Source organism: Microcoleus sp. Pol1C5 (assembly GCF_036701115.1).
Lineage (GTDB): Bacteria > Cyanobacteriota > Cyanobacteriia > Cyanobacteriales > Microcoleaceae > Microcoleus.
The window spans coordinates 1-57,671 of record NZ_JAUBQE010000021.1 but is presented as its reverse complement, the minus strand read 5'-3'; the positions used below and the strand labels follow the sequence as shown (position 1 = coordinate 57,671).

Sequence of the window (57,671 nt, the reverse complement as noted above, 5' to 3'; positions counted from 1 at the left end):
ATACTTAGGATAAAAAGCAATGCCAGAGTTAAATAATTCATCTTCCGAACCCGCGCAGAAGTTTCGCAATCTTCAGACAGAATTACGCGAACGTTGGCGAGCGATAGAAGAATTCGACAGCGGAGATTGTGACATTATTATCATTCCTTCTGTCAGCTTAGATCAGCAAGAAATGCGGAAAATTGAGGGTGCTTACCACTACGAAGAGCGGCATTTATTTTCATTGATCCGCCTGCGAAATCCCCGCACGCGCTTAATTTACATTACCTCGGAGCCCTTGCACCCGATGATTGTGGATTATTACCTGCAATTGCTGCCGGGAATTCCATTTTCTCACGCGCGCGATCGGCTTTTGCTGTTCAGTGCTTACGATGCTTCTGCCAAATCCCTCACCCAGAAAATTTTAGAGCGCCCCCGCTTGATGGAGCGCATTCGTCAAGCAGTGCGGCCGACAAAATCTTATATGGTTTGTTATAACTCGACGCCCTTAGAACGCGAGTTATCTGTTAAATTGGGGATTCCTTTGTGGGCCAGCGATCCCGATCTGTTATATTGGGGAACAAAAAGCGGCAGCAGGCAAATTTTCCAAGAATGTGGCGTGCCTTATCCTGACGGTTCGGAGTTGGTTTGGAATGCGGAAGATTTAGCAGAAGCTGCCGCTCAATTGTGGGAACGGCAGCCGGATTTGCAGCGGATGGTAATTAAGTTAAATGAAGGTTTTTCGGGGGAAGGAAATGCAATTCTAGATCTGCGTTCCCTGACAAGTAAAGCGCCTCATGAAAGAGCGAAGGCAATTGGGGATTGCTTCCATAATTTGCGCTTTCAATCCACAGGCGAAACCTGGGAAAATTTTAGCAGCCGCATTCCCGAATTAGGGGCAATTGCCGAAGCATTTATCGAAGGAGAAGAAAAGTTCTCGCCCAGTGTTCAAGGCAGAATTATTCCCAGCGGGGAAGTAGAAATCCTCTCCACTCACGACCAGATTTTAGGAGGCCCAGACGGCCAAATTTTCTTGGGTTGCCGATTCCCTGCGGACGAATCTTACCGGCTGGCGTTGCAAGAATTGGGATGGAAAGTCGGGCAAAACTTAGCTAAAAAGGGGGCTTTAGAGAGATTTGGAGTAGATTTTCTCGCTGTAAAGCAATCCGATGGGAAATGGGATCTTCAAGCAATAGAAATTAACTTACGTAAAGGAGGCACAACTCATCCGTTTATGGCTTTGAAGCTGTTAACAAACGGTCGGTACGAGCGTACTAACGGATTATTTTACAGCCAGCAGGGCCGTCCGAAATATTATGTCGCTTCGGACAATTTGAAAAAAGAGCGCTATCGGGGATTATTACCGAACGATTTGATGGATATTATTGCTGACAATCAACTGCACTTTGACAGCGGTACAGAGACGGGCAGTGTGTTTCATTTAATGGGTTGTTTGTCGGAGTTTGGCAAATTGGGCTTGACGAGTATCGGCAATTCGCAGCAAGAGGCAGAGGAGATGTATAACAAAGTGGTGAAAGTTCTCGATCGCGAAACATCGTACTAAACCTGCTGGAATGGCAGCACGATCGGAAGTTAAGCAAGTTTTAAATTTTGACCTTCATTAATCTGTAGTAGTAAGGTGCGCCTAGCGCACCCTACTGAGGGTTGTAGCTAATTTTTAGCGGGATAAAGGGGCGTGGGGTCGATCGAACCTGTACGGTTGAGTGGCCAAAAACGCACAATTGCCCTACCGATGATATTTTGCTTGGGTACAAAGCCCCAATAATGACTGTCACAGCTTGCGTTGCGGTTGTCGCCGAGCACCAAGTAAGAATTTGGAGCTACAACTACAGGCCCGTAGGGATACTGCGGAATTTCTTCAATATATTTTTCCTGTAGCGGCTGCTTGTTAATAAAAACTTTTCCCTCTTTGACTTCCACACTGTCCCCCGGCAGTCCGATCACTCGCTTGATATAGGCATCTTTGATCGGTGGCGGCTGTCCCGTGCACAAACTAGCCGGATCGGGAGGCATAAATACGATAATATCTCCTCGCTGGGGATCTTGGAATCGATAGCTGACCTTATCTATAATTAATCGATCGTTAATTTGTAAGGTTGGGAGCATCGAGCCGGTGGGAATGTAGCGTGCTTCGGCAACCAGGGTGCGGATACCAAAGGCTAAAAAGGCTGCTAAGCCGATCGTCTTAATTCCTTCGATCCAAGGATTTTCGGTGTCTTGCGGAGGTTTTTCGTCGGCTGACTTGTCTAGACGAGTCATAGGGTATTGTAGTGACTGAGCTGGATACGAATTATAAACTTAATAATGCTTCCATGCTAGCACGCTGTTTACTCAATTAATGGTATCTTATGACTCCCAAATCAAGTTTGTTAATCCGTCGCGCTCGCATTCTTTTGCCCAATGGTGAGTTTTTGGTAGGAGATGTGCAAATCTGCGATCGCAAAATTGTCAAGGTTGCTGCGGAAATTGTCGAATCTGGCGATCGAGAAATAGATGCGAAAGGCTTAACTCTGTTACCCGGAGTAATTGATCCCCAGGTACACTTCCGCGAACCGGGTTTAGAACACAAGGAAGACTTATTTACCGCTAGCTGTGCTTGCGCTAAAGGCGGCGTGACATCGTTTTTGGAAATGCCGAATACGCGACCGCTGACCACCACCCAAGCTGCCTTAGATGATAAACTAAGTCGCGCTGCCGAGAAGTGTTTGGTGAATTACGGCTTTTTTATTGGTGCAACGCCAGAGAATTTGCCGGATTTGTTGACTGCGAATCCAACTCCGGGAATTAAGGTGTTTATGGGTTCGATGCACGGTCAGCTTTTGGTCGATGGAGAAGCAACTTTAGAGGCGATTTTTGCCAAGGGCGATCGACTAATTGCCGTGCACGCAGAAGACCAAGCTAGAATCAACCAGCGTCGTCAAGAATTTGCCGGGATTTCCGATGTTGCCGTACACTCGCAAATTCAAGACAACCAAGCAGCTTTATTGGCTACTCAGCTAGCATTAAAACTTTCTAATAAATATCAGCGGCGTCTGCACATTCTGCACCTTTCAACTGGGGATGAAGCTGAGTTGTTGCGCCAGGAAAAACCGAGTTGGGTGACAGCAGAAGTTACGCCGCAGCATTTGTTGTTAAATACCAGCGCCTATCAAAAAATTGGCAGTTTAGCTCAGATGAATCCGCCTTTGCGCGAGCCCCGCGATAACGAAATACTTTGGCAAGCTTTACTCGACGGCGTAATTGATTTTATCGCCACCGACCATGCGCCGCATACATTAGCAGAAAAAGCTCAAGATTATCCGAATACGCCGTCTGGAATGCCGGGAGTCCAAACTTCTTTGCCTTTGATGCTGACACAAGCAGTAGAGGGAAGATGTACAGTTGCTCAAGTTGCTAATTGGATGTCGGCGGCAGTTGCTAAGGCTTATAAGATTCCTAACAAAGGGGCAATTGCTCCGGGTTTTGATGCCGATTTGGTATTAGTAGATTTGGATAATTATCGACCTGTGCTGCGAGAAGAAATGGTGACAAAGTGCGGCTGGAGTCCTTTTGAAGGTTGGAGTTTGACTGGATGGCCAGTTGTGACTGTTGTTGGAGGAAAAGTTGTTTTTGAAAATGGTAAATTGGATACAAATGTGAGGGGAGAAGCTTTGACATTTGACGCGGAGTAAGCTTGAATTTAACTCAAGTGTTATAATTGGGTATTCCTGCATCGCAAAAGCGATTTTACCCATGATCCTCGAAGAACTAGAAACACAACTCCTGGCCTTAACTCCGACTGAGAAAGCTGAAGTCATAAGACTGTTAGCCCAAAGTTTAAGTAATAGCTGGCCAGGAATTACCAAAACTCCCGACGTGTGTGGCGGCGATGCTTGCATTGCCCAAACTAGACTTCCCGTTTGGCTGTTCGTGAGTTTGCGCCGTCAAGGTTCAAGTGATGCTGAACTTCTACAATTTTATCCCCAGTTGAATGCTGCAAACTTAGTAAATGTCTGGACTTATGCTGAGGCTAACTCCGAAGAAATTGAAACAGCACTCCGAGAAGAAGCAGCAGCAATGATGTAGGAAGTATAATTTATGGCACGTCTCTATGCAGATGAACAGTTCCCGTTTCCTATTGTGGCATTGCTGCGAAATTTAGGTCACGATGCCCTGACTATTCAAGAGGCAGGAAATGCCGGAGATGATGACCCCGAAGTATTAGCCTTTGCTGTGAATAACGATCGGGCGGTTATGACGCAAAATCGTCGGCATTTCATTCGATTGCATACTCAACAACCAAATCATGCTGGTATTATCGTCTGTACAGACGATAAAAATCTAGAAAGGTTGGCAACACGCATCAATGATGCTATTGCTGGTGAGGAAAATTTGAGAGGTAAATTGATTCGAGTCAACCGCCCGCCGCAGTAAGTTCGATCGCACTAGCTCAATTTTCCCATTGCCAATCCAATAACTCGCCATTACCAATTACTTCAGCTTGCCGCCCGTTATCGAGATAACTTAAAGAAATTTGCAAATAATTTTCTGGTTTGTACTGCAATCTTTCCGCCCATTCGATCGCCACAATTCCCAAATCCATTTCTAACCCGTCCCAATAACTTTCTAAGTGCAAAGCCTCGCCTTCTTCGGGTTCCAGTCGATACAAATCTAGATGATACAGCGGAACTCGCCCTGTAAAATACTCGTTAATTAGGGTAAAAGTAGGACTTTCGATCGAGTCTGAGATTCCTAAACCTTCAGCGATGCCTTGAACCAAGGTAGTTTTACCCGCACCTAAATCTCCTTGTAATAAGATTACAGTGCCTGGGGGGAGCGATCTACCTAACGCAACACCAAACTTGCGCGTAGCCTCAGAATCGGGAAGCAAAGTTTTCATTTCAATAATTAGTCATTAGTCATTAGTCATTTGTTATTTGTTATTTGTTACTCGCTGGCGGCGGCCAATAACCAATAACCAATAATATTAGTCAACAGTCAACAGTTAACAGTCAGCAGCTTAAATGTTCTGGGCGCGGCCGTACCAACGCAGCAACATCCCCGCCAACCTTTGCGAATTGTGGCGAATTAAACCCGTATTTTCATCTTCATCCATGACATTGGCGATGACAACTCGTCGCCCCAATTGCGTTACTGCTTCTCGATCGAGCACAACCGGATAAGAATTCTCCTGAGAATAGCGGATCAAAGCCTTTGCAGAAGGGACTTTTCCTTGAACGACTACAGCATCGAACAGCGGCCTGCCGCAAGCGCGGTCGATCGCCCGAATGTGGTCTGCAACACTGTATCCGTCAGTTTCCCCCGGCTGAGTCATAATATTGCAAACATAAATGCGCGGAACTTCGCTGTTGGCGATCGCATCAGCAATTTCCGGCACCAACAAATTCGGAATGACACTGGTATAAAGACTCCCCGGCCCAATAATAATAAAATCCGCTTCCCGAAGACCTTCCACAGCCCTAGGTAATGCCGGAGGATTAGCAGGATTACAGCCTATTTTGAGGATTTTCCCGTTAGCTTTTGTAATGCTGGACTCCCCCTCAATCCTGCGGCCATCAGCGAGTTCTGCCCACAAAGAAACATCGCTCAGAGTAGCCGGCAGCACCTCTCCCCTCACTGCTAAAACTTTAGAACTCGCCGCGATCGCCTGTTCCAAATCTCCAGCAATATCGCTCATCGCCGTCAAAAACAAATTCCCAAAACTGTGACCCACTAAACCGTCACCAGCCCGGAAACGATATTGAAATAACTCAGTCAATAACTTTTCCTCATCTGCCAAAGCAGCCAAACAATTGCGAATGTCTCCCGGCGGCAATACCCCAATTTCCCGCCGCAGCCGCCCGGAAGACCCGCCATCATCCGCCACCGTGACAATAGCAGTGATTTTTGCGCTGTAATCCTTCAATCCCCTGAGCAAATTAGAAAGGCCCGTACCGCCCCCTATTGCCACAATTTTTGGGCCGCGGTGCAAGCGACGGTGGTTGAGGAGTCGATCGACCAGTTCCTCATTCCCTTCGGGCATCAGCACTTGGGTAATAGAGTTCAAACTGCGAGTTTGTCCCCACAGAATTAACAAAATCCCGCCGGCAATGATGATCGGCCCCGACACGTAATTAGGAACAACTTCCGCAATCCATGCCAAAAAATTTCTCAACAATTGCAATAAGAAGAAAATGGGAGTCATCCCAGTCCAAATCGCTAAACCCAAAGTGGCAAGTACCACGCCGCTAGCACTAATCAGCAGCCACCGTTTCACTAACAGTCCGGGGGCTAACCACTTAAACCACTGGTGAACTCGCCCGTTCCGCAAAGAAGGGGGGTAAGGATTTCTGGATTGGGCAAAAACCTGCTTGGCTTTAGCCAAGACGCGGAGGGCTTTAGGAAGTGAACTAATTGACATGGTTAATTAGTCTTAAGGGTATTGGAACAGCTCGAGCTGACAAATTTACAATACAAGAGAGTTTTGATTCTGGCAGTCAATTTAAGTAATTGGTGATTAGTCATGAGTCATGAGTCATTAGGTAGACTGATGACTGAGGACTGACAACTTATTGATAACATCCTATGGCTGAGCCACTAATCGAACTCAAGGGGGTAAGTAAGTCCTTCGGCCAGAACCCGATCCTCGATCGAGTCGATCTGAGGATTTATCGGGGAGAGGCCCTGGCAATTATTGGCCCTTCCGGGACGGGGAAATCTACGATTCTGCGGATAATTGCGGGTTTGTTGGCCCCGGATGCCGGTGAGGTTTTTGTTCAGGGACAGCGCAGGGTCGGATGGGTGGACGACGTGGCAGATCCGATCGGAATTGGGATGGTGTTTCAGCAAGCGGCTTTGTTTGATTCGCTGACGGTGGAGGAGAATGTCGGTTTTTTACTTTACCAGCATTCTAAGCTGCCGCGCCGCCGCATTCGGGAATTGGTGGAGGAAAAGTTGGAGATGGTGGGTTTGCCGCGAATTGGCGAACGCTATCCAGCGCAGTTGTCTGGGGGAATGAGGAAGCGGGTAAGTTTTGCCCGCGCTATCATGGCGAATCCTGATAATGACAGGGATAATCCAGAGGTTTTGCTGTACGACGAACCGACGGCGGGTTTAGATCCGATTGCTTCGACGGTAATTGAAGATTTAATCAGGGACTTGCAGGCGGCCCAAGGTGTTTGCAGCACTTATGCGATCGTCACTCACCAAGACAGTACCATCCGCCGCACTGCCGATCGCATCGTATTTCTCTATCGAGGCAAAGTGCAGTGGGAGGGAACTGTCAGCGATATTGCATCGACAGATAATTTACTGATCCGACAATTTTTTAGCGGCAGTGTTACTGGGCCAATTCAAGCGCTTGGATAATCAGCCAATTTTAGATTTTAGATTTTAGATTTTAGATTGAAATGACCGATGACTAACGACTAATAACCAATGACCAATGACTGAGGAGAAAATATGCGATCGCGAACTGTAAGAGAAGGTTCTGTCGGGTTCTTAATTTTAGTAGGAATCGGTTTATTTGGCGGCTTAGTGCTCTGGCTGCGAGGCGTACAGCTAGGGAACCGCAGCTACAAATTCGCCGTAGAATTTGGCAGCGCCCAAGGAATGCAAATAGGCACGCCCATCAAATATCGTGGGGTTGCAGTCGGTAAAATTACCGCCCTCAAACCGGGTTCCAACGGCGTAGACGTGACGCTGGAGATTGCCCCCGGTACTTTAGTGATTCCCAGGGATGTTACCATCGAAGCGAATAAATCCGGTTTAATTGGCGAATCGTCGATCGACATTACCCCCAACTCGATTTTGCCAGAATCATTACTTACCGCCAATCCCGTTAGTGCCGACTGTCCCCCAGAGATTATCTGCCAAAATTCGCGCTTAAAAGGTCAAGCTGGAGTCACTATCGACGAACTCATTAAATCCACAGTCCGCCTAGCTAATTTCTACACTGACCCCGCGCTGTTCAACAATATTAAATCCCTCGCCGAAAATACAGCCAACACAGCTAAAGGTGCAGCTAAAGTCACTCAAGATTTATCGAATTTAACTCAAACTGCCCAAGCCGAAATAAAAACTTTGAATCAAGATGTAAGGGCAGACATTGGGAGCTTAAATCAATCATTAAAAACCGAAATAGCAAGTTTAAACCAATCTTTAAAGGGAGAAGCCAGCAGTTTAAATCAATCATTAAAGGGAGAAGCCAGCAATTTAAATCAATCGCTAAAAGCAGAAATATCAGGAGTCGCCACTGATATTTCTAAAGTAGCAGCTACGGCGGACACTTCCACAAAAGCCGTATCGGCCGCTGCGATAAATTCTGCTAATTCAGTAACTCAAGCAGCAAATCAAGTTACATTAACAGCCAACCAACTCAATTCTTTAGTAGCAACCAACCGCGCCAGTTTAGTCTCAACTCTGAATAACATCAATCAAAGCAGTCAAGAACTGCGGGTAGCTGTCAGCAGTTTTAGTCCAACAATTAATCGAATCAACCAAGGACAATTGCTGAACAATTTAGAAGTTTTATCAGCGAATGCTGCCCAAGCTTCTGGTAATTTGCGAGATTTATCCAGCCAGGTAAACAATCCGGCCACTTTGCTATTATTGCAGCAAACTCTAGATTCTGCACGAGCTACATTTCAGAACGTGCAGAAAATTACTTCCGACGTGGATGATTTGACAGGAGATCCGGCTTTCCGCAACAATATTCGCAGGTTGTTCAACGGATTAGGAGGTTTGTTGGGTTCGACAGAACAACTGCGACAGCAAGTTAAAGTGACTCAAACATTAGCTCCTCTTTCTGAGAAAGTAAATGAGAGTACAATTGCCAGAAATCAATCAGTAAAGCCGGGATTTCCCAGCTTGCACAAGCCGCAAAAAATGCCTGTTCTACCTTCTCAAACTGCCAGGTCAGCAGAACCAGTAAAGCCATAAAATACCCATTAAAAGAGGGTATCATTGAATAACTGCAATTGCCCCAAATTCGCGATTTACTCTACTTAGTAACCTGCCCAATACACACCCCCATTACAGCTAGTTAATAAGGTGCGCATTTCGCACCTGGCATTAAAGTTATTGTCCAAATCTTATTAACAAAGAACTCTTTCTGTCGAAACAAGGAAAACCAATGACGCAAATTTTATCGAAACCGGAGGCAACCAAAACCCAGTATAATATAACTTGGGAAAAATTGCCAGATGACTTTAAGTTACCAGATGATCCTGTGGAAAACATCGACCAACCACTTTTAGCCGCCGCCCTGCGCGAAGCCTTGGATATGGCAGGATTTATCCTAGCTTCAATGCTAATAGCTTCCAATTTTGGACTCTGTGCCAAAGTTAACGACAAAACAGTAGTAAAAGCACCAGATTGGGTGTTCGTTCCCTCGGTATTGCTAGCAGAACCAGGAGAAGTTCGCCGTAGTTATACGCCCAATGCTGAGGGAGAAGTACCTGCTGTAGTGATGGAATTTTTATCGGATACAGACGGCAGTGAATATTCAAATAAACCGACATATCCTTACGGCAAGTGGCGGTTTTATGAGCGAATTTTGCAAGTACCGATTTATGTAATTTTTGAACCAAAATCGGGAGTATTGGAAGTGTACAGACTCTCGACATCGAGAGAATATGAATTGCAAGAACCGGATGCTAATCAGCGATTCTGGATAGAATCAATGGGTTTATTTCTGGGGGTTTGGGAAGGTGAAAAATCTCAGAGAACGGGTTATTGGTTGCGCTGGTGGGATGAGAATGGCAATTTGCTGCTGTGGGGTGCCGAACGGGTGGAACAGGAACGCCAGCGCGCCGCAAAGGAAGGCCAGAGGGCCGAAGAGGAACGCCAGAGGGTCGATCGACTAATGGCATACTTGAGAAGTCAGGGTATCGATCCTGATGGCATTTGAAAGTGTGATGGGTCGATGAGCGACCTTTCGGCCCTTAATCCAATCCCATTTTGATTACACAATCAAGTCAGCAAGGACGTTTGATATTTAAAATAACCACAATTAAGGAGCGATGGGCATGACTGCAACAACGTTAGAAGAGAAATTAGATCGGCCGTTGCTATTTCCAGGGTTAACGTGGGAACAATTCAAAACCTTAGAACCGATGCTGGATATTCCAGGGGTTCGGCTGTCATTTTTAGATGGGATAGTGGAGATTCAGAAAATGCCTGGAATAAAACACGAAACAGCGAAAGAGCGAATTGGTGCTTTACTGGAAACTTATTTGCTAAAAGCAGGCTTAGATTACACTCCAACGGGTTCATTGACTTTAGAAATGAATCGCGACTGGTGAAGTGTGAAGCCGACAAGTCTTACGAATTGGGTGCTGACAGAGAACGTCCAGATTTAGCGATCGAAGTAGTCGTCACTAGCGGCGGAATTGATAAGCTAGAGGCTTACAAACGGCTGCAAATCCCTGAAGTCGGGTTTTGGGAAAACAGCCGACTGTCTCTGTATGCTCTCAGACAGCAAGGATACGAAGAGATTGCGAGTTCCCAATTGCTCCCAGAACTCGATATAGCTTTACTCGTCAGGTGTGTTAATATGCCAAGTCATGTTGAGGCACTTAAGGAATTCAAAAGAGCGATCGATCTCAATACTACCAACAGGAATATAGCTATCAATTAATTACTAAAAGTCGCAGGGAAGTGCTGCAACGGCGTTTATAAATAAATGGAAAACTAATTGTTTTTGATCGGGAAGATAATGGATAAAAATTACGGCTTCCTGATGAATTACCCTCAGCACTAGAAGCGGAACGCCAGCGTGCTGCTGAACTCGATTCTTTGTTAGCGCGTTACCGAGCTCGGTTTGACCAATTGCCTGAGAGTAACGGCTAAAAAGTCATGGTGCGATCGCCCTTCACCAATCTCGATCGCCCGCGTGTTATTGTTACCTAAATGTCCTTGACAAATCTCTGGTGTTGTGTGTAGGGCTAGAAGAGGTTTCAAATTTTAAATGGCCAAGGGCGATCGTTTTGCGATCGAACTTGGGCAATCTAGATATAGGCGCTTCTTGAGTGCCTGGAAAACAGCGAGGCCAAGAGTTAGCAATGGAAAGCACACAGAAAAAATCTAGCCCTCGTCCAGTTAATAAGGGCGATCGAACTAAGCAGATTTTTGCGTTAGTATCAATGGTTTCGTTTGGTGGTTCTGCAATTTTTGGTATTTTCAGTCTGTTCAGCAGCGGTTTGAGCAGCCAGCACCAACAAAAACCGGCGACTGCTGCTGTTTCTCAGGAATCTTTGCTGGCGGCGCAGGAACGGGGATATGAGACGGTTTTGCAGCGGGAACCGCAGAATCAGACGGCTCTGGAAGGATTGGCAAATGTGCGGTTGCAAATGAATAATAAGGTGGGGGCGATCGAGCCTTTGGAGAAGTTGGTGAAGCTAAATCCCGATCGGGCGGATTATAAGGTATTGTTGGGGCAGGCGAAGGGGAAGTAGTAGCGGAAAGGGCGATCGGTAAAGGGTAAATCGGAACAAAATCGAGCATTCATCATTTTTACGTACTAATAATTATTATGTTTTTCCTCCCAAGTTTAAAGAAGAGCGGTAAGTTAGACAGAGTTCACATCACCGTATGTATTGTTGGTTCACGCAAAATTGAAAAGCAGGATGATTATGCCAGTCGAAATTGGGATATTTTCGCCCCTAACTTAACTATTTATGGATTTGATGCAGATGTAGAAGCTTGCGAGCAAGCTAATGCTGACCTAGAAGCTAGAAAAGTCAATTGGACTGAAAACCATATCCCCTTAGCTCTTAGCAATAAAGAGGGAAAATCCACACTTTATGTAAATAAATATCCCGGATGTAGTTCTTTGTATCCGCCCAATGAGTCATATATGCAGCGGTTTAACGGCTATATAGGTCTAATTCTAGATCGTACTATCGAAATTGAAACAACAACTTTAGATACTTTTTGCCATTGGGAAAACATTAAAGAAATTGACTTCATTCACCTTGATGTTCAGGGTGGAGAACTTTCAGTTTTAGAAGGAGCTTCGGAAATTTTAAAACAGAGCATTCTAGCTGTTTACAGCGAAGTTGAGTTTACAGACATATATGTCAATCAACCTCTGTTTGGTGATTTAGATGTGTATTTGAGAAACCAAAGTTTTACACTCTTTGATTTAATTGTTAGTACGGGACGTGCAGTTCGCACAACTTCACCCATTACTTCTCGAAACCGTCCTGGCTCATTAGTATGGGCTGATGCCTTTTATCTCCGGGATTTGATGCGCCCCAACTTAAATACACATTTACAGACACCTGAGCGAATTTTGAAGCTGGCTTGTATAGCTGATGTCATGGACTATACTGATTATGCCCTAGAGCTTCTGGAGTATCTTACTCTGAATTATGGCACTGACCCACATTATAACTTTGCCGATAATATTATTGAAAGTTTAGCTCAAAATCCTGAGCTGGTAAAGTACGGACTAGAAAATCTGCCAATAGTAAATCGTCTTCGAGACTACATAAGTAGTAATAATATATATTTAGCCAGCGCTAAAACTCAAATTAAAGGTAACACAAATCGGAAACCTCGCGGAAGTGCTAATCTCGTTAATAAATCAGAGATAGCCACATCTTCTAAACCATCTGTATGTAAATTCTTGAAATTTAGAGATGAAATTTATAAATGTACTGATTATCTACATAGAAATGGCTATGCTTCCCATAATCTTGTCTGTAAAGACTGGGATATCGCTCACATCATCTTTGATTTATCAGACGGTAATCTTTTAGATATGGGTAGTTCTGACTCTTATATTTTAAAGAATGCGGTTTTGAAAAATGTCCAAGGCGAAAAATATGGGATTGACCTTCAACCTCCTGATGTGCCTCTGGAAGAAGTCAAATATATGATTGGAGATCTCATGGATACCAAACTTCCAGATCATTACTTCACCAATATAACTTGTCTTTCTGTCATAGAACATGAAGTAGATTTCAAAAAATTCGCCACAGAAGTTTCTAGACTTTTGATAGAAAATGGCAAATTGTATGTAACTTTTGATTATTGGACACCGAAACTTAAGCCAGACTTCAAGCTTTACGATAGACTCTGGAATCCTTTGGATGAAAACGATACTAAAAACTTGATAGATAAATGTAAAAATTGTGGTTTAAATTTAGTTGAGCCTGTAGATTGGTCTTTGGGAGATGCAGTAATCAAACCTGGTTACTTTTCTCCGGGAGCGAATATCAGCTATACCTTTGGAATGCTGGTTTTCCAAAAAAATTAGTCTCTCTCAAACTACTGTTTTTCAATAATAATAATGATGAAAAATTCTATGATTAATTACGGTAAACGAATCCTACTGGGCCAGCTTGGATCCAATGGAGATTGTCTTTATACAACTATATTAGCTCGACAAATTAAGCAGGATTATCCCAATTGCCATCTGACTTGGGCGATTTCATCTATTTGTAAAGGGACAGTTGAAGAAAACCCATTTGTTGATGAAATTTGGGAAATTCCTTTAGCTGGTTGGGCTGACATGGCAGCAGCTTGGTATGATTTTGAAAACCAGGCAAAAGCTCGCGCTGATCGTGGTGATTTTGATGAAATATTTTTGGCCCAAATTTATCCTAATAACTTTCAAAATTACGACGGTACTGTTCGTCCCTCTATTTTTCGGGCTTATCCAAAACCTATAACTGTTCCAATACAGAATATTTTAAAACTGCGAAGCAATGAGGTTGAAAAAGTCCAAACTTTTGCCGAAAAGCATAATTTGCCGCAATCCAGTCATGTAATTTTGTTTGAATGTGCATCGAAAAGTGGTCAGTCTTTTGTTACACCTCAATATGCTTTATATGTAGCTCAAGGGATAATTTCTCTGCTGCCAGATTGCCAAGTTATTCTTTCATCTAATTTCCCAATTCCTAAAGGAAATCCCGGAATTATTGATGGTAGCACTCTTACTATGAGGGAAACTGCTGAATTGACTAAGTATTGTCACCTTTTTATCGGCTGTTCAAGTGGCATCACCCAAATAGCACTTACAGACTGGGCTAAACCATTACCAATGATTCAGTTATTGTCAAAATCAACATCTGCCTATGGTTCTATTGCCCATGATTTTGACTATTGGGGAATGTCATCGGAACAAATTTTAGAGATGACTGATGTACCAGTGGAACACTTAATTGAATGTATTTACACTGCTTTTACAAAAGGTTTTTCCGAAGCACGCTGTGAGTTTCACCAACAAATTGTTATTGATTTTAATTACTATTTAGGCTATGTAAATAGTTTTATTCTACAAAGAACAGAACAGTATTTCAAAGCGGTTCGCTCAATCTTATATACGGTAGAGCGATACGGTTGGCATCCCCAGTTAAAATTATTTGTACAAACTGAATTAATCCCGAAAATATGTCCTGGTAAAAAATTGCCAGTTACCGATGAAGACTACAGTAAATTGTTACAAGAGTGGATTGATAATTTTAACAAAGACTACGCATGGGCAGATGAGGGAGTGCCTCAGCATCGAATAGTTGAGGCTCTTAGTAACGATCTCGGATTAAGAGATATTAATCTAATTATATTTCCTGACTGGAACCAGTCAGAAGAATTAATCGCGGAGGATTTAACACGTGTCATCAAAGCTAGTATGGATCACCCGAATAAAAGTGAGATAGCTTTACTGATAGAGACTACCAGCATTTCTGATGAAGATGCCAATCTACTTTTATCTAGCGTGGCGATGAATCTACTGATGGAAGAGGATTTAGATGTTTCTGAGGGACCGGAAATTTCACTGATTGGACGGTTAAGTGAAATTCAGTGGGAAACTCTGATGACTTGCCTTGATGGTAGAATTATATTGGATAATGAGAATCGAGAGGCGATCGCAGTGGCAGGACATGAAGAAATCCCATCTTATTTAGTGGACAGTTTTATGAATATGTAATCTTGACTGAAAAGCTCAGCAATGATTGTATAGCTACTATTAATATGAACAGCGATATGTCAAAATCCCAACCCCCTCTAAACCCAACTTTGGACAGACCTATATTTTTCTATTGCTGTGAAGGAGTCTATTCACCTTTAAGTATATGTTTAGCGGAAGGCTTTAAAGAACTGGGAATACCTTTTTATTCAAACATCAATCATTGGAAGATTGACCCGGATACAGAAGAATATTTATTTTGTGATGAGCCAAGTGTGACTCATCACGATTGCTCGATTGTGATTTTGGACTTCAGATGGATGAGAAACGCAACATCTTTTCCTGAAAATCTATTTCACTCAGAGCGAAAATATGTTACTGTCTTTCTGGATGACATGGATGGTTTTACCATCTGGAATCCACAGTTAGAAAAATTTGATTTCAGATTAAGAACTCACGGCAACAGCCAATCTATAGATCCTTCAAACTGTTTAACGTGGGTTTTTGGTCTTTCTAACCGTATACTTAGAGAAACCAGTGAATTCAATCATTTTCAGGATAGAAAAAAATGCTTGCTCGTCAATTTCCGCAACGAGCACAGGGAATTGTCATACACTAAAACTTTGATTAAAGTTCTTCAGGGTTATTTATGGGTTGAGAGTGGAGTAATGATAGTTGACAACCCTCTAAGGCAGATTGTTGGCCAACAATTCTTGCCATTAATTCAACATATTTTGCCCCAGGATGATACCGCTGAGGATTTTGATAAATCTCCCTCAGACAGTTACCACTACTTGCACTGGAAGCAAACAGGTCAACGCCACTATCCGAGTTACTACCAGCGTCTGAAGCAATCTACGGCTTGTGCGTGCTTTGGGGGTGCTGTTACCTCCAGCTATTTCACAGGAGAACCAATCGTAGAATGGTGGGATAGTTGGCGTTTTTGGGAGTCATTGGCGGCTGGGTGCGTAACGTTTCACGTAGATTTTGATAAGTATGGAGTTAAACTTCCAGTAATGCCAGAAAACTGGCGGCACTATGTAGGAATTGATTTAGACAATACGCATGATACTGTCGCTCGCATTGCTGATGACCCAGGAATTCTAGAAAAAATCTCTGCTGAAGGTCGGCAGTGGGCTATTAAAAATTACTCTCCTGTTCCTACAGCTTTGCGTTTTCTGGAAATGGTCGGTTATTACACTCCACAAAAGCAGAAAGAACAGGAAAAAAAAGGTGAAAAAGCGATATTTTTAGATGCAATTAACTTGAGAGAGATTAACTTAATTATTTTTCCAGCTTGGTCGCAGCCAGAAGAGTCTCTTGGTTTAGAGTTGGAACGAGTGGTGAGGGCCATCGCAACTCACCCAGACAAAAGCAAGATGACTCTATTAATATACAGCAGTAATATTTCTAACGAAGATGCTAATCTTGTTTTATCAAGCGTAGCGATGAATCTTTTAATGGAAGAAGATTTAGATGTGTCTGATGGACCGGAAATTTCACTGATTGGACAGTTGAGCGAAATTCAGTGGTCAGTTCTGATGCCGCGCCTAAATGGGAGAATTGTATTGGAGAATGAGAATAGAGAGGCGAGCGCTCGAATTGCAGTCCCAAATATTCCATCATTTCAACTCAACACTTTTTGCAACAAAAATGTTGTTCCATTAGAATCAGGAGGATGGGAGCTAAAATAGTGTAACTTTTTATTCCTAACAAAGAGAGGCGAACTATCGCCAAGTAAATAATCTAAAATTAAGGAGGAAATTTGTATGGACGTTCAAAAATTTCTCAACCATCTTCCTAATTATTATAATAACTGGAATCTCCCATCTGTACAGCCGAAATCTCTGCGCTTTAGGGAGCTCCTTGAACAAGTGGAGGGAATGACAACCCCCAATATTATGCAATTCCTTAATTGGGCAGTAGACTGCATGGAACCAGGAGAAGTGTATTGTGAGATTGGTTGCTTGCGGGGAGCTAGTTTAATCGGTGCCCTCCTCGATCATCCAGATTGTATGGCTTATGCCATAGATAATTTTTCTGAATTTGACGAGTCAGGTCAAAACTTAGAAAAATTGACAAATAATTTATCTGAATTTAATCTGGAAGACCAAGTATTTTTTTGTAATCAAGACTTTGAGGAATTTTTTGGGGAACTGCAACAGGTAGGACTGGATGAAAAAATCGGCGTTTATTTTTATGATGCTAGTTATAACTACCGTTCTCAAATATTAGCTTTGCTTTTAGTGAAACCTTTTCTGGCAGACACAGCCCTAATTGTTTTAAGTAATGCTAACTTCGATCAAGCTCAACAAGCTATCTTAGATTTTACAGTAACTAATCCTCAAGCTCAACTTGTCCTTAATTTGCCGACATTAAAGTTCTGTGACGAGACGTTTTGGAATGGCATCTCTATTTTAAGTTGGAACAGAGATAGAATTCATAATGAGACTGCTCTCAGCTATAATTCCGACAATAATCCCCACAGTAAATTTGTCATTGAAACCCTCAGAGAAACTCAATTAAAGCAGCAGACAGAATCAGTTAGCGGTCTCTTCAAAGAAGCCGCAGTATTAACTCACTGGCATCAATATGCGGAAGCTGAGAAAAAGTATAAATTAATATTGCTTTATGAAAATAATAATGCTGCTGCTTGGATGAATTTGGGAATTATTTACTACCTCAATCAAAGATATCAAGAAGCAATTTACACCATTGCCAAATCTTTGGAATTTGACTCCTCAAAAGCTACGGTTCATTATAGCTTGGGCTTAGCTTTAGAAAAAACCTCTAATTACGAGCAAGCAATTGAGGCTTATCGACAAACGATTGCTCTTAATCCCAGATATACTGACGCTTACAATAATCTAGGTAATATTTTGCTTCAAATAGGACATGTTCAAGAATCTGAGAATATTTATCGTCAAGCAATTCAAGAAAATCCTAATGATTTTGGCAGCTACCTAAATTTAGGCAATGTGCTGATGGTTAATAGCAATTGGGATGAAGCGATTGAGGTCTATCTAAAAGCTTTGACTCTCAATCCTCGCGATCCTGACATTCTTAATAATTTAGGATTAGCCTATGAAGCTAAAGGAGAGAAAGCCTTATCGTTGAGTTATTTTGGTTATTCTTGCTATCGCCGAGGTAATTATGAAGGGGCTGTGAAACATTTTAAATCTTTACTAGAAATTGATCAATATATAGAAGTAAATAATTATCTTTTTCTAGCAAGTGCTTTAAATCAATTGAACCGGGTAGAAGAAAGTCTCAGAATTATTCAAAAAGGCATCAGCCATTATCCAAATCAGACAGAATTTCACCATCTCAGAATTAATATTTTTAATGAAAATGGCAGTATTCAAGAAGCGATTGCAAGTGCAAAAGAAGCATCCACTTCTCACCCAGATGACTTTTATCTTTATCTCATAAACCAATTACTAGTGCCATCATTTTATGAAAAATATGAACAAATAGCATTTTACCGTCAGCAATTCATTCAGGGACTAGAAAAGGTTATTAAGCAAACTAAGTTAGACAGTGCCGGAACCAGAAATAAAGCTTTGATTGGCACGAGCAAATATGCAAATTTTTACCTAGCTTATCAAGGTTACAATGATCGAGAATTACAAGAACGGTATGGCAAGTTTATTCATAATATCCTGGGATCTAACTATCCTACATGGGTAAATCCCATGCCGATGCCGCCGATTGCAAATAATGGCAAAATTCGGATTGGTTATATTTCTGATGCCATTGGTAATACCAGTGCAGCTAAATGGATATTAGGGTGGCTAGAAAATTGCAACAGAGACAAGTTTGAAATTTTTTGCTACCATACAGGTTCTTACGTAAGTAAAGATTCTACTACTCAACAAATTAGGTTATCAAGTGATGTTTTTTATTACATACCTGACAACTTAGAAGCAGCTTGTCAGCAAATATTTAAAGACCGGTTGCATATACTAGTGTTTTTAGCTATTGGGATATGGGCACCTACAACCCAATTAGCATCCCTGCGTTTGGCTCCAATTCAATGTACTACCTGGGGACATCCCATTACCTCTGGACTGCCAACCATTGATTACTTTTTATCTGGTGACTTGCTTGAACCAGATGATGCCCAAGAACACTATACTGAACAGTTGGTTCGGCTACCGAATCTGGGAATTTCCTATCAAAAACCGTTTATTCCCCAACCAACTAAAACTCGTTCAGATTTTCAGCTTCGCGATTTTGCTGTCATCTATCTATCTTGTCAATCGAGTTTTAAATATTTACCGCAGTATGATTACATCTTTGTCGAAATAGTTCGCCGAGTTCCCGAAGCTCAGCTTGTATTTGTATTTAGATCGCAGACTTTAAATGATAACTCGAAAACTCTAGAAAAGAAATTTCGCCAGCGGTTACAGAAAGCCTTTGCCGCCGTTAATTTGAAGAGCGAGGATTATTGTGTATTTTTGCCAAGTCAAGAGTGGGAGAGTTACACCAGTCTCCTGTTAACTTCAGATGTTTTTCTGGATACCTTAAGTTTTTCAGGTGGTCACACCACTTTTGATGCAGTTGCCTGTAATTTACCTATTGTGACTTCTCCGGGTGAATTCATGCGAGGTCGTCAGTCCTATGGCATTTTGAAAATGCTAGGGGTGACAGATACGATCGCCCAAAACGAAGCTGAGTATATTGAGATTGCGGTAAGGTTAGGATTAAACCCGCAATGGCGGCAGGAAATCTCCCAGCGCATGAGAGAGCGTCACACTAATCTTTATGAAGACAAAACCTGTGTTAAGGGTCTAGAACAATTCTACGAACAAGTTGTGCAAAAAAGGTTAAAGCAACAAGAAACAGCCCCTTTGACATTGCCAAAAGCTCTATTCCAAAATAGCTCAATTAAGACGGTACTTCATGTTGGCTGCGGGCCTTATTATCCAAATAGTTTACCTGAAACCTTCCCTACAGATGAATGGCAAGAAGTGCGACTGGATATTGACCCTGCTGTGAGGCCAGATATCATCGGCTCAATCACAGATATGAGTGCTGTAGTCACCGAGTCAGTTGATGCTGTCTATTCATCCCACAATGTAGAGCACGTTTATTATCATCAAGTACCGCTTGTTTTAGCAGAATTCCACCGCGTTTTAAAACCTGGGGGCTTCGCCATGATTCTTGTGCCAGATATCCAGACAGCAGCAGAGGCAATAGCGCAGGGCAACTTAGAAGATTCTCCCCTGTATATTTCTCCTGGTGGTCCGATCGCAGCCATTGATATGTTCTATGGTTTTAGGGAAATGATTGCTCCTGGCAATTACTACATGGCTCACCATACAGCATTCACAGCCCACAGCCTTGAGGGAAAAATGCAGCAAGCTGGTTTCCGCAATTTAGAGGTACGCCGAGAAAACTTCAATATTGTAGCCATAGGATATAAGCAGAGAACATAGCCTTCATCGACTCTTCCCTCATATCACGCTTAGCTTCTCAAGGACTAATTTTTACAAGTCTAGATTTAGTCAAAACTCTAGTCGAAAAAACTCACACTAATACGGGCTATCCGTAGTTGTAAATGTGGTTGATAAATTCTATCAAATTAATCGAAAGGTGACTGATAATTTAAAAAAAACTCTGAAAATTGTTGGCGCTCAATATTTACCAAAATGGAAGTATAGAGCCGTACCTCAACTCCCTAATTAATCAAATTATTGATTTTTCATTCCTTATATATTTTTCTTTCATAATAATTTTTCCATATATGCCTCATCCTTCCAACCTAATCCCTCAATTATACCAGATTGGCTATCTACTTCTTACAGTAAAGGTGCATTTTCGTGTTTTTATTGAAATTACGATTAAAATTCCCAAATTCATACTCCTTAAACTTATCCCTTAAAAACCAAGATGACCTACTTAAAAATATATTTTTTTGATATGGAAAAATTATCACGCATTGCACATCTACTTTATTTTTTATTTTATCCAAAATCTGATAGTTATAAAAGCTTTCTATTTTTTTAAAGAAAAAATTATTTGTGTTCACATAACTGTGGAAATATAAATTATTTCTATTTGATACATAATTAATATATTTCTTGATTGAAAAACTCCATTCATAGGAAAGATGAGGGTTTGAAACAATTAAAATTTTATCGTTTACATTCGTGTTCACCTCTATTGTTCTTAGTAAAGCATTAGTAGATTTCCCTTCCTTGGCAAAAGTATTAGCAGCATCCCAAGCTACACTCAAGTTAAAGCTCAACCCAATCAGAATTAATAATAAAATTAACTTAGCTGCAATTTTATAAGTTTTAGTCAGATAATTGTAGAGACTTATTATTAAAAAGGCATAACCTAAAATTCCAGGTAATATGTATCGTTGAACAATTCCCGACTTAGCGTAAAGTAATGCTTGAGGTACTGAAACTAATAGAAGTAAAAGGATTGGAAAATATAAAACATTTAAAATCTGGCGTAAGGATTGAGAATAAGGGGGTTTAATAGTTAGTCTTATTGCTATCACGCTGGTTAATATTATCCACCAATAACCAGCCTGACTTAAATGTTGAGTAGCAGTAATAGTTCTGGAAATACTAAATCCCTCGAATCCAGCATATCCAATCTCAGGAGTTAGCCCAATATAAAATTTTACTAATAAAAACTCAACGGTAAAAAATAAGCCTAAAATAAATATAGATAAACTATTTTTCTTAAGAGATTCATGCCATGCCAAAGTTTTGAGATGATGAGACAGCCATACTTTTATCAAAGCTATAGCTGGAATCACAAGGATAAAACTTTCTTTGGACAAAGACATTATTAAAACTAAAAAAATGAATAAAGTTTCCGGTAAATTTGTATATTTACTAGATATCTCACTCAGTGCTGCAAATACTAAAGCCGCCGCTAGCAAGAATGTACCTATTGTTTCCGCCGGCCCAAGTTGCCACCATATTGCTGATTGTGCCCCTAAGGTTGTTAAAAATGAAAATAGTAGTGCCTCACTTATTGAAAATCTTATCAGTTGGCCAAATATAAATAAGAAAAAAGTAGTCAAAACCCCTAACATTCCCGTATAAAATGACCACCACCCGAAGTTAACTCCTAGTAATCTTGTTGCCAGGATTCTATGAACATAATAAAAAGGTCGGAACCTTCCAGTTAGCAAATCATTGTGAATCCATTGACTACTTACTTGAAAAATACCCAGTTTTTGAACAGTTAAATTATAGTTAATATGAGTTATTTCATGGTCATCAGTAAAGTGGTATCCCGAAAACAACGAACCACTTGCGATCAAAATAAAAAACCAAAATATTAATATAAACAGGAATACACTTAGATAACTATATTTTCTGAAAAAGCTAATAGAATCAGATATTTTCACGCTCAATTACCTTGCTCGACTAACTCTTCTCCAGATATATCTGCCACATTTGCTCATAAGCATTCTCCATCTCACGGGCAAACTGCTTGCCATTCCACAGAGGAGAAGTTCGCCTAGACTGTAGTAGTTTCCAGCTAATTTGTTGTCGCAAAACCGCATCTTTACCGAGCCTAACCCCCCACTCCACATATTGATCGTCAGTCCAAGCAATCCCCTCCATTACTCCCACATTCATCATCATTGTGTAACTATTTCGTGCAGAAAATTGTTCACCTACCCGCGTCACAAGAGGAATACACATCCAGAGGGTTTCAAGGGTAGTTGTCGCACCATTATAAGGATAAGTATCCAGCACAACATCGGCAATGCCTAAATTAGCTCGATGAATTGCTTCTGTAGGATCTTGCGACAAAAATCGCAAGCGTTGAGCATCTACACCCTCTTCTTCTGCTAACTGATTAAAGAACTTTTTAAGGGATTCTTCCCCAGCCCCACCCTTAATTAAAAAGTAACTATTAGGAACTTCAGCAACAATTTTCATCTGTAGTCGCGCCGTATCGGGATGCCTTTTGTAGCCTACTTGAGAACTCATATATACAACAGCATCACTGGGAATACTCAAATCCTCGCGTCGCAAAGTCGGTACATCCATCTCAAAACCATCGACACCTATATAAGTGTGAGGTAAGCGCCAAATTTTTTCACTATAATAATCCTGAGCAGACTCCGGTAAAACATAAGGATCGGCAATGAAGTAATCAATAGCAGGCAATCCTGAAGCATCCCAACCTAGCCAAGTGACTTGAATCGGCGCAGGCTTAAGTCCGAAAACCTCGCAATTCAAATCTAAAGTGGTGCTATCTAGGTCAATTAAAATATCAACCTCATCTTGATAGATTTGTTCAGCCATTTCAAAGGTAGACAAATTTCCTTTGAAAGCTCGATCTGCCTGCTGAATATACCACTCTTCTAAAAAGTCATGTATCGGCTTTTTTATATAACCCATAAAATAGGCATTAATTTGAAAACGTTCGCGATCGTGATGCTGAAACAGCCATCGCGCTAACCAGCCCACAGAGTGCATTCCGAAGCAATGAGATAGATAACCTATCTTCAAGCGTTTGGAGGCAACAACGCTGCTTTTATTAACTAAATGCCGCTTTCGGTATCGCTCTACCTGTTCCCGACCATAAACTTCAATATTAGCTTGGCATAGCCCCGCCACTTGATTTTGAATTTGTCTATTGTTTTTTGCCTGATCCTGTAAGTAGGGGAAAAAGAAGGTGGTAGTAAATAGACTGACAACTGTGTAGGAACTTAGGTTTCTTGGCTGTTTAGCTATCAGCATTTCTAGCTGAGATTTATGCTCCTCAATCAGCGAAGATACCTCTTCCCAATAGCCAACAGCACCCATTAATCCGCGCAAAACTTTGTGATTAGCACAAACTTTATCGTAGAGTTCTTCTGCTAAGGAGTAGCATAACTTTGCTACTTCTATACCTTGATCGTATTGTCGAGCGTTTTGGTAAAAACTAGCCAAATGATGCAAAAAACTCAATCGCTGAGTTCCCATACTTTCAGGATCTAAACGACGACAGATTTCAAGAAAACGAGCTGCTAAATGTGGCGACGAGTGAGCAATAGTTATCGATGTTATGACTATCAGGTAAACAAAGACTTCAAACTCGCGGATATGAGCTATAGAAGCTGATGCAAAGTCTAGGGATGATGGGTGAAAAGGAGCATAATCTAAAACACTCTTCAACACCTGCATCAAGAGAGCCGAATCTAATGGTATTGATGGCTCCGACTCTAACAGTTCTATCACGCCTAAAGCACTTAATTCATCTCCCGTATAATTCTCAAGCAGGATGCACAAGCCAATCAAATGCAACAGGTTGTTAATGTCCTCCGGCGTAATTTCCCTGATATGTTGACGGATTGCCCAGGCCATTGCATAGTCTGGTAGAGTTACTTGCCGATCGGCTTCTTTTTGCAACACCAGCAACAACTCGGCTGTCCACAATTCAACCTGTTCTGGCTCCCCTTCCGCCATGCCTAGTAGCCAAGTCGTCTGAGCTTCTGCCTCTTGCCCCTGCAAGAGCAACGTTAACCCTAAATGCCAGTAATGAGACTTGATTGCCGGCTCCGCTTCAATTGCCTGTTCGTAAAAAATCTCTGCATCATGGTAGTCTCCATGCAGAAGGTATTGCTCAGCTTTTTGTTGCCAATCGGCAGGCTCAGCCAATAAATCTTGATCGGTCATCGCTGCATATATATAATTAATTAATCTCGCAGCTTCTGGCTGCGAGATTAATTGCTGGACGTTGTAATCTCTTGTAATCTCAAATTTCAGGCGAGGTGAGAAAGGTAAAAAAACGCTCCCCTAGCAGATACCTCTCCTACTACTTCGTAACTGGATCGCCCGCTTGGCACTCTAGAGTGGCATTCGCGGCAGGAGCTGGTTCAGGAGCCAAAGCTGTAGTTTGAGTACCTTTACTCACACACAAAACTGCTATGGTGCTGGTTTCACTTGTAGAAGTATTTCCCACCAGAGCTACAGTTCCTGTATAGGCTTTCAGTGCGTTGGCAATGGGTATTCCTTGAGAGCCAATGGCATTATCCGAACTCTGCCCAACGATGGTGTATTTGTAGTTAGTAGTTTGCGTTTTGATGCCAAGCCCTAAATTATCAACAGTTGTTGCAAAGCCTCCTAATTCCGCGAATTTAGCTTGCTGAGCGCGGTTCATGGAACCAGTGTACTGCTTGGATTCTGATTCCTTAGCTTTATTAGCTTGGTTCAAGAAGGAAGGCAAAGCGATAGCAGACAAAATACCGATAATGATGATAACAACCAGCAGTTCAATTAGCGTGAAACCCTTATCCTGTCTTTTTTGATTGAGGTGTTGCAGGAATCTGGCTTTAAATTCAGTCTTCATGGTTTGTTTCTCCTAGAGGCGTGTGATGCTTGATTTCTAACTCGTACACTTAACTTACCCCTTTTCCCTGGCTTTCATATCAACCTAGCTATTTTTTTTTTTTTTATCAAGCAGATCGCTCCAAAAGCACATACAGAAAGGATTCCAGCGTAGTCAATAGTTCCTTGACTTGCTCAAAGGCCGTCGCCTCACTTACAGACTCTAGGGTGACGGGATGCAGCGGTGTGACTTTCAGCCACCGAGCCACTAGAGGCCGCATAGGCTGCGCTCCCTCCCAAAGTGGTAGCAGACAAGCAGCCATGTTACTCTCTATCACGACAGGCCTTAGAGTTGGCAAAGACACATAACGACTAATGTCAAAGGGTTTGTGACTCGTGATGCAGTTGAGTAGGTCTTCTTTAGACTGGGGATTTTTCAATTGAGGGTGAAGATGCACCTTAGCCTCCTGCCAGTCAGAGAGTGTCCATTCAGGAACTGGCAAAAATTGCTGCTCCTGGTTGGGATAACCGCACCAAAAGTCAATCAAACGATGAATGGGATGTAATAATTCAAACAAGTGCAGTCGATCTTCCACAGAAATTTCTGGCAAGCTCATTTCCAGAAACGCGGGTAAGTTATTTGAATCTTTGAATAAATCCGTCACTTCCCAATGCCGCCAATTCACCATGCTAATTAATTCCAAATTAGCGGCTCTCAAGGTGGCAAATGCTTCTGGAATGGTATAGCCTTTGTCACCTTGTAATAAGTAATTCATCAGTACCCATCCTTCATTCTGGTAGTATTCAGGTTTCCCAGTTCTTGCTTTCACTATGACTGTATCATCCAAGGCATTCATGATTTCTCCCAGTAATTGAATCTCAAATTCTTCAGGATTGCCGTCCATTAAACCCATCATTTTGAAAACAGTCTGAGCTTGATATATCAACGCTCTCTGTCGTGAACTGTGGAGGTTAGTACGGATAATTCCCTCCGGCTTCAAAACCGACTTCATCGCTTGCAAACCACCCACAGGGTCAGGCATGAGATAAAGAACTTCATCATTATTTATATAGTCAAATTCGATGTTTAAACTAGATACTTGTTCTATTGGCAGTGCGTAAAACTCTACATTTTCAAAGCCATAGTATTGTAACCGCTGCCGAGCTACTTTAACCGATTCTTCTGAAAGATCGATGCCAACTATTTTCGCTCCTGGATTAGCTTCTGCTAAAACTAATGACTTGTATCCACTCCCGCAGCCGGCATCCAAAATAACTTTACCTTCAGTATTTAAAACTCTTTGATTCCTTAAATAGTAAGCTGTTGCGATATTATGAAAAAATAAAGCCTGATAATCGTTTTTGGGAGAAGTTTCGAGGGGAGTTCTAGGATAGCGAACCTTATCGAATTGCTGACAAATTTTATCTCTTGTATCTAATTCTTGATTTTCCATTATAGAGTTATCTCGCTTCTTAATTGAGGGGAGTAGATATTTATTTTCCAGTTCTGTAGCAACTTCTGCCATCTCCTTCGACAAGGGATACATATGATTGTACTGAAGGATTTGCTTCCCGATCAAGCCCAAACGCTGATTAAAATTTGGGGGATTAGATGGGTCAAGCAGTGGAGTTTTGTATGGCTCAACGTCACTTCGCTGAAATTCAAAAGCCAAGCTTATGCGTGGATGAGGCGCTCTTTCGCTGCTGCGGCCTCCCCAGTGCAATACCGCGTGATTCCAGCACAAAACAGAACCCGCAGTTGCCGGCAATGCACGAATATCTTGAAAGTTGATACTTTCCTTTTTTTCACTTTTTTGAACCTTACCGCCATAATTAGGATCGAAAGGAGCTGGGAGGATGTACATACATCCATTCAGCGGGATGGCATCGCTGAGGGGAATCCATATTGTTACACATTTAGGCATCCCGTCTGGCAAAAGAGTGTTGCCACCGTTGTCGCGATGTGGCTGCCATCCTTTTTCAGCATTCGTCGTGTTGATGTACCAACCCCAAAAAGCGGGCAACTGTCGATACTCCTCGCCGAGGATAACTGATAATATGTGAGACAATCGATTAAAGGTATGCCAAAACTCATCGTAAATGAACGCGAAGGGGACAGGCCAGCCTGACTCTCGCAGTTTTTCAATGGCAGCGGCCATGCGCGAAATCTCTGCTTCAGACAAAAATGAATCGATTTGAAAGTAGCCCTCATTCTTGAGATTGAACAACAGTTTTTCCATATGTTCTTGCTCAACTGAAAGAACACTTCCAGATAGTGAAGTAAAATTTTCACCTACACTTAGCTGGGGATTTAGGCTTTTCCAATAGTCTGGATTTTGAGCAAGCTCTAAAAAATTTTTGACGCTAATCATTGGTTTTGGCTTTGAGTCCCTGAGTTGACGACTTATAATTTATCAATTTTTCCGGCAAGATGCTTGGCTTGCTTAAAAGATCGCCAGCAACAAGGTATGCTCTTGCTGAGTTAGGTTAAGGAAGGAAATCTCAATTATGCGAACCTACGTTTAAACAGAAGCTTACCCAAAATTTTCATAAATATTATCAACACCCTCCCCCACGAGCGATCGCGCTTTTCCCCAAACCCCACACGGTACAACGGCAGGGACTTGGCATAATAGTGAGGGTCAATATTTGCAGCCCCCGCGCAAAAACAGATTATACAACCAACTAGCAGCTCCATGAACACCAACATCAGCCCGATCCTCAAAGTATTCTCCCTCTCCGCCGCACTTTCCCTGACGATAAAGTACGCAGGGCCTAGCTTATCCATACCCTCTACCGACCTCAACGCTCTAATCGCCGTCTTTACCCCCAGTATCATCCTAGCTGCTATCCTCGGCTGGCGATCGCGCCAAAACCCAAGATAGGGGCTTAAGGGCGATCGCGCCCAAAGACGAGTTAAATTAAGCCAGAGGCGATCGAACATTCACACCAAAACCCCTCCATGCCCAGCAATATAGATGAGACAGACAATCACATGGATCTAGCCACCTTAAATCTCAAACCCTTAAATTTGCTGATTTTTCCTGATTGGAACCAACCAGAAGAATCTCTTTATTTAGAGTTAGAACTAATTATTAGGAGTCTGGTAAGTCATCCCGATTGCGATTTTATCACTATTTTAATATATGTGAGCGAAAATTTAGAAAAATCTGAAATAGATGCCCATCTAATTTTATCAGCGATTGTGATGAATCTTTTCATGGAAGAAGATTTAGATACTAGCTGCGAACCGGAAATTATTTTATTAGAAAACCTCAATCGAAGCCAGTGGCTCGATATTTTGCCACAGATTCAATATCGAATTAAGCTGAATGCGGAAAATCACCAAGCAATAGCAGAATCGGGAACCGCAGAAATTCCAGTAGTGGAACAAAAACAACTTAGCGATATAACTGTTGATTCCCAAGCATTAGCATTGAGAGAATTCGGCAACCAACTCTATCGTCAAGGAAGATATGAAGCTGCCATTAAGCACTATCAAAGGTTTTTAGTATCCCAGATAGGAGATATAGAACTGTATGGTAACTTAAGCGAGTGTTTAAGAAACCTCAACAGAATCGAAGAAGCGATCGGGATTCTTGAATCAGGCATCCACCATTACCCAACAGCAGGACAACTGCACTTTCAAAGTATCAAAATTTTCCAGCAAAACGGACGCACTCAAGAAGCTATATCAAGTGCCGAAAAAGCAACGGAAATACTGCCCCATGAATATGTTTTTCAACTATTCCAACACTTAACATTGCCGATTGTTTATAACACATCAGATGAAATCATATTTTACAGGGAAAGATTTGTCCAAGGATTAGAAAATTTAATTCAGCAAACCTCCCTAAAAACTCCCGAAGACAAAATTAATGCTTTGCGGGGTTTTAGTAGTTTCACTAATTTTTACCTAGCATATCAGGCTTACAATGTTGTGGAATCGCAATCAAAGTATGCTAATTTAGTCCATCAAGTTATGGTCGCCAACTATTCGCAGTGGGTGCAACCGCAATCAATGCCTCCACTGCTGGAAAATGGCAAAATTAGAGTCGGTTATATTTCTAGTTATTTGCATTCTTACAGTGGCACTTTATGGTTGACTGGCTGGTTGCGTTATTGCAACCACCAACAATTTGAAATTTACTGTTACTATACGGGGAACGATCCAGATCCAATTACAGAACAATTTCGCCAATACAGCGATAGATTTCACCACATTCCTCACAACCTAGAAGCCGTATGTCAACAAATTATTGATGACAAATTGCATATCCTGGTCTTCCCAGAAATCGGCATGGACGCACCAACTATACAAATAGCAGCTTTGCGCCTTGCCCCCGTGCAATGTTCGGCGTGGGGACATCCTGTAACCTCTGGTTTACCGACGATTGATTATTTTCTTTCCAGTGAATTGATGGAGCCAGAAAATGCACAATTGCACTACTCAGAAACCTTAATTAAGTTACCTAATATTGGCGTTTCCTACCCAAAACCGATTGTTGGTCAATTAACCCAAACTCGCTCAGATTTTAAACTGCGAGAAGATGCAGTAATTTATTTATGCTGCCAAGCTCCTTTCAAATACTTACCACAATATGATTTTATTTTAGCAGAAATAGCCCTTCGCGTTCCGCAAGCTCAGTTTATTTTTCCGCGGGGGGCACTGCTTAGGAAACGGCTAAAACGTGCTTTTGCTGCTGTGAATCTCGACAGTGAAGATTACTGTCTGTTCCGAACTATTCCAACTCGACAAGATTACATAGCAATTAACTTTCTGTCTGATGTTTTTTTAGATACTTTTACTTGGTCGGGGGGGAATACGTCTTTGGAGGCGATCGCTTGCAATTTACCCATAGTAACTTGTCCGGGAGAATTTATGCGGGGACTTCATGCTTATAGCTTTCTCAAAAGGCTGGAAGTAACAGACACAATCGTCAAAAATGAAGAAGAATATATTGAAATTGCGGTCAAGTTGGGTATAGATTCAAAGTGGCGCCGAGACATTGCACAACGCATGAGTCAGCGACAAGGTGATCTGTTTGACGATAAAGTTTGCGTGACAGCTTTAGAGACTTTTTATCAAGAAGTTGTTCGAGAAAGACTTGAAGGTAACAAGAATTCTATAGGTTAGGGAGATCGCGCCAACAGCAGCAGTAGAGACGGAATCAAAAAGTGCGACCAATCGCTACTTGGTCTAAAGACTATGTTTTTGCCAAAATCTTAATTCCCCGTACAGCTTATCAAAACCAAACTTGAGGCACTCACCATGATTCAAACCCTACCAGAATTAGTAACATTCGATGAATTCATTGACTGGTATCCTGAAAAGTCAGAACACCGCTATGAACTGCACAATGGAGAAATTGTTGAAATACCAAAAGCAACAGGTAAACATTCTAAAGTCGCCGGTTTTACCGCACTGAAAGTCGGAATAGAGATTGAGCGTCTCAATTTGCCCTACTTCATCCCCACAGAATGCGTCATCAAACCCATGCGCGAGGAATCGGGATATGAACCAGATATTATTGTACTTAACGAACAAACCATTGGGAACGAGCGGCGATGGGAAAAATCATCAATTATCACAATGGGTTCATCACTCCCCCTAATCGTCGAGGTAACTAGCACTAATTGGGGGGATGATTATGCCCTAAAGCTTGAGGCATATGAGTCAATGGGTATTCAGGAATATTGGATTATAGACTATCTAGGATTGGGCGGCAGACGGTTCATCGGCAACCCCAAGCAACCAACTTTTTCGATTTACCAACTAATTGACGGGGAATACCAAGTCAAACTATTCCGAGGGGGCGAGTGTATTGAGTCCCCAACTTTCCCAGAATTGAAGCTGACAGAGCAGCAGGTGTTCGCAAAAGGGAATTGAGGAGGCTGCTTATGCTAATGTCCGAGTAGGGGTATCTGATTAAAGAGGCGATCGCGCGTATCTAAGGTATCTTGTAGAGATGCGATTCATCGCTTCGGGGCTGCAAAGCAATTAGCCAGCAGCAATTCCCAATACCCTATTCCTCAATCTAAAATCTAAAATCTAATGAAGCTAGGACAGTGGATTGGCTTATTAGCCCTCATCGCATCTTGTTACATCCTGTGGCAAATCAGGCAGGCCCTACTGCTGCTGTTTGCCGCCGTCGTCTTAGCCACAGCCTTAAACAGACTAGCACGCTACTTGCAAAAATTCGGACTCAAAAGATCGCTCGCCGTACTCTTATCAGTTAGTTTCCTAGTCCTCATTTTCGTAGGATTATTCCTAATTATTGTACCACCCTTTGCCCAACAGTTTCAACAACTTACCCAAAGAGCCCCTCAAGGAATAGCAAAGTTAAATGAGTGGATAGATCAGATTGAAGCTCGCTTTTCTGGACAAATTGGTCAGCGACTACCGAATCTTGATATTAACGACATTATTCAACAACTGCAACCCCTATTCAATCAACTCGTTGGCGGTGCAGGAGCCTTTGTTGGTAACACATTAGGTGTTATTCTCAGCTTTTTGCTAGTCATAGTTTTGACATTGATGACATTAGCAGATCCTTTATCTTACAGAAAAGGATTTATTCAACTATTTCCCTCTTTTTATCGGCGGCGCATCGAGGGAATCTTAGATGAATGCGAAATAGCCCTCGGCAGATGGGTGATCGGTGCTTTAATTAGTATGAGCGTCATCACTTTTCTTAGCCTTATTGGTTTGTCAGTATTGCAGGTTCCCCTAGCTCTAGCCCACGCTGTTTTAGCTGGTTTGCTGAACTTAATACCCAATATCGGACCAGGTTTGAGCGTCATTCCCCCAGTGACGATCGCACTTTTAGACTCTCCCTTAAAATCAGGTTTTGTGCTGATCCTTTACTTTCTAATTCAACAATTTGAAAGCAACCTCCTCACCCCTTACGTTATGGCGCAGCAAGTAGCGCTACTGCCGGCTGTTACCTTAATAGCTCAAGTATTCTTTGCCACCTTCTTTGGATTTTTAGGACTATTACTTGCCCTTCCTCTCACCGTTGTCGCTCAAGTTTGGGTTAGAGAAGTTTTGATTAAAGACATTCTGAACCAGTGGGACACCAATCCCAGAAAGCTAGCAGCGATCGATACCGCTATTCACGAGGAGTACGAATCTTTAGGAGTAACACATAACAAGCCAGAAACCCTGCCCGAACAAAAATTAGAAATCCCAAATAATACAGAAAGCCACACTCCTGAAAATCAATAATTGAATTCGCTCGATGATGACTCTTACACCCATTGAAAATCCCAGTTTAACAACTACTCAAAGAGGTGTTTTACCAAATATAAATTTGCCAACTTATCAGACCTTATTAGCAGAATATGGAGAGCGGCAAGCCTCTAAATTCCCTTACAGTCGAGGAGTGCTATAAATCATGATTCCGTCCGATTTGCCCGAAAACATAAATAGCATGGTGAAACACATCCTTACCGCATTAACTAAAGAGGTTAAATTGAGAATTAAAGGATTTGGTTCGACGAGTTTAAATAGCTCCGATTTACAACAAGGTGCAGAACAAAATTCATGTTTTTATATGCAAAATATTGACAGTATTATCGGTAAAAAAATGAAAGCTTAAACAATCCGCCACCCGATTTAGTCATTGAAGTCGATCTTACCAGTGTCTTCTCGAATCGATGACCAATTTCTCAGCAGCTAGGAATTATTTAAAGTGGGCGCTATAGGCAAGGAACTGTCCAAATTTACCAACTTAAACATCCCCGACATAATTTTTTTTTGCGAATAAAGTCTCGCATTTCCAATTATGCCTGCAACCTTGCTGAATCATCATTTAGTACAAATGTCAGAAACTCTGGAGGATAATCCTATTGTCAGGTATTGGCAGCAGTGGGTAAGCCAGCAATTGCAAACACAGAGTTTGTAGCTAATTTATAGCGAAGACCAATAAGGAGGTCGATCGCCAAAACAGCATTCGCTCGCTCAACATTCCATCACACTAAAATCTAAAATCTAAAATAGTCTTATGCGATCGATCGACGAAATCAACGATAAAATCAGCCAAGGCAAAGCCACAGTCTGGACAATCGAAGAACTCAAAACTAGAGTTCAAGAAACCAGCATTACCCAAGCAGCCAAAGAAGTCGATGTGATTACCACCGGCACCTTCGAGCCGATGGAATCCTCCGGTGCAATCATCAACCTCGGCCATACCGACCCGCCCATAAAAATCCGCCAGTGCTGGCTAGACGGCGTTTTAGCCTACTCCGGCTTCGGGGCAGTAGACCTGTACCTGGGAGCCACCCAAGTAGCCGAAGACGGCGAAGAATCCCGCGAACGGGGCGGCGGACACGTCATCGAAGACTTAATAGCAGGCCAACCCGTGCAGTTGCGCGCCTTGGGGCAGGTAACAGACTGCTACCCCCGCGCCTCCTTTGAAACCACGATTACCCGCGATACCATCAACCAGTTTTATTTATTCAATCCCCGCAACGCATATCAAAACTTTATTGTTGGCGTCAACGGGGGCGATCGCCCGCTGTTCACCTACCTCGGCCCCCTGCAACCAAACCTCGGCAACGCCGTCTACTCGAACCTTGGAGCCATGTCTCCCCTGCTAAACGACCCCGACCTCGAAATCATCGGCATCGGCACCCGCATCTTCCTAGGAGGCGCTCAGGGCTACATCACCTGGGAAGGAACCCAGCACTTCCCGCTGCAAAAACGCCAGCCAAACCGCACCCCCATCGGCCCGGCCGCCACCCTCGCACTCATCGGCGACGCCAAACAGATGAACTCCAAATGGGTGCGCGGCTGCTACTTCAAAAACTACGGCCCATCCCTGATGCTGGGAGTCGGCATCCCGTTTCCCGTCTTAAACGAAACAGTCGTCGCCCACTGTGCAGTATCCGACAAAAAAATAGTAGCGCCGGTGGTAGATTTCTCTATCCCCCGGCGCGTTCGTCCCACCTTCGGTTTAGTCAGCTATGCTCAATTAAAGACTGGCCGCATTCTCATCGAGGGCAAACCAGTACGGGCCGCCCCCCTTGCGAGTATGTTTCTCTCCCGGCAAGTAGCATTGGAATTGAAGCAGCAAATTGAAGCGGGTCAATTTACCCTCACGGCCCCAGTTGCTCCCCTACCCACCGACAGAGTATTTCTCCCGCAAGATTTGTGGGGGGCCCAAGTGAGGCTGGAATAGACAGTCGCTAGAGTAAAGTGACGGATTATAACTTTAAGGAACCACAAGAGGATATTCAAAGATGATCTTCGACACAGATAGCTCTGTTTACCTTGGCGGTGTCGATTTTTTACCACTTTGGAACTTTGACTGTGGGAGGGCAAGGAATTGGCATATTTCATCACATCATTCTCCATGATGCAACACCAGACTTTATATTATTCCAAGTCCGTTGATATGTTGTACAAGTCAGTACGCTTGCTGATCTACTATCTTAAGTACGGGCGGATTCCTCTGTTCTCTTAATCATTCAACTTTGTGCAACACCCATAATAGAGCGCGAAAGCTAACACTCAAGAGTGAGCAATGACATTTTTATGTCATTTATGCGTCTAGGAATGACATCGGAATGACATCGACCGGGCCCTCGTCCCCGCTGGCGAGCCACCTCAGAGGGAGCGAAATCAAAGCGATCTAATTTCGATCGCTTCTGACCCAATTTTCCCGCTTATTCTACAGTCTGAGAAACTGGCCGACAGCCAGACAATATTGAGTGCAAATTGACGACGTTTCCGATTACTGCGATCGCAGGTGCTGCAAATCCGACCGCCTCAACTTGCTCTACAATTGTACCCAAAGTCCCGATCAATTCTTCTTGTTCCGGCCGCGTTCCCCAGCGCACTAACGCTATGGGCGTTTCTGCACTCAATTGGGCTGCTGTTAACTGACCGATAATGTAAGGCAAATTGTGGATTCCCATGTATACTACAATGGTTTCCGAGCCGCGGGCGATCGCCTGCCAATTTACCTCCGGTCGATATTTTCCCGCTGATTCGTGACCGGTGACAAAGGTGACAGAGGAACTGTACGATCGATGTGTTAAAGGAATTCCCGCATAAGCAGGGGCCGCAATTCCAGAAGTTACACCGGGGACGACTTCTACTGACACTCCTGCTTTTACCAACTCTTCCATTTCTTCGCCGCCGCGACCGAAGATAAACGGATCGCCGCCTTTGAGACGAACTACGATCGCATTATCTCCAGCTTTTTCTATCATTAGTTGAGTGGTTTCGTCCTGCATTAACGAGTGACGACCTTTGCGTTTTCCGGCATCAATTCGTTCTGCTTGGGGGTTGATTGCTGCCAAAATTTGAGGGCTGACTAAAGCGTCGTAAATCACCACATCCGCGCATTCTAACAGAGCTTTTCCCTTCAACGTCATCAAACCCGGATCTCCGGGGCCCGCACCGACTAAATACACTTTTCCTAAAGACATTTTTCTTTCTTCCTTTACCTCTTCTTTGCCTCTGCGGTTCATTTTTGAATTAAATTCCCAATTAAGTCTGCTAATTGTACACTTGGGCCTAGAGGATTTGCGAGATGAAGTTCCGCCGCAGGAAATTGCTGCTTTAGCTGTGCGACATTTTTGGCGATCGCATCTGTAATTCCTCCATTAAATAAGAAGTATGGCACAATTCCAATTTGCTGCTGTCCACCACGAACCAAACTGTCAATTTGCTCTTCCAAACTCGGCTTTACCGACCAATAAGCTGTCAGCGCACCGAGTTTGCTAGCGATTTCCTCAACTGTCGAGTTACCTCCGGGGCGACGGCTGCCGTGAGATAATAAAATCCATTTTGGCAATAGCAGATTGGGGAGAAAAGTCACCTCTTGCATCTGACTTTCTACCAATTTTGTTAAGCCTGCTTCCTGGGAACCTAAATGCGGGCGCAATTCAATTTTTAGCTTGTCACCAAAAGTTTTTTGGGCAATTTCCACCTCTGCCGGTATGTCTTCGGCGACGTGAACTCCCGGCAATAAAAATACAGGCAGGATTTGCAATTCTCTCAGTCCCAGCGACAGGGTACGTTCGCCAAAACTGCAAATTTGTTCGTGCAGCGGTGCGGGTCCAAGTTCTAAGGTGGCGGTTGCTACTGCGGGGAACGAGTCAGCCAAATTTTGAGACAGCAGTTGACCTAGGTTTTCCAAAGCTAGTTGGGGTCTGGGGTCGCGGCTGCCGTGAGAGACTAATAAATAGGTGGATGAGCGCAATTTCAATATGGATTTGATGTTAATGTTCGATCGGGATTTCAAATAATTGTAACACCGTAGGGCGCGTGACTTGAAAAATACTCAACCCTCAACCGGAAGCTTCCGAGTCGCGCACCTCTAACAACTAAAGCAAAGTACCCAGCTTGAAAATTACTCAACACAGGGCTTAAATCTTCTAAGCCGCGCACCTTACAAAAGAAGGTGCGCGGCTTAAAATTTACTTAATAATGGGCTTAAATCTTCTAAGCCACACCATCTAAACAACTCTCAAATTAACCTTTGGGAGCGGGATCGGCAATGTATTGGAAAGTAGGTTCTGAGTTCCAAGGGCCGCGTTCATCCTTGCCATTTGTTGACAAGTTAAAGTAGAGATCCACAGTGGAATCTGGCGGAATATTACCGAACAGCGGATCGGTGAGTTTACCCAACGCTTCGAGAGCTTTCATGAACATTTCAGTGTGAGAAATTTCGCGAGTCAGCAGAAAGTGCAGCGTCTTTTTCGTTCCCATATCCGGTGCTAGTTTAATCAACTCTTCGTAGGTTTGGCGAGCTCCTGCTTCCGCACCGATATTAGCGCGTAAATCGCGCACTACATCCCCACCTTCGTTGACATAAGCACCCGTCCAAGCTTGACCTTGGCTATCCAGCAAGTGCGGACCTACACCGCGCACCGCAAACAAAGTGCTTTTATAAGCTTCTGTTTGGTCAACGTTTTTGGTGTGCATTTCGATGAGTTTGCCCACCATTTCTAAGTGGCTGAATTCTTCTATTGCAATATCTTGGAGCATATCCTTAATCCCTGCATCTTCACAGTGAAAGGACTGCACCCAGTATTGCAGAGCTGCTGTGAGCTCTCCGGTTGCTCCGCCAAACTGTTCTAGGAGCAATTGGGCAAAACGGGGGTTGGCTTCGTCTACTGTCACCGCAGCCATTAATTGTTTTTTGTGAAAAAACATGGATCGATACCTCTTTTAATTATGTTGTTACAGTCTCTGGATAGCAGACTTGTAGCTGTGTTCACCTTCAGCATCCATTGTGCGACAAGCGATCGCACCGAACCTCGGTCGCTGGTTACATCTAGCGCGACAAATTTCTCTGCTTTCAGGTAGAGTTTAAAGTTAAAATTTTAGTTAGTTAGTCGGTATAAACATTACAATTTAGGATCGGCATTATTGTCGCACTCGGTTAATTTTGCTGACAGGGCATCGAGGTGTCGCAGCCACTGAATGCCGCCAACCCAACTGCGAGAGGGGAGGTGTCCGATTGGTGCTTGCTGACTAAATTTAATCTGTCCTAAAGTAGTAGCAGAATTGTAGGTTTGCCAGTTGACCCGATCGCAAAATCTGATATAGTCTCCCTTAACGCTTTCATAAATCTGCTTTTGGACGCTGAAGCCAAACCGACCTTGACTGTAGTGCAACCAAAGGCGATCGACTGTTTGCAAATCTTCGCAGGGTAGCTGGTAAATTTGGCTAATTTCTAGCTGAGTTCCCGGTTCCTGGGAAATAGATTGACACATCAGACCCCAAGTTTCGCGATCGGCTTCTTTCCACTTTTTGTTAGACAAAAAATCGCGCAGTTTGGTATAATCAAGTCCCCGTGCAGAAATTAGGGTTGGCTTGATATTTGAAGTATTTGAAGTAACAGATAAGGAAAAATTTTCTGCACAATCGGCGACGGCATTGGTCGGTAAAATAGGACAATCAGGAGTTTGTAGGGCGCTGAGATCGGTTGAGTTGTCGCTATTATCGAGAGCAGGAGCGATCGGCTTTTTGGACGAAAGCAAATTTTGATGGCGAATATCTAAAGCTGCTTGGATATCTTGCAAAACTTCCGTAGCAAAACTGTACCGCTGAGTGAGGCGAGTTTGCAGCAATTTATCTAAAATTTCACCTAACTCGTCGCTAAGACTCGTGGCTTTAGGGAGAAACTCGCGCCACCACCAGCGCTCGTTGTCGCAGTCGTACATATCCAAGGGAGGAACTTGCGTCATTAGGCGAATGCAAGTAACACCTAAACTGTAAAGGTCGCTAGCAGGAAATACTTTGCCGCGCATTTGTTCGGGAGCTACATAATCTTGACTGCCAATGAGCGTTGCTGGACTAAGCATGGCTGAATCAGTCAGCAGTTTGGCAATGCCGAAATCGATCAATACGAGTTTGTTGTCCGACTGGCGGCGGATAATATTTTCGGGTTTGATGTCGCGGTGAATGACGCGCTTGTCGTGGATAAATTGCAGCACCGGCAATAAGTCTTGCAGCAGTTGCCAAATTTGCTCTTCATCGTATACACTCTTATCTAATTCTTGTTTAAGAGTCGATCCCTCTATAAACTCTTGAACTAAATAAATATGACCTTCTTGTTCAAAGCCGGCTAATAATCTGGGGATTTGCGGGTGTTTTCCGAGTTCGTCTAAACGGACGCCTTCTTGACGAAATAATTCAACGGCTTTGTTGAAAATTTCGGGGTCGCGGTCGTAAAAATAAAATTGCTTGACTGCACAGCGGGGTAGAGATGGGATGTCTTCATCAATTGCTAGGAAAGTTTTACCAAATCCGCCTCTACCTAAAAGTTCAATCGGCCGATATCGCTGTCTCAGCAACAGGTTAAAGCCGCAGTTTAAGCAAAATTTTGCGGTGTTGGAGTTTTGAGGATTTTGACATTGTGGGTTCACACAGTAGCTCATATTGATTTTAGATTTTATATTGCGGACAAGACTTTTTTTTAAACGAACCGCGAAGACGCGAAGCTGCGCGAAGGAAGAGGGAAGAGAGAAGAGAGAGAAGAAGGATGGTTGATAACTCATGCGGTGTGGGATAAGTTGTCCCGCTTCTTGCGTTGTATTTTTCGGGCGGGCGGGACACCCCACAAGCATTTCATCTGAGATGTTGCACCATTCTCAATCAGGCTTTTAGGGGCGGGCTAGACGAGCCCACCCTAAAATAAATTCCTTCTTTGTGGAACAGGCATCTTGCCTGTTCTTAAAAATGGTGCAAGATGTGAGTTGTATCAAACTGGAGTGTAAAATTTAGATGCGCCTGGGCTGATAAGGCTATTTTAATGCGCTAGATCGAATCGGGACGCGGCCAAAGCTGCCGAACCCAGGCCGCATGACTGCTGGGGGCGAGATAATTGCCGATCGCACAGGCCGATCGCCCAGAGCGAAAATTGTGCTATAGTCTTACTGTGCATGGAACTTGAGGCACAATCGATCTGTCCGGTTCAGGGACGCTCAGAAATATTTCAAAATATTTTTGCCCTACCCCTAGACTTGTGCTGAGATCTGATGCTATAGTTAAAACTGATACGGCGAGCGTAGCCAAGTGGTTAAGGCAGTGGTTTGTGGTACCACCATTCGTGGGTTCAAGTCCCATCGTTCGCCCTTTTGATTCTAAAGTGTTTAATACGATTGCCCGTCGCCTGTACGGTAATTTGCGAGGGTCGTAGGGTGTGCAATGCACACCTTAATTTTTTTTTTGATGTAGCGGTTCTGTCGGCACAAGTTCCGATGTGCTAATCTTAAATCCAATCTAAAATCTAAAATCTAAAATCAAAATATGCCATCTTTAGTAACAGAAGATTGGGGATATAAATTTAGTGGCGATCGCACAATTAATAAGTTTATTCGGGATATAGAAGGAGAAGCGGCTTTAGGGAAATATTGCGATTGGGAATGCAAAGAACGTGCGGAAATTCTGATGTCGGAGATAGCTGGCAAATCCCACAATCTTTTCTACGTCCGTCGCCAAAAGGTAAATGAGAGATTTTCTGAAGAAGAAATCTGGGAATTACTCCTTGCTACGGATGGAGATGATTTTGAATTACCCCAATTGTTGCAAAAAGCCGATCGCACTTTGCGGTTGTTAGCAACTGTACGCTGTGAAGACGGAATTGGCGGTTTAAAACTGCTGGATGCTGGTTTGGTGGCGGTTCCCAGAGGAAGGAAAGATGGGTATGCTTTGCCGGTTCAGTTGCGACTTTTGGCTAACAGTCGATCGCCAATTCCTGTAAAGTCGATCGCCCGCGTCCAACAAATGCCATTTTGGGACGACAGACACATACCGACTACCGAACAACTAAAAGTTTGGCATACTTTTTTAAATGTGGAAAAACGCATCGCGGAAGCGCGTCAATTTTGCGTGCCTTTCCGAGGACACAATTACGGTTCCGGCTTCAAAATCGTCACTTTTGAAATTGAGCGTAATTCCGCAACTCTTGATGGCTACGAGGAAAATCCCTTAGAATTGGGGGACTTTCGCGAAAGGCTGAAAAAAGCCAGAAATGAAGAAATTATCCTGTTTGATTCGCCGCCCGGAAGCAGAAGCAGCCGCGATGGAGAGACATTGGGTAGCATCGCTGAAATTGACTTTGAACATGGTAAATTACGCATTAAGTTAGATGTTGATTTAGGATCTCGCATGGCGGGCGGCCGATATCAACTACCAAAACAAGGATTCTTATATTTTGAGGCGGCGGGCGATATCAGTCAGATCGAACGCAAGAAAAAAGCTTTAAAAATGCTGACAGACGGGCGCGCTCAAAATCCCTATTTGAGTGAGTTTTTATTCGATGCTTCTCAGGCGAGACTGCCGGAAAAACTGATTAAATTGGATCGGGAAAACTTATTAAATCGCAATGCTAATGAGGACCAACTTGCCGCCGTAGAAACGGTACTTTCGGCGCGGGATTTAATTTTGATTCAAGGGCCGCCGGGAACGGGCAAAACGACTGTGATTGCGGAGATTTGCTATCAAATTGCCCGTCAGGGTGGTAAAACGCTCATTGCTTCGCAAGCAAATTTGGCTGTAGATAATGCTTTGAGTCGGTTAGTTCACAATCCGGCGATTCGGGCTTTGCGGAAGGGAAAAGCTCATAAGGTGCAGGAAGAAGGGCAGCCGTTTTTGGAGGAAAATGCGATCGGCACTTGGCTGCAAAATACGGCGACTGACTGCGAACAAAAGCTATCGCAGCGCCTGACTAATGTCAAATCTTTGCGGCAGTTGGTGGCAGAATCAGAACGATTTACCGCCTACTGTGCCGCAGAGAGAGATTTTTTTAATGAACTCAAACATCTGCACGACAGTCAAGCCAATCTTGAGGAAAAGTGCAGCCAGCAAGCGGCAGATTATGAACGGATTTTAACCGAAAAAAGCGAGATTGAATCCCTAGTTAGTGGACTAGAAAATTTGCTGGATGCGCCGAATGTCAACTGGGAATCTCCAGAAGTTGCTGAGTTTATGCCTCGACTAAAATCTTATTCAGAAGGCAATGTTTTAGTAGAAAACTTTATGGCAAATGTTCGCATTGCCGCCAGCTATGCTACTCAAATAGGCTTCGATCGCCCTGCTTGCGGCGCGTTTGGGATTGCGGTTTGGCTGCAGGAAACTGTAGCAGCGCAAATATCGGAATTTAAGACGGCATTCGATCGCGCTGATGATGTTTGTCACGCTATGTCGGCGGTTGCGGAGTCGCTGCGGGTGTCGCGGCAGATGTCTGAGGCTGTGAATCAACTTGAATTGGGCGATCGGCAAAATCAGACACACCGCCACAATCTCGAACAGAAAATCAAGAATTTGGAACTGCGAAAAGCGGAAATTGCAGCCGTTGTCGTCGCCGTTGCACAGTGGATTGAGACAGCAGATACGGGACTCTATGAAGTCGTGAAATCTTGCTGGGAAACGGGCGCAATGCTCACGGATGATATGGTAGAATTGCCGCCAGGATTGCTGAAAATTGCCCGATCGCTCAAATTGCCGATCGTGCCGCCCAAATGCAAAATCAATTTGCCCGATTTGGATCGGTTGCAGAAGGCGATATCCCACGAAGAAAGCGCAGGTTTTAAGGACATACAAGGGCAACAGTTCCGGTTTAGCGAGTTTCTACACTTAAATTTGAGTCAAACGCCAATCGTGCTCTCTGCGGGCGATCGTACACAATGGCAACAACTAGCCAAAGACTTCGCTAGCTACTCCCAAGTCAGCCAAAGTCAGCGCAAATTTATCATCGAAAAAGCTCGCACTTTCTTAGGTAGCATTCAACAATTTTATAGTGAATCATTGCACCCAAATCATATCCAGGCTACCTTCGATCGCCTAGTCAAAGAATTGCTGCACAGTATCCTCGCAAATGCGCGTCAGTGCGTGGTTCCCCTGAAAACCGAAACCGAACAGCAGCTTATCAAACAGCAACAGTTATTAGATAAAATCGGTCAAACCTTAAACCAGCAGCAAATATCCGCCGCTAAACTTCAGGTAGAAACAGCGCAGCAAGAGGCTAACTTAAAAATTAGCGAAGTTACTAATTTGTTGCAAGCAAGTGTCCAACAGCCAAACGCCCCTGAAAAGTTGCGGATTTTAGCCGAACAATATCTCGCCCAAAAATCCAATATTTGGGAGCAACCGCAGCAGTTTGTCAAGCAAGTTGATGCTTGGAAAGCCAGCACGATTCAGCTTGAAAAATCCATTGCTGACCTCGACCCTTTTGGGGTTTTGGAGACCATCAAAAACACTCTTGACGAGCATTTATCTCCGCGGCAAACTGCGGCTGCAAGTTCGCAGCAGCAACTCGCCGAACTTCAAACAGAATTGAGCGAAATTACCGCTCAACTGCAACAGCAGCAACCGACAGCAGCATTACTTGTTGAGAGAAAGTGGTGGGAGTCAGCATGGCAAACTATCCCGACTCAATATCAGCCAGAAGTTCCGAATACAGGATTATTCACCGTAGCTTTTTTAAACAAAATTAAGCGTTTATTCAAAACTTGGGAGCGGAAATTAGAACAAGAAGAAACCGCCCTCAATCGTTATCAAAAGTTTGTGACAGATTGGATTCAAAAACTCCGCAATCCATCAGAAAAAGACCGCAACGATTTAAAGCAAATTTATATTGACAATGCCAACGTCATCGGCATTACTTGCGTGCAAGCTGCTAGCTTCGATTTTACTAAAAACTTTCCCAGCTTTGATGCAGTCATCATTGACGAAGTTAGCAAATGCACTCCCCCAGAGTTATTAATTCCCGCTTTGAAAGGCAGAAAGTTAGTATTAGTGGGCGATCACAGACAATTGCCGCCGATGTTTAATCAAAGTACGATCGACGATATTGCCGAAGACATAGGCTGTACCGGAGACGAACTTAGCTTTATCAAAGAATCTTTGTTCAAAGTTTTGTTTGAAAATGCCAGCGACAGCATCAAAAAAATGCTGACAACTCAGTATCGAATGCACCCACAAATCATGGGCGCAATCAATCAGTTTTACCAGCAAAAACTCAACTGTGGCATTCAGGAAGCTGACACCAAGCGCGCCCACAACCTGGCAGGTAGGATCATTCAAGAAAATAATCACATTCTGTGGGTGAAAACGCCCATCGGACAAGGATTTGAAGAGGAAAAACAGGGTACTTCACGGTTGAATGTCAAGGAGATTGATGCGATCGAGCGTTTGTGCGAACAAATGGAGACAGCTTGGCGGCGCAAAGTTGCCGACGGTGAACCACCGAAAGAAATCGGAATTATCACTTTTTATGCTGCTCAATTAAATGCCATTAAAGACAGAATAGAAGCCGAAAGATTCCCTGCTTTGAGCATCCGCACTGGTACGGTTGACATATTTCAAGGCATGGAAAGACCTGTAATTATTGTCAGCACAGTGTGCAATAATGTTAGGGGCGATATTGGATTTGCTAAGGAACCGGAACGGGTGAATGTGGCATTTTCCCGCGCTCAAGAATTGTTAGTAGTTGTGGGCTGCCACGATTTATTTACTCAACAAACAGGTACGGTCGGAAAAATGTATCAGGAAGTTTCAAAAACGGTGCGTCACTGCGGAGGTTTTGTAGATGTTTCTAGCGTCCTCAACTAAACCAATAGACTCGAATTTAAGTTCGCTAGCCGAACAGATTGAGCAACAAAATCCGGGTTTGTCAGTGTTGGCGGCGCGTCAATTTCGCTTCGCAATCCGCCAAACTCCGCTGGAGGTGGCGATTAGCGAACCGCGCGAGTTTAACGTGTTGGAAGAGTTCATTTTGCGGGCGGGCGTTGAGTTTGAACCTGCGCCTACTTTGAAGGAATTGGCGGATTTGCTGGGGTTGGACGAGATTTTTGTGAAGACTACGGCGGCGACTCTGGTTAGTTTGGAAAGCTTGGAGGTGGCTGAAAATGGAAAAATTGCGATCGCCCCGCAAGGTAGAGATTTTTTCGAGAAAGGTGCCGTTAGTCGATCGCAAATTCAATCAATTTACGCCATTTCCGATCCGCTGAATCAAACTCTTACCTTTAAATTTGATCCTTTAGCGACAGAATCGGTCAACTTGCCAGATTTAGCCGATTTAGTCTCGCTAGAACATAAAATTACTGACCTTGCGGATTTAAGTATAGCAGAAATCCAGCCGTTAATTCAAGATTCCGGCTTAGGAATTCACGTCCCAGAAAACGGCAAAATTGTCTCTGCTTGCGATGTCGTCGGCGACGACTTAGATATTTGGCAAACAGTCTCGATTTTTGTGTTGCTAGATGCGATCGAAAATAAAACTACTATTCAAGCCAGACAGGGAAAGCAAATATTAGAAACAGCATCAAACCGACTCAACGAACTTGAATCCCAGCAAAAACTTTCCTTAAATGACTTGTGCAAATTAGCCCCCGACATCGCACAGCAAGAATCCGAGACAATCCCCGTCCCGAAAACTCCTAAAAAGCCATCTAAGAAGAAACCCAAGAAAACGATATGATGAGGACTAAAGTCCTGATTGCGAACTGGTTTGTAGTAAGGACTTTAGTCCTGATTAACTGATATCTTGCACCATTCTCAATTACTTGTTTAGGAACGGGCAAGATGCCCGTTCCACAATAAAATCAAGTTTTGTGGAACGGGCATCTTGCCCGTTCTTGACAAGAGTACAACATATAACTATTAACCAACAAAGGAGGTAATTGTGCAATATACTTAGATTCCCAACTTCTTGAAGAAGTCGGGGATCTAATTCGCCCTACTGAGCCTTAACGCATTTCAGCATCCGCAAAGTAGTCGCGGCCGCGTAATTCTGCTTTGCAGAATCATTCGCAGCAAACCGATCGCCAATTTCGTTAATAGCGGCAGCAACAGAACAATAAGAAGACCTTTGAGTAAAAATAGAAGCAGCCCAATAATTCTGAGTGTCTGAAAAAGTTTTAGACGGCTCTTTAGCAACTAAATCCCGGTTCATTCCCCGGGCAGAGAAACCAAATTCCGCCGCTCGACGGAGCACCGCCATCAATTCAGCGCGAGTGACGGACTGCGTAGGTTTAAAAGTTCAATCTTGATAACTGCTAACTATCTTGTTCTCCCGCGCAAGTAGAACTTTTCACGCACTCCAGCGGAGAATATCAACATCGCTATAGGGACGGATAGAAACATTGCTATGAAATGTGATATAGCATCTTGTATTCCTTTCCAGGATTCCAATACTAAAGATACCAATTGCTCTCTGGTAACAGCAAGTTGCAGTCGAAAGGTATTATTTTGAGAAAACCGGGCTACAAATCCAAAGCCCACAGCTTCTTTAATTTAGGAAGCGTAGATATCATCGGTAGCTATCTCCGAATTGTAGAAAAGCCAGTATGGCCTACGGTATTGGTATTTCCTGCGGTATTGGCTGCGGTATTGGTATTTCCTGCGGTATTGGCTGCGGTATTGGCTGCGGTGATGGCTGCGGTATTGGCTGCGGTATTGGCTGCGGTATTTGTATTGGTATTGGTATTGGCTGCGGTATTGGCTGCGGTGTTGCTTCGGTATTGCCTCCGGTATTGCCAATTTCTCCCGGCGCGGATTGATTGGTAGTGAAATAAAAGTGGCCTAATGTGCGGCCTTGGTAAGCTCTTTTACTCAAGCGCCAAGCAGGATCGAGACTGATTTTCATGAAGTCGTTAACATCGCCGTTTGTGCGACCGATAATCACCGATTTACCTTGGTAATCTACCGGAGTTCCAATTAGTAGAACATTGCCATCAACAGTTTCCAAAGTTAGGGTGTATTTTAATGCTAAATCGGTGCCTGCCATGCGAATTGAAAAGCCGTTGCTGTCAGTTGCGCGGCCACAAATACCTGTGAAATCAAAACTAACTAATAATGGATCGACTTTTACGGGATTAGAGCCACTTTCGCTCCAGCATTTTCGCTTGTCAGATACTTGTTCTAGAATTAGCAATTGGTAGCCGCCGGAAGGGCGGGGTTGGGCGATGACAATTACTCGGTCTTGGTTAATGTCGGTTTCGTCAAAAGTAAATGCTTTAGCCGAACCGATCGCGCCAAGTGTTAAAATTGCTGAACCTGCCAGTGCCACCACTGTTCGTACAAGTGAATGTTTCATGATTTTTCCCTATTGGCCCCTTATTGTGATGAGACTTATCTAGAATATAAAAAGTCGCCCTCTTCAGACAACAAGATAGAATTTTAGCATCTCTTGTTCCGGTGGTACCAAGTGCGATCGATCGGCGATCGTCACATTGGTTCGTAGTGAAAACTCAAGTCCGAGCGAATTTTATGAGGACTTGAGTCCTCCCTAAAAAGTTATAACCGTTATTTTAGCGAGGAACTTGATAAGCTGTTCGACCTCTAAATTGTATTTTCCGGGCGGAGGGGACGCCCACTCCCCAAGAATTTAATGGAAGTTGACAGTAAAATTTAGATGGGCCTGGGCTTATTACTTGCGGGAAACGATCGCACTATTCACAAAAAAATGGTGCGTTACACTTGGTTAACGCACCCTAAAACAAACATTCAAAAAGTGTCTTTGCCCTCTAGCGGAACATACTGCTAACAGAACTATCTTCGTGAATCCGCCAAATAGTTTCTCCGAGCAAATTGGCTACTGAAAGCACCGTCAACTGCTTAAAACGGTTCTCTTCCGGCACAGGAATTGTATTCGTAACAATTACCTCTTCCAAAACCCCGCTCGACAAACGCTCGATCGCCGGAGGCGAAAACACCGCATGAGTAGCACAAGCATAAACCTGCCTCGCACCCTCGCGGCGCAACAATCTCGCACCTTCAGAAATCGTGCCTGCAGTATCGATCATATCGTCCACCAACACAGCAGTTTTGCCCCTGACATCACCGATAAGATTCATCACTTCTGCCACGTTGTGAGCTTGGCGGCGCTTGTCAATAATTGCCAGGGGAGCATCACCAAGCTTTTTGGCAAAAGCTCTCGCCCTAGCTACTCCGCCAACATCCGGCGAAACCACAACAATATCCGTCAATTGCTTGCTCGCCAGATAATCCAAAAGCACTGGCGAACCGTAAACGTGGTCGAAAGGAATGTCAAAATAACCTTGTATCTGAGCTGAGTGCAAATCCATCGCCAAAACGCGACCGGCCCCAGCCTCAGTAATCAAATTAGCCACTAATTTTGCAGTAATCGACTCTCTTCCGGCCGTTTTGCGGTCAGCCCTAGCATATCCGTAATAGGGGATGACGGCAGTAATTTGTCTGGCCGAAGCGCGGCGACAAGCATCGATCATAATTAACAATTCCATGAGGCGATCGTTTACCGGACAGCAAGTTGGCTGAATCAAGTAAACATCGCAACCCCGAATCGATTCTTGAATTTGAACGTAGAGTTCCCCATCAGCAAACCGCTTGCGAACCATCGGCCCCAAATCGATCCCCAGATAGCGAGCCACCTCTTGGGCGAGGGGAACATTAGCAGAACCGGAGAACAGCCGCAGACGGTCATGAGCGGAAACCGGCGGCTCGGGAAGCGGAAGCGGTAAAGTAGCAGAACGGATCACAGCAGGCCTCTTGCAGGACGTTTATTCCATCGCTATCTTACCATCTGAAACTAGAAATATTCAGCCAATTTTTTAATAGATTTAACTTTCGGGGCGACCACAAGTGTGAAGTTAGACGAATTGAATAGGACTTGCAGAAATATGTCCGAGAAACCCGGTTTCTAGCCCACTTTCGGCACCCTCAAGGGTCACAATCGGTTTTTACTTATTTTTATCCACCAATAAAACTATAAGTTATACTAGAATACCGTACATTAACGGATAAATTACTTTTTAAAGGCATAATTTATTACTGTAAAGATAGAGCATTCTGCGTAATTATGCTGTGTGACACCCCCAAGGTGTGGAATGTGGGTTCTAGCGAACTCTGTACTGGCAGAAGTACGATCGCACTTATGTCCCGGCGTCTAAAAGTTCTGGCGTGAGTCAATTTGGGGCCGAGGCTGGAAGTCAAGCCGCCCAAAATTCAGTCGAAGGCCGAAGGCATCCGGGTTCAATGCGATAAAAATGCCGCCAACAGGCAATAAACTTGAAAAATACTGTAAAAAAAGTTAAGAATCGGAAGCATACTCCAGATTTTTGATATTGGGCAAAGCAAGGTAGAAATCGATGAGCTTAAGAGAACGCATTGACGCAGAAATCAAAGCAGCCATGAAGTCCAAGGACAAAGTTCGCTTGGAAACAGTTCGCGGCATCAAGAAATTTATTCTCGAAAAAGAAGTCAGCCTTCGTCCCTCTGGCCAAGAGACGCTGACAGAAGCTCAAGAAATGGAAATTTTGATGCAAATAGCCAAACAGCGCCGGGATTCGATCGAACAATACCGCAAAGGTGGCCGCGAAGATTTAGTGGCACAAGAGGAGGCGGAGTTAGCAATTGTTGAAGAGTATTTGCCGCCGCAGATGTCAGACGAAGAGGTGAGTCAAGTCGTTGACGAAGTGATTGCTTCGGTTGGCGCTACTTCTGCAAAAGATATGGGCAAGGTGATGGGCAAGGCAATGCAGCAGCTTAAAGGCAAAGCAGACGGTAACAGAATTCAAGACATGGTGAAAGCAAAGCTTAGTCAGTAGTCAGTAGTCAGCAGACATCTCCCATAAATAATCTCCAGCTTTATAGAGATGTATAGCCTAGACCGAGGGGCGACAATTTATTAGGGCTAAGGCCAAAAAACCCGGTTTCTACGAAAAATCGTGCATTTCTCCCTTGAGATATTGACGCAGAAACCGGGTTTTAGATCGGGTTTGCGGGTTGCAACCTGTGTATTTTCGTGAAAAAACCCGGTTTCTGAGCATCCTTGCGTCCAAGAATGTCAAAAAAATGTAAAATACTAACTTTGGTCGGGACTGGGGACTACAGATAGTGAAGTATGCTCAAGAGCATTAAAGACATAGCATTACTAAGTCTGTGAGCGATCGTCTATTTTTTAACAGTTTCTACTTAAACTTATGCAGCCACCTATTGCTATTGGAACTCTCCTACAAAACCGCTACCGCTTGGTGAATATTTTAGGTCAAGGAGGATTTGGCCGGACTTATTTAGTAGAAGATTTGGGACGGTTTCAAGAACGCTGCGCCCTGAAGGAATTGATTCCGGTGCAAAGCGGGCCTTATGTGTTGGAAAAATCGAAGGAATTGTTTCAAAGAGAGGCGGCAATACTTTACCAAATTGGGCACCCGCAAATTCCCCAGTTTCGGGCAATATTTGAAGAGAACCAGCGTTTGTTTTTAGTGCAGGATTACGTGGAAGGGATGACTTACCGCGAACTGTTGCTCGATCGAACTTCAAATGGTCGCAGCTTCACCGAAGCCGAAGTCTTGGTATTTATCCGGCAAATGCTGCCGGTACTCGCTCACATCCACGCCCGCGGCATCATCCACCGCGACATCTCCCCAGAAAATATCATCCGCAGGGAAAACGACCAAATGCCGGTGCTGATTGACTTTGGAGTGGTGAAGGAACTCGCCACCAAAGTCCAGTCTCCCGAAGGAACAGCCCACGCGACAACAGTCGGTAAAATCGGTTACGCGCCGATGGAACAGTTGCACAGCGGGCGAGCAACAGCCAGCAGCGACCTCTACGCTTTAGCTGTAACGGCGATCGTCCTGCTGACAGGCAAAGAACCGCAGGAATTGCTCGATCAAACAACGCTGCAGTGGAATTGGCAGCAGCAAGTGCAGGTGAGCACGGGTTTGGCTTTGGTGCTGAATCGGATGTTGAGCCGGTCTCCGGGCGATCGATATCAATCTGTCAGCGAAGTTGCCCAAGCACTCGACGCCCAAACTAATCCTAAGCCTAGCCAGCCAACTGTACCGCCCGCGCCGCCTGCAGTGGTGCCGACAAACCCTTCGCTAATAGCAACGGTGGCCGTGGGCAGGCCGCCGGAGCCAGCCGCCCCGACTTCCCCCCCGCCCAACCAGCCAGCCGCCCGGAGTTCCCGCCCGCAAAACCAGCCAGACCCGTTAAGTGAGCCAGCAGGCGACACTTTTTGGGACAATCCCATCGCTGCGATCGGACTGCTGGCGGGCTTAGTAATCTTGACTGGCTTCGGTTCCTGGGCTTTAGTCGGCTCATTTCTCAACAATTCGCGCCCCAAACCCACTCCGACACCGCCAGCACTCACAAGTCCAACCCCGACACTAACTCCGGTACCAAACCCGCTACCTTTGCCAACCCCAACCCCGCAACCTTTGCCAACCCCAACCCCGCAACCTTTGCCGGAACCCAGCCCAGAACCTTTGCCGGAACCCAGCCCAGAACCTTTGCCGGAACCCAGCCCCGAACCTTTGCCGGAACCCAGCCCCGAACCTTTGCCGGAACCCAGTCCAGAACCTTTGCCGGAACCGAGCCCAGAACCAAGCCCAGCGCCAACTCCGACACCAAAACCGACGCCCGCGCCGACTCCCGCGCCCAAACCGACGCCCAAACCGACGCCCGCACCAACTCCCGCACCCAAACCGACGCCCGCGCCGTCGCCAACACCCGCACCAACTCCCGCGCCAACACCCGCACCAACTCCCGCGCCGTCGCCAACACCCGCACCGTCACCGGAACCGGAACCAACTCCCGCGCCGTCACCGGAACCGGCCCCAACTCCTGCACCGTCGCCGGAACCGGAACCGGAACCCGCGCCGTCACCGGAACCAGCACCAACGCCCGCACCATCGCCAGAACTCTAAACTTCTGGCAAAATTCCCCTAGACTGAGGTTGAGGCCAATTATTTGTTAGCTTTTTGCCAATGAACTCGCTGCTAATTGCTGGAACTGATACCGACGCGGGCAAAACTGTTTTGACCAGCGCTCTGGCTGCTTATTGGCAAATGTATTTTCCCGAGCGCAGTTTGGGAATTATGAAGCTGTTGCAAACAGGAACGGGCGATCGCGAACTCTACACCCGTTTGTTTTCCCTCGACCAATCCCCCGAAGAACTCAATCCGCTGCACTTTGATGCGCCTCTAGCACCGCCGATTGCTGCGGAACGGGAGGGGAGACGTATCGAACTCGAAAAGGTTTGGACGGCGTGGCAAAGCCTCTCGCAGCGCAAGGATTTTGTGTTGGTGGAATCTTTGGGAGGGCTGGGATCGCCTGTAACGTGGGAACTGACGGTGGCCGATATTGCCAGGGATTGGCGGCTGAGGGGGGTTTTAGTAGTACCTGTGAGGTTGGGGGCGATCGGGCAAGCTGTAGCGAATGTTGCTCTTGCCAGACACAGTGGTTTTAAGCTGAGAGGAATTGTGCTCAATTGCGTTAAAGCTTATTCGGAACAAGAAATTGCCGATCTAGCGCCCGTTGATTTGATCCAGTCGCTGACTCAAATACCTGTGTTGGGTATTTTGCCGCATTTAGATGACCCGAGTGACCTTGCTAAATTAGCTAAAATTGCTTCAGATTTAGATTTAGAGCGGTTACTGCCAGGGGTTAATTTAGTTGCTCAGACTTCTAAATAACCCTATTCTAAACACCTCTCTTTCTCTTTCTTCTCTTCCTCTGCGTACTCTGCGCCCTCTGCGGTTCATAAAAAAAAATCTCCTGCACAACTGGGATAGGATTGAAGAAGATTTTATTTTAACCACAGAGAGCGCAGAGAGCGCAGAGAAAGGGAAAATAGAGTTTCACAAATTATTCCTGGTTGCTATAATTAGTGATTACCATTTATCAATTGATTAAATCTAAAACCTGATCAAAAAAAAGGAGAATAAAACATGGTTTCTACTTTACCGAATTTAACGTCTGTCGATTTATCTCAATTGCGGCTGGAGATTAGAAATTTGCAGCCTCAGCTAGTCGAATGGCGTCGCCTTTTGCACCAAAAACCCGAGTTGAGTTTTGATGAAAATTTAACGGCGCAGTTTGTCTCGCAAAAGTTGCAGGAATGGGGAATAGATCATGAAACTAATATTGCTAAAACTGGTATTGTCGCAACTATAGACAGCGGCAAACCGGGACGGGTTTTGGCAATTCGCGCGGATATGGATGCTTTGCCTATTCAAGAAGAAAATGAGGTGGATTATCGATCGCAGCATGATGGAATTATGCACGCTTGCGGCCACGACGGCCACACTGCGATCGCCCTCGGTACTGTTTGTTATCTCGCAAAGCACAAACACAGCTTTTCGGGTAAAGTAAAATTTATCTTTCAGCCCGCCGAAGAAGGGCCAGGAGGGGCAAAACCGATGATTGAAGCGGGAGTTTTAAAGAATCCTGATGTTGATGCGATCGTCGGCTTGCATTTGTGGAACAATCTACCTTTGGGCACTGTAGGCGTCCGCAGCGGCGCTTTGATGGCAGCTGTCGAAGTTTTTGACTGCACGATTTTTGGCAAAGGTGGACACGGCGCAATGCCACATCAGACTGTGGACTCGATCGTAGTTACAGCCCAAATTGTCAGCGCTTTGCAGGCAATCGTCGCGCGGAATATTGACCCGATCGACTCAGCGGTAGTAACTGTCGGCAAATTCCACGCAGGCCACACCCACAACGTCATTGCCGATACCGCTCAAATCGGTGGCACGGTGCGCTATTTCAATCCTGCATATCAAGGTTATTTTGCACAGCGAATCGAGCAAGTAATTGCCGGAATTTGTCAGAGTCACGGGGCAAATTACCAATTAGATTATTGTTCGCTTTATCCGCCAGTTATTAATGATTCGAGAATAGCTGAATTGGTGCGCGGCGTGGCAGAATCAGTTGTCGAAACTCCTGCAGGAATCGTTCCCGAATGCCAAACAATGGGCGGCGAGGATATGTCGTTCTTTTTGCAAGAAGTTCCCGGTTGCTATTTCTTTTTGGGTTCAGCAAATCCAGAGAAAAACTTAGCTTACCCGCACCATCACCCGCGTTTTGATTTTGATGAAACTGCGCTAGGGATGGGTGTAGAAATGTTTGTGCGGTGTGTGGAAAATTTTTGCGGTTAGCTTTATATGTAGGGTGCGCAGTGCGCACCTTACCGCTATCTAATTATCGAGTTTGAAAGATATTCTGCACCATTTTCTTATCTACACTCGCCGCCGCCTTATCCAATTCTGCAATCTCCCCGGAGTCTAACTCCCAGCCCAAAGCACCAATATTATCCCTCGCCTGTTCCACAGATTTAGCCCCCGGAATCGGAATAGTTTCTTTACAGATGCACCAGTTGATGGCTACCTGCGAAACACTCTTGTTCCTGAATGCCGCTATTTCTCGCAAACACTCCAAAAGCGATCGCATCCCCGGAAGTAGCTGCTTGCACGCCAAACCTCGGATACCTTTAGGAAGAGAGCCATTTTCCGAGTATTTACCTGTCAGCAAACCCAAGGCTAGAGGACTGTAAGCAATCAATTTTATACCCAATTCATCGCAAACATCTTTCAATCCGAGTTCTGTTACCGGATAGGTGGAGAGTAGCGAATATTGCACTTGTAAAGTAACAATAGGAATTTGGCGATCGCTAAATTTCCGGTACACCCATTTCAGCCGTTTCGGCCCGTAATTAGACAAGCCCACTCCCTTGACCAATCCTTGCTCGTAAAGGTCAGCCAAACCGTCTAAAAGAGCCCCCTCTTGCCAAGGAGCGTAATTAGCTGTAGACCAGTGCATTTGTACCAAATCTACATTTTTTCCGAGGCGCCCAGCAGAGGCTTTGCAAGCAGATATCATTGATTGTCGCGTCAGTCTCCAAGGATAAGCAGCCAGTTTTGTCGCAATACAAATACTGTCTTTATTTGCACCTTGATATTGTTGAGAAAACTGCCCCAAAAGCTGTTCGCTGCGTCCGTTTAATTTCCCTGTTCCGTAAGAGTCGCCGGTATCGAATAAAGTGACGCCGTTACTAACACAAAGATTGAAAACGGCTTGCAATTCGTCGTCCATACTTTCATTGTAGCCCCAGAGAAATCTGTTGCCCCAGGCCCAAGTGCCACAGCCCATTTTTGGAAGTAAAAGTTTTTGGTTAGTTTGCATTTTTATTGATGATTAATGATTGATGTCGCGGTAAGGTGCGCAATGCGCACCCTACTTTTTAATTATTTTACGTGGTTGGTAATGGCGAGGGTTGGCTGTTTTTGGTAGGTTGCTCTGGCTTAGCTTTCGGGTCTGGTTTGGGTGGCGCAGGTGGAGGGAAATTCGCCGCGCGTCTGGGTATTTGTAGCGCTGTTCGGAATGCAGAAGACGGGAAGAAAGCACTAAATTGAGAAAGTCGATCGGCGAGTGGTTCGGGTGCATATTCCCACAAGCTTTCGTAGTAGAAGAAAGCGACACCTAAGCCGTATCCTTGGACTGCTTGCACCTGAGATTTAATTTGGTGAATCGGTACTGGGTTATTTCTCAAACCTGTCATAATCCCAACTCCGGTGGGAATTTTTTGCTGTGCTTCTTGCATTTCTGGACGGTTAATCTTGTCCACAAATGATTCTAGATTGGGACGGTAGACTTGCACGATTAGCTCGTCGGCAATATCCAAACGCACCCAAGCCAGCCAATCTTGCAGGTGATGTTTGTAAGCAAAATCGTAGTAATTGGGAGAAATCGAGAAAATTGCATTGGGTTTGACTGCTTTGACGGCTTGATTTAGCTGCGACATAAAAGCGGTAATTTTATTTGCTCGCCACTGCACCCATGCTGGATTTTGAAAATCTTTTGGCGGAGCTTTTTTTGTTTCTTTGGTATACAAAGCAACTGTGTATTCATCGTAGCCAAATTCGGCCGGCAAACTCATGTGATCGTCAAATTGTATGCCGTCTGCGTTATATTGAGTGGTGATTTCTAGTACGAGTTCGGTAATGAATTGCTGGACTTCTGGATGAAAGGGATTGAGCCAAACTACTTCCCCGCCCGCGTCGTTTGATGTTTGGCTGCCGTCCTGTTTTTGTGTCAGCCACTCGGGATGATTTAAGGCTAATTCTGATGTGGGAGGAGCCATAAAACCAAACTCAAACCAAGGAATTACTAGCAGGCCTTGGTGGTGAGCTTTATCAATTAAATCTGCGAGCATATCTTGTCCGTCTAACCCTCTGTAAACAAAGGGTTGAATGTCTCTTTGCTGCGCTACATAGCTGGGATACATTGCATAGCCAGAATTCCAGGCTACAGGATAAATAGTGTTAAAATTTAACCGTTTTAGTTGGCTGACAGCATCTCCTAGTTTGCGACGATCTCTGAGGATGTCTTTGTCGTTTGTCGTCATCCAAACGCCGCGAATTTCCTGGCGGGGTTGCTGGGCGATCGCAGGAATCAAGTTGTTCGCCAGCAATACTATAATGAATGAGAGGGCAAACAGAAGCGGGAAAAGAGTTTTAATCGATCGCTGCCAACTGCGCGGAAGGATGCGTAATGTCATAGTTTTGAATGGTGAGTTAGCTATCGAAACACACCCCGGCATAATTTGGTGATAAAATTTGGTCGCTCTACAGTCTACAGCCATTGGCGCTGAATGTGGAATCGGTTAAGTGCAATAGGTGGATTGATGTTATGCGATTGCAACTGAGCGAAGTATAATCTATGACACAGAGAGTAGATGAGAGCATTATGTCAAAGTGGTGGGAAATCATTCATTACGCACTGCAAGCTCTCTTTACCGGACAGTGTGGCCCAAGGAATGCGAGTGCTGTACAATATCGGTGCTGGAATATTTCGATCGAACATCTGTAATTGTGAAAGATTTAGTGTTAATTGGTGGCGGTCACAGTCATGCTATCGTATTAAAAATGTTCGGCATCAAACCGCTGCCTGGAGTGCGTTTGACTCTGATTAGCGATGTCCTGCACGCGCCTTATTCCGGGATGCTGCCGGGGCACGTTGCCGGGTTTTACGATTACGATCAATGTCACATCGATTTGCGATCGCTCGCTGAATTTGCCGGGTGTCAAATATTGGTCGATCGGGCGATCGCGATCGACTTTAACAAAAACTTAGTTATTTGTCAAACTCGCTCTCCGGTTAATTTTGATGTGCTTTCTGTGGATATCGGCAGCACCCCTGCGACTTTATCTGTACCGGGTGCCGCTAAATATGCAATTGCAGCTAAACCCGTACCGGAGTTTTTAGCTAGCTGGAATCAGTTGATACAATCTAGGCAAAATCATCCCGATAAACCGCTGCAGATCGCAATTGTCGGTGGCGGTGCAGGCGGCGTAGAATTAGCATTAAATATGCAATCTCGATTGGGGAAGGAAGAGGAAAGAAGGAAGAGGGAAGAAGGAAGAGGGAAGTTCGGCAACGGATTCTCTAACGGATGTAACGGATGTCAGGAAGAAGGAAGAAGGAAGAGGGAAGAAAATTTAGACAATTTATCATCAGAAATTCATTTGTTGCACAGCGGTGCTGAATTGATGCAGGGACACAATCAGCGGGTGCGTCGCCGCCTTCAAGAAATTCTCATCAGTCGCGGCATTCAATTGCATTTAAAGGAAAAAGTTTGTGCTGTAAAAAAAAATGAGAGGGAAAGCACTCTTCAATTCCCTACCAATTACCAAATTTCCTGTAAATCAGGTTTAGAATTAGAGTGCGATCGCATTTTTTGGGTGACACAAGCATCGGCAGCCAATTGGATCGGAGAATCCGGTTTAGCAGCCGACTCAAACGGCTTTATGCAAGTCAACGATTGCTTGCAATCAGTCTCTCACCCCAACGTATTTGGGGCTGGCGATATCGCTGCGATGCTTAATTATCCCCGTCCCAAAGCAGGCGTGTTTGCCGTGCGTCAGGGCAAACCGCTTTTTGAAAACTTGCAGCAGTTTTTATTGGGAAAACCCCTCAAACCCTTTGCACCGCAGGAACAATACTTAGGGTTAATTGGTACTGGGAATAAAAGGGCGATCGCCTCTCGCGGATCTTTCATGTGGGAATCGGCGCTGCTGTGGTACTGGAAAGATTGGATCGATCGCCAATTTATGCAAAAATTTAGCAATCTGCCCAAAACCCGCAATACCAAATAATAATACATTCAGATAGGCGTTGCTGAATTTATGTATGATGTAGCGATCAAGAGCCAAAAACATTATTCAAAACAGGATGGAATCTTTAGCTA

45 protein-coding genes, 1 tRNA gene and 2 pseudogenes are annotated in these 57,671 nt (G+C 44.2%); 30 read left to right on the top strand and 18 right to left on the bottom strand.

Annotation, left to right across the window (positions count from 1 at the left end; translation table 11 throughout):
• The first annotated feature begins 19 nt into the window (after positions 1 to 19).
• Positions 20 to 1,543: a peptide ligase PGM1-related protein gene (locus tag QUA23_RS13680; protein ID WP_333076584.1), complete on the top strand. Its 1,524-nt coding sequence runs from the start codon at positions 20 to 22 to the stop codon at positions 1,541 to 1,543.
• Between the two features lie 107 nt (positions 1,544 to 1,650).
• Here the strand turns inward: QUA23_RS13680 and lepB are convergent, their stop codons facing one another.
• On the bottom strand, positions 1,651 to 2,259 hold the full coding sequence (gene lepB / locus QUA23_RS13675; protein ID WP_333076585.1) for a signal peptidase I: 609 nt from the start codon (positions 2,257 to 2,259) through the stop codon (positions 1,651 to 1,653).
• 89 nt (positions 2,260 to 2,348) lie between these two features.
• Here lepB and QUA23_RS13670 point away from each other — a divergent pair, with 89 nt between their 5' ends.
• From QUA23_RS13670 to QUA23_RS13660, 3 genes are all read left to right on the top strand, one after another.
• Positions 2,349 to 3,671, top strand: coding sequence for a dihydroorotase (locus tag QUA23_RS13670; protein ID WP_333076586.1), 1,323 nt, complete (start codon positions 2,349 to 2,351; stop codon positions 3,669 to 3,671).
• Between the two features lie 61 nt (positions 3,672 to 3,732).
• Positions 3,733 to 4,065, top strand: coding sequence for a DUF433 domain-containing protein (locus QUA23_RS13665; protein ID WP_333076588.1), 333 nt, complete (start codon positions 3,733 to 3,735; stop codon positions 4,063 to 4,065).
• 12 nt (positions 4,066 to 4,077) lie between these two features.
• Complete coding sequence (locus QUA23_RS13660; protein WP_333076590.1) at positions 4,078 to 4,413, top strand: DUF5615 family PIN-like protein; 336 nt, start codon at positions 4,078 to 4,080, stop codon at positions 4,411 to 4,413.
• A gap of 16 nt (positions 4,414 to 4,429) precedes the next feature.
• Here QUA23_RS13660 and tsaE read toward each other — a convergent pair whose 3' ends face one another.
• Entirely contained in the window at positions 4,430 to 4,879 is a 450-nt protein-coding gene (gene tsaE / locus QUA23_RS13655; protein WP_333076591.1) for a tRNA (adenosine(37)-N6)-threonylcarbamoyltransferase complex ATPase subunit type 1 TsaE, read from the bottom strand.
• Between the two features lie 120 nt (positions 4,880 to 4,999).
• Positions 5,000 to 6,400: a gluconeogenesis factor YvcK family protein gene (locus tag QUA23_RS13650; protein WP_333076592.1), complete on the bottom strand. Its 1,401-nt coding sequence runs from the start codon at positions 6,398 to 6,400 to the stop codon at positions 5,000 to 5,002.
• 164 nt (positions 6,401 to 6,564) lie between these two features.
• On the opposite strand from QUA23_RS13650, the gene QUA23_RS13645 reads away from it, so the two are divergent.
• The 5 genes from QUA23_RS13645 to QUA23_RS13625 all read left to right on the top strand — a co-directional run bounded on the left by QUA23_RS13645 (position 6,565) and on the right by QUA23_RS13625 (position 10,618).
• On the top strand, positions 6,565 to 7,347 hold the full coding sequence (locus QUA23_RS13645; protein WP_333036901.1) for an ATP-binding cassette domain-containing protein: 783 nt from the start codon (positions 6,565 to 6,567) through the stop codon (positions 7,345 to 7,347).
• A gap of 93 nt (positions 7,348 to 7,440) precedes the next feature.
• Positions 7,441 to 8,919, top strand: a complete 1,479-nt coding sequence (locus QUA23_RS13640) for an MlaD family protein (RefSeq protein ID WP_333076593.1) — start codon at positions 7,441 to 7,443, stop codon at positions 8,917 to 8,919.
• Positions 8,920 to 9,112: 193 nt separating this feature from the next.
• Positions 9,113 to 9,889 (top strand): Uma2 family endonuclease, encoded by a 777-nt coding sequence (locus tag QUA23_RS13635; protein WP_333076594.1) that lies wholly within the window; start codon positions 9,113 to 9,115, stop codon positions 9,887 to 9,889.
• 118 nt (positions 9,890 to 10,007) lie between these two features.
• The gene (locus tag QUA23_RS13630; protein ID WP_333076596.1) at positions 10,008 to 10,283 is read left to right on the top strand and encodes a hypothetical protein; all 276 of its coding nucleotides are present in this window, start codon (positions 10,008 to 10,010) and stop codon (positions 10,281 to 10,283) included.
• A complete protein-coding gene (locus QUA23_RS13625; RefSeq protein ID WP_333076597.1) occupies positions 10,280 to 10,618 on the top strand; it encodes a Uma2 family endonuclease in 339 nt (112 codons plus the stop codon). The genes QUA23_RS13630 and QUA23_RS13625 overlap by 4 nt, the downstream gene beginning before the upstream one ends.
• A gap of 161 nt (positions 10,619 to 10,779) precedes the next feature.
• On the opposite strand, the gene QUA23_RS13620 is transcribed toward QUA23_RS13625, so the two are convergent.
• Positions 10,780 to 10,941: a hypothetical protein gene (locus QUA23_RS13620; protein ID WP_333076598.1), complete on the bottom strand. Its 162-nt coding sequence runs from the start codon at positions 10,939 to 10,941 to the stop codon at positions 10,780 to 10,782.
• Positions 10,942 to 11,042: 101 nt separating this feature from the next.
• Between QUA23_RS13620 and QUA23_RS13615 the strand changes: the two genes are divergently transcribed.
• The 5 genes from QUA23_RS13615 to QUA23_RS13595 all read left to right on the top strand — a co-directional run bounded on the left by QUA23_RS13615 (position 11,043) and on the right by QUA23_RS13595 (position 20,337).
• The gene (locus tag QUA23_RS13615; protein WP_333076600.1) at positions 11,043 to 11,435 is read left to right on the top strand and encodes a tetratricopeptide repeat protein; all 393 of its coding nucleotides are present in this window, start codon (positions 11,043 to 11,045) and stop codon (positions 11,433 to 11,435) included.
• Between the two features lie 77 nt (positions 11,436 to 11,512).
• Positions 11,513 to 13,243, top strand: a complete 1,731-nt coding sequence (locus QUA23_RS13610) for an FkbM family methyltransferase (RefSeq protein WP_333076601.1) — start codon at positions 11,513 to 11,515, stop codon at positions 13,241 to 13,243.
• Positions 13,244 to 13,291: 48 nt separating this feature from the next.
• Positions 13,292 to 14,917 (top strand): hypothetical protein, encoded by a 1,626-nt coding sequence (locus QUA23_RS13605; protein WP_333076603.1) that lies wholly within the window; start codon positions 13,292 to 13,294, stop codon positions 14,915 to 14,917.
• A 2-nt stretch (positions 14,918 to 14,919) separates the two neighbouring features.
• Positions 14,920 to 16,590: a hypothetical protein gene (locus QUA23_RS13600; RefSeq protein WP_333076604.1), complete on the top strand. Its 1,671-nt coding sequence runs from the start codon at positions 14,920 to 14,922 to the stop codon at positions 16,588 to 16,590.
• A 75-nt stretch (positions 16,591 to 16,665) separates the two neighbouring features.
• Positions 16,666 to 20,337 (top strand): tetratricopeptide repeat protein, encoded by a 3,672-nt coding sequence (locus QUA23_RS13595; RefSeq protein WP_333076606.1) that lies wholly within the window; start codon positions 16,666 to 16,668, stop codon positions 20,335 to 20,337.
• Between the two features lie 356 nt (positions 20,338 to 20,693).
• Here the strand turns inward: QUA23_RS13595 and QUA23_RS13590 are convergent, their stop codons facing one another.
• From QUA23_RS13590 to QUA23_RS13570, 5 genes and pseudogenes are all read right to left on the bottom strand, one after another.
• The gene (locus QUA23_RS13590) at positions 20,694 to 22,274 is read right to left on the bottom strand and encodes a hypothetical protein (protein ID WP_333076607.1); all 1,581 of its coding nucleotides are present in this window, start codon (positions 22,272 to 22,274) and stop codon (positions 20,694 to 20,696) included.
• A 19-nt stretch (positions 22,275 to 22,293) separates the two neighbouring features.
• Entirely contained in the window at positions 22,294 to 24,540 is a 2,247-nt protein-coding gene (locus tag QUA23_RS13585; RefSeq protein ID WP_333076608.1) for an O-linked N-acetylglucosamine transferase family protein, read from the bottom strand.
• A 139-nt stretch (positions 24,541 to 24,679) separates the two neighbouring features.
• Complete coding sequence (locus QUA23_RS13580; protein WP_333076609.1) at positions 24,680 to 25,213, bottom strand: type IV pilin-like G/H family protein; 534 nt, start codon at positions 25,211 to 25,213, stop codon at positions 24,680 to 24,682.
• A gap of 106 nt (positions 25,214 to 25,319) precedes the next feature.
• Entirely contained in the window at positions 25,320 to 26,645 is a 1,326-nt protein-coding gene (locus tag QUA23_RS13575) for a class I SAM-dependent methyltransferase (RefSeq protein ID WP_333076636.1), read from the bottom strand.
• Positions 26,646 to 26,909: 264 nt separating this feature from the next.
• A pseudogene (locus QUA23_RS13570) lies at positions 26,910 to 27,350 on the bottom strand (phytanoyl-CoA dioxygenase family protein); the annotation flags it as partial.
• 537 nt (positions 27,351 to 27,887) lie between these two features.
• Between QUA23_RS13570 and QUA23_RS13565 the strand changes: the two are divergent.
• The 7 genes and pseudogenes from QUA23_RS13565 to QUA23_RS13535 all read left to right on the top strand — a co-directional run.
• The gene (locus QUA23_RS13565) at positions 27,888 to 28,076 is read left to right on the top strand and encodes a hypothetical protein (RefSeq protein ID WP_333076611.1); all 189 of its coding nucleotides are present in this window, start codon (positions 27,888 to 27,890) and stop codon (positions 28,074 to 28,076) included.
• A gap of 77 nt (positions 28,077 to 28,153) precedes the next feature.
• On the top strand, positions 28,154 to 30,328 hold the full coding sequence (locus QUA23_RS13560; protein WP_333076613.1) for an O-linked N-acetylglucosamine transferase family protein: 2,175 nt from the start codon (positions 28,154 to 28,156) through the stop codon (positions 30,326 to 30,328).
• 135 nt (positions 30,329 to 30,463) lie between these two features.
• A complete protein-coding gene (locus QUA23_RS13555) occupies positions 30,464 to 31,081 on the top strand; it encodes a Uma2 family endonuclease (RefSeq protein ID WP_333076615.1) in 618 nt (205 codons plus the stop codon).
• 165 nt (positions 31,082 to 31,246) lie between these two features.
• Entirely contained in the window at positions 31,247 to 32,419 is a 1,173-nt protein-coding gene (locus QUA23_RS13550) for an AI-2E family transporter (RefSeq protein WP_333076616.1), read from the top strand.
• 169 nt (positions 32,420 to 32,588) lie between these two features.
• The gene (locus QUA23_RS13545) at positions 32,589 to 32,792 is read left to right on the top strand and encodes a hypothetical protein (protein WP_333076617.1); all 204 of its coding nucleotides are present in this window, start codon (positions 32,589 to 32,591) and stop codon (positions 32,790 to 32,792) included.
• Positions 32,793 to 33,197: 405 nt separating this feature from the next.
• Positions 33,198 to 34,373, top strand: coding sequence for a homocysteine biosynthesis protein (locus tag QUA23_RS13540; protein ID WP_333076618.1), 1,176 nt, complete (start codon positions 33,198 to 33,200; stop codon positions 34,371 to 34,373).
• A gap of 189 nt (positions 34,374 to 34,562) precedes the next feature.
• Positions 34,563 to 34,658 (top strand): annotated as a pseudogene (locus QUA23_RS13535) (IS1 family transposase); the annotation flags it as partial.
• Positions 34,659 to 34,860: 202 nt separating this feature from the next.
• Here the strand turns inward: QUA23_RS13535 and cobA are convergent.
• The 4 genes from cobA to QUA23_RS13515 form a co-directional block, all read right to left on the bottom strand.
• Positions 34,861 to 35,670 (bottom strand): uroporphyrinogen-III C-methyltransferase, encoded by an 810-nt coding sequence (cobA, locus tag QUA23_RS13530; protein WP_333076619.1) that lies wholly within the window; start codon positions 35,668 to 35,670, stop codon positions 34,861 to 34,863.
• A complete protein-coding gene (locus QUA23_RS13525) occupies positions 35,667 to 36,410 on the bottom strand; it encodes a sirohydrochlorin chelatase (RefSeq protein ID WP_333076620.1) in 744 nt (247 codons plus the stop codon). Before QUA23_RS13525 ends, cobA begins: the two co-directional genes overlap by 4 nt.
• A gap of 266 nt (positions 36,411 to 36,676) precedes the next feature.
• Positions 36,677 to 37,360 (bottom strand): manganese catalase family protein, encoded by a 684-nt coding sequence (locus tag QUA23_RS13520; RefSeq protein WP_333036883.1) that lies wholly within the window; start codon positions 37,358 to 37,360, stop codon positions 36,677 to 36,679.
• Between the two features lie 194 nt (positions 37,361 to 37,554).
• Positions 37,555 to 39,078, bottom strand: a complete 1,524-nt coding sequence (locus QUA23_RS13515) for a serine/threonine-protein kinase (RefSeq protein WP_333093882.1) — start codon at positions 39,076 to 39,078, stop codon at positions 37,555 to 37,557.
• A gap of 635 nt (positions 39,079 to 39,713) precedes the next feature.
• Here QUA23_RS13515 and QUA23_RS13510 point away from each other — a divergent pair.
• The 3 genes from QUA23_RS13510 (at position 39,714) to QUA23_RS13500 (ending at position 45,134) form a co-directional block, all read left to right on the top strand.
• Positions 39,714 to 39,786: transfer RNA gene (locus tag QUA23_RS13510), tRNA-His, on the top strand.
• A 175-nt stretch (positions 39,787 to 39,961) separates the two neighbouring features.
• Positions 39,962 to 44,266, top strand: a complete 4,305-nt coding sequence (locus QUA23_RS13505) for an AAA domain-containing protein (protein ID WP_333076623.1) — start codon at positions 39,962 to 39,964, stop codon at positions 44,264 to 44,266.
• Complete coding sequence (locus QUA23_RS13500) at positions 44,244 to 45,134, top strand: hypothetical protein (RefSeq protein WP_333076625.1); 891 nt, start codon at positions 44,244 to 44,246, stop codon at positions 45,132 to 45,134. Before QUA23_RS13505 ends, QUA23_RS13500 begins: the two co-directional genes overlap by 23 nt.
• Before the next feature lie 258 nt (positions 45,135 to 45,392).
• Here the strand turns inward: QUA23_RS13500 and QUA23_RS13495 are convergent, their stop codons facing one another.
• The 3 genes from QUA23_RS13495 to QUA23_RS13485 form a co-directional block, all read right to left on the bottom strand.
• On the bottom strand, positions 45,393 to 45,608 hold the full coding sequence (locus tag QUA23_RS13495; protein ID WP_333076626.1) for a hypothetical protein: 216 nt from the start codon (positions 45,606 to 45,608) through the stop codon (positions 45,393 to 45,395).
• Between the two features lie 399 nt (positions 45,609 to 46,007).
• On the bottom strand, positions 46,008 to 46,751 hold the full coding sequence (locus QUA23_RS13490; RefSeq protein ID WP_333076627.1) for a DUF3747 domain-containing protein: 744 nt from the start codon (positions 46,749 to 46,751) through the stop codon (positions 46,008 to 46,010).
• A gap of 430 nt (positions 46,752 to 47,181) precedes the next feature.
• Complete coding sequence (locus QUA23_RS13485) at positions 47,182 to 48,174, bottom strand: ribose-phosphate pyrophosphokinase (protein ID WP_333046601.1); 993 nt, start codon at positions 48,172 to 48,174, stop codon at positions 47,182 to 47,184.
• Positions 48,175 to 48,783: 609 nt separating this feature from the next.
• Between QUA23_RS13485 and QUA23_RS13480 the strand changes: the two genes are divergently transcribed.
• The 4 genes from QUA23_RS13480 (at position 48,784) to QUA23_RS13465 (ending at position 53,583) form a co-directional block, all read left to right on the top strand.
• Positions 48,784 to 49,242, top strand: a complete 459-nt coding sequence (locus QUA23_RS13480) for a GatB/YqeY domain-containing protein (RefSeq protein ID WP_333036877.1) — start codon at positions 48,784 to 48,786, stop codon at positions 49,240 to 49,242.
• A 375-nt stretch (positions 49,243 to 49,617) separates the two neighbouring features.
• Positions 49,618 to 51,348: a serine/threonine-protein kinase gene (locus tag QUA23_RS13475; protein ID WP_333076628.1), complete on the top strand. Its 1,731-nt coding sequence runs from the start codon at positions 49,618 to 49,620 to the stop codon at positions 51,346 to 51,348.
• A 60-nt stretch (positions 51,349 to 51,408) separates the two neighbouring features.
• The gene (gene bioD / locus QUA23_RS13470) at positions 51,409 to 52,116 is read left to right on the top strand and encodes a dethiobiotin synthase (RefSeq protein WP_333076629.1); all 708 of its coding nucleotides are present in this window, start codon (positions 51,409 to 51,411) and stop codon (positions 52,114 to 52,116) included.
• Between the two features lie 255 nt (positions 52,117 to 52,371).
• The gene (locus tag QUA23_RS13465) at positions 52,372 to 53,583 is read left to right on the top strand and encodes a M20 family metallopeptidase (protein WP_333076630.1); all 1,212 of its coding nucleotides are present in this window, start codon (positions 52,372 to 52,374) and stop codon (positions 53,581 to 53,583) included.
• Positions 53,584 to 53,626: 43 nt separating this feature from the next.
• Here QUA23_RS13465 and QUA23_RS13460 read toward each other — a convergent pair whose 3' ends face one another.
• Together QUA23_RS13460 and QUA23_RS13455 are read right to left on the bottom strand one after the other, a co-directional pair.
• The gene (locus QUA23_RS13460; protein WP_333076631.1) at positions 53,627 to 54,607 is read right to left on the bottom strand and encodes an aldo/keto reductase; all 981 of its coding nucleotides are present in this window, start codon (positions 54,605 to 54,607) and stop codon (positions 53,627 to 53,629) included.
• A 67-nt stretch (positions 54,608 to 54,674) separates the two neighbouring features.
• Positions 54,675 to 56,066: a glycoside hydrolase family 10 protein gene (locus QUA23_RS13455; protein ID WP_333076632.1), complete on the bottom strand. Its 1,392-nt coding sequence runs from the start codon at positions 56,064 to 56,066 to the stop codon at positions 54,675 to 54,677.
• 104 nt (positions 56,067 to 56,170) lie between these two features.
• On the opposite strand from QUA23_RS13455, the gene QUA23_RS13450 reads away from it, so the two are divergent.
• Positions 56,171 to 56,293 (top strand): hypothetical protein, encoded by a 123-nt coding sequence (locus QUA23_RS13450; protein WP_333110396.1) that lies wholly within the window; start codon positions 56,171 to 56,173, stop codon positions 56,291 to 56,293.
• A gap of 2 nt (positions 56,294 to 56,295) precedes the next feature.
• Positions 56,296 to 57,579: an FAD-dependent oxidoreductase gene (locus tag QUA23_RS13445; RefSeq protein ID WP_333093880.1), complete on the top strand. Its 1,284-nt coding sequence runs from the start codon at positions 56,296 to 56,298 to the stop codon at positions 57,577 to 57,579.
• Positions 57,580 to 57,671 lie beyond the last annotated feature (92 nt).

What these genes read in the sequence shown, in the direction of transcription:
- bioD (WP_333076629.1), top strand. Translation starts at nt 51,409, where the DNA reads ATGAACTCGCTGCTAATTGCTGGAACTGATACCGACGCGGGCAAAACT.
- lepB (WP_333076585.1), bottom strand. Translation starts at nt 2,259, where the DNA reads ATGACTCGTCTAGACAAGTCAGCCGACGAAAAACCTCCGCAAGACACC.
- QUA23_RS13665 (WP_333076588.1), top strand. Translation starts at nt 3,733, where the DNA reads ATGATCCTCGAAGAACTAGAAACACAACTCCTGGCCTTAACTCCGACT.
- QUA23_RS13540 (WP_333076618.1), top strand. Translation starts at nt 33,198, where the DNA reads ATGCGATCGATCGACGAAATCAACGATAAAATCAGCCAAGGCAAAGCC.
- QUA23_RS13645 (WP_333036901.1), top strand. Translation starts at nt 6,565, where the DNA reads ATGGCTGAGCCACTAATCGAACTCAAGGGGGTAAGTAAGTCCTTCGGC.
- QUA23_RS13560 (WP_333076613.1), top strand. Translation starts at nt 28,154, where the DNA reads ATGCCCAGCAATATAGATGAGACAGACAATCACATGGATCTAGCCACC.
- QUA23_RS13450 (WP_333110396.1), top strand. Translation starts at nt 56,171, where the DNA reads ATGTCAAAGTGGTGGGAAATCATTCATTACGCACTGCAAGCTCTCTTT.
- QUA23_RS13565 (WP_333076611.1), top strand. Translation starts at nt 27,888, where the DNA reads ATGAACACCAACATCAGCCCGATCCTCAAAGTATTCTCCCTCTCCGCC.
- QUA23_RS13465 (WP_333076630.1), top strand. Translation starts at nt 52,372, where the DNA reads ATGGTTTCTACTTTACCGAATTTAACGTCTGTCGATTTATCTCAATTG.
- QUA23_RS13595 (WP_333076606.1), top strand. Translation starts at nt 16,666, where the DNA reads ATGGACGTTCAAAAATTTCTCAACCATCTTCCTAATTATTATAATAAC.
- QUA23_RS13555 (WP_333076615.1), top strand. Translation starts at nt 30,464, where the DNA reads ATGATTCAAACCCTACCAGAATTAGTAACATTCGATGAATTCATTGAC.
- QUA23_RS13580 (WP_333076609.1), bottom strand. Translation starts at nt 25,213, where the DNA reads ATGAAGACTGAATTTAAAGCCAGATTCCTGCAACACCTCAATCAAAAA.
- QUA23_RS13680 (WP_333076584.1), top strand. Translation starts at nt 20, where the DNA reads ATGCCAGAGTTAAATAATTCATCTTCCGAACCCGCGCAGAAGTTTCGC.
- QUA23_RS13500 (WP_333076625.1), top strand. Translation starts at nt 44,244, where the DNA reads ATGTTTCTAGCGTCCTCAACTAAACCAATAGACTCGAATTTAAGTTCG.
- QUA23_RS13640 (WP_333076593.1), top strand. Translation starts at nt 7,441, where the DNA reads ATGCGATCGCGAACTGTAAGAGAAGGTTCTGTCGGGTTCTTAATTTTA.
- QUA23_RS13575 (WP_333076636.1), bottom strand. Translation starts at nt 26,645, where the DNA reads ATGGAAAATCAAGAATTAGATACAAGAGATAAAATTTGTCAGCAATTC.
- QUA23_RS13475 (WP_333076628.1), top strand. Translation starts at nt 49,618, where the DNA reads ATGCAGCCACCTATTGCTATTGGAACTCTCCTACAAAACCGCTACCGC.
- QUA23_RS13650 (WP_333076592.1), bottom strand. Translation starts at nt 6,400, where the DNA reads ATGTCAATTAGTTCACTTCCTAAAGCCCTCCGCGTCTTGGCTAAAGCC.
- QUA23_RS13615 (WP_333076600.1), top strand. Translation starts at nt 11,043, where the DNA reads ATGGAAAGCACACAGAAAAAATCTAGCCCTCGTCCAGTTAATAAGGGC.
- QUA23_RS13660 (WP_333076590.1), top strand. Translation starts at nt 4,078, where the DNA reads ATGGCACGTCTCTATGCAGATGAACAGTTCCCGTTTCCTATTGTGGCA.
- QUA23_RS13520 (WP_333036883.1), bottom strand. Translation starts at nt 37,360, where the DNA reads ATGTTTTTTCACAAAAAACAATTAATGGCTGCGGTGACAGTAGACGAA.
- QUA23_RS13630 (WP_333076596.1), top strand. Translation starts at nt 10,008, where the DNA reads ATGACTGCAACAACGTTAGAAGAGAAATTAGATCGGCCGTTGCTATTT.
- QUA23_RS13605 (WP_333076603.1), top strand. Translation starts at nt 13,292, where the DNA reads ATGATTAATTACGGTAAACGAATCCTACTGGGCCAGCTTGGATCCAAT.
- QUA23_RS13585 (WP_333076608.1), bottom strand. Translation starts at nt 24,540, where the DNA reads ATGACCGATCAAGATTTATTGGCTGAGCCTGCCGATTGGCAACAAAAA.
- QUA23_RS13505 (WP_333076623.1), top strand. Translation starts at nt 39,962, where the DNA reads ATGCCATCTTTAGTAACAGAAGATTGGGGATATAAATTTAGTGGCGAT.
- QUA23_RS13545 (WP_333076617.1), top strand. Translation starts at nt 32,589, where the DNA reads ATGATTCCGTCCGATTTGCCCGAAAACATAAATAGCATGGTGAAACAC.
- cobA (WP_333076619.1), bottom strand. Translation starts at nt 35,670, where the DNA reads ATGAACCGCAGAGGCAAAGAAGAGGTAAAGGAAGAAAGAAAAATGTCT.
- QUA23_RS13495 (WP_333076626.1), bottom strand. Translation starts at nt 45,608, where the DNA reads ATGAACCGGGATTTAGTTGCTAAAGAGCCGTCTAAAACTTTTTCAGAC.
- QUA23_RS13480 (WP_333036877.1), top strand. Translation starts at nt 48,784, where the DNA reads ATGAGCTTAAGAGAACGCATTGACGCAGAAATCAAAGCAGCCATGAAG.
- QUA23_RS13490 (WP_333076627.1), bottom strand. Translation starts at nt 46,751, where the DNA reads ATGAAACATTCACTTGTACGAACAGTGGTGGCACTGGCAGGTTCAGCA.
- QUA23_RS13550 (WP_333076616.1), top strand. Translation starts at nt 31,247, where the DNA reads ATGAAGCTAGGACAGTGGATTGGCTTATTAGCCCTCATCGCATCTTGT.
- QUA23_RS13635 (WP_333076594.1), top strand. Translation starts at nt 9,113, where the DNA reads ATGACGCAAATTTTATCGAAACCGGAGGCAACCAAAACCCAGTATAAT.
- tsaE (WP_333076591.1), bottom strand. Translation starts at nt 4,879, where the DNA reads ATGAAAACTTTGCTTCCCGATTCTGAGGCTACGCGCAAGTTTGGTGTT.
- QUA23_RS13670 (WP_333076586.1), top strand. Translation starts at nt 2,349, where the DNA reads ATGACTCCCAAATCAAGTTTGTTAATCCGTCGCGCTCGCATTCTTTTG.
- QUA23_RS13610 (WP_333076601.1), top strand. Translation starts at nt 11,513, where the DNA reads ATGTTTTTCCTCCCAAGTTTAAAGAAGAGCGGTAAGTTAGACAGAGTT.
- QUA23_RS13460 (WP_333076631.1), bottom strand. Translation starts at nt 54,607, where the DNA reads ATGCAAACTAACCAAAAACTTTTACTTCCAAAAATGGGCTGTGGCACT.
- QUA23_RS13455 (WP_333076632.1), bottom strand. Translation starts at nt 56,066, where the DNA reads ATGGCTGTAGACTGTAGAGCGACCAAATTTTATCACCAAATTATGCCG.